60 protein-coding genes and 1 tRNA gene (1 of these 61 running past the window's edge) are annotated in these 57,671 nt (G+C 34.1%); 8 read left to right on the top strand and 53 right to left on the bottom strand.

Going from position 1 to position 57,671, the window contains the following annotated elements; all coding sequences use genetic code 11:
• Both H8909_RS01295 and H8909_RS01290 read left to right on the top strand, forming a co-directional pair.
• A protein-coding gene (locus H8909_RS01295; protein WP_199410121.1) for a helix-turn-helix domain-containing protein crosses the window boundary here: on the top strand, nucleotides 1–540 show its 3' portion. It extends 66 nt beyond the left edge of the window; 540 of the gene's 606 nt are visible here — the last part of the coding sequence; the start codon falls outside the window, past its left edge; its stop codon occupies nucleotides 538–540.
• Nucleotides 541–1,250: 710 nt separating this feature from the next.
• Complete coding sequence (locus H8909_RS01290) at nucleotides 1,251–1,400, top strand: hypothetical protein (RefSeq protein WP_187011546.1); 150 nt, start codon at nucleotides 1,251–1,253, stop codon at nucleotides 1,398–1,400.
• A 126-nt stretch (nucleotides 1,401–1,526) separates the two neighbouring features.
• On the opposite strand, the gene H8909_RS01285 is transcribed toward H8909_RS01290, so the two are convergent.
• From H8909_RS01285 to pyrB, 5 genes are all read right to left on the bottom strand, one after another.
• Nucleotides 1,527–3,419, bottom strand: a complete 1,893-nt coding sequence (locus H8909_RS01285) for an ABC transporter ATP-binding protein (RefSeq protein WP_187011545.1) — start codon at nucleotides 3,417–3,419, stop codon at nucleotides 1,527–1,529.
• A complete protein-coding gene (locus H8909_RS01280; protein WP_202985878.1) occupies nucleotides 3,409–5,160 on the bottom strand; it encodes an ABC transporter ATP-binding protein in 1,752 nt (583 codons plus the stop codon). The genes H8909_RS01285 and H8909_RS01280 overlap by 11 nt, the downstream gene beginning before the upstream one ends.
• A gap of 13 nt (nucleotides 5,161–5,173) precedes the next feature.
• The gene (locus H8909_RS01275; RefSeq protein WP_187011544.1) at nucleotides 5,174–5,602 is read right to left on the bottom strand and encodes a MarR family winged helix-turn-helix transcriptional regulator; all 429 of its coding nucleotides are present in this window, start codon (nucleotides 5,600–5,602) and stop codon (nucleotides 5,174–5,176) included.
• Nucleotides 5,603–5,697: 95 nt separating this feature from the next.
• Nucleotides 5,698–6,123, bottom strand: coding sequence for an aspartate carbamoyltransferase regulatory subunit (locus tag H8909_RS01270; protein ID WP_187011543.1), 426 nt, complete (start codon nucleotides 6,121–6,123; stop codon nucleotides 5,698–5,700).
• Nucleotides 6,120–7,055 (bottom strand): aspartate carbamoyltransferase, encoded by a 936-nt coding sequence (gene pyrB / locus H8909_RS01265; protein ID WP_022424651.1) that lies wholly within the window; start codon nucleotides 7,053–7,055, stop codon nucleotides 6,120–6,122. The genes H8909_RS01270 and pyrB overlap by 4 nt, the downstream gene beginning before the upstream one ends.
• A gap of 138 nt (nucleotides 7,056–7,193) precedes the next feature.
• Between pyrB and H8909_RS01260 the strand changes: the two genes are divergently transcribed.
• On the top strand, nucleotides 7,194–7,784 hold the full coding sequence (locus H8909_RS01260; RefSeq protein WP_187011542.1) for a sugar O-acetyltransferase: 591 nt from the start codon (nucleotides 7,194–7,196) through the stop codon (nucleotides 7,782–7,784).
• Nucleotides 7,785–7,808: 24 nt separating this feature from the next.
• On the opposite strand, the gene H8909_RS01255 is transcribed toward H8909_RS01260, so the two are convergent.
• The 4 genes from H8909_RS01255 to fmt are packed head-to-tail and all read right to left on the bottom strand — an operon-like array spanning nucleotide 7,809 to nucleotide 11,599.
• Nucleotides 7,809–8,480 (bottom strand): TIGR00266 family protein, encoded by a 672-nt coding sequence (locus tag H8909_RS01255; RefSeq protein WP_022424649.1) that lies wholly within the window; start codon nucleotides 8,478–8,480, stop codon nucleotides 7,809–7,811.
• 11 nt (nucleotides 8,481–8,491) lie between these two features.
• The gene (locus tag H8909_RS01250; RefSeq protein WP_187011541.1) at nucleotides 8,492–9,334 is read right to left on the bottom strand and encodes a Cof-type HAD-IIB family hydrolase; all 843 of its coding nucleotides are present in this window, start codon (nucleotides 9,332–9,334) and stop codon (nucleotides 8,492–8,494) included.
• Between the two features lie 3 nt (nucleotides 9,335–9,337).
• On the bottom strand, nucleotides 9,338–10,639 hold the full coding sequence (locus H8909_RS01245) for a pyrimidine-nucleoside phosphorylase (RefSeq protein ID WP_187011540.1): 1,302 nt from the start codon (nucleotides 10,637–10,639) through the stop codon (nucleotides 9,338–9,340).
• Between the two features lie 9 nt (nucleotides 10,640–10,648).
• Nucleotides 10,649–11,599 (bottom strand): methionyl-tRNA formyltransferase, encoded by a 951-nt coding sequence (gene fmt / locus H8909_RS01240; RefSeq protein WP_187011539.1) that lies wholly within the window; start codon nucleotides 11,597–11,599, stop codon nucleotides 10,649–10,651.
• Nucleotides 11,600–11,743: 144 nt separating this feature from the next.
• On the opposite strand from fmt, the gene rpsT reads away from it, so the two are divergent.
• Nucleotides 11,744–12,007 carry a 30S ribosomal protein S20 gene (gene rpsT, locus H8909_RS01235; RefSeq protein ID WP_055234210.1) on the top strand — a complete coding sequence of 88 codons (264 nt, stop codon included), beginning with the start codon at nucleotides 11,744–11,746 and terminating at the stop codon, nucleotides 12,005–12,007.
• Nucleotides 12,008–12,120: 113 nt separating this feature from the next.
• Entirely contained in the window at nucleotides 12,121–13,188 is a 1,068-nt protein-coding gene (ispG, locus tag H8909_RS01230; protein ID WP_187011538.1) for a flavodoxin-dependent (E)-4-hydroxy-3-methylbut-2-enyl-diphosphate synthase, read from the top strand.
• A gap of 36 nt (nucleotides 13,189–13,224) precedes the next feature.
• On the opposite strand, the gene H8909_RS01225 is transcribed toward ispG, so the two are convergent.
• The 3 genes from H8909_RS01225 to H8909_RS01215 all read right to left on the bottom strand — a co-directional run bounded on the left by H8909_RS01225 (nucleotide 13,225) and on the right by H8909_RS01215 (nucleotide 17,359).
• Nucleotides 13,225–14,478 carry an RNA-binding domain-containing protein gene (locus tag H8909_RS01225; protein WP_187011537.1) on the bottom strand — a complete coding sequence of 418 codons (1,254 nt, stop codon included), beginning with the start codon at nucleotides 14,476–14,478 and terminating at the stop codon, nucleotides 13,225–13,227.
• 638 nt (nucleotides 14,479–15,116) lie between these two features.
• Nucleotides 15,117–15,989: a deoxyribonuclease IV gene (locus H8909_RS01220; protein ID WP_187011536.1), complete on the bottom strand. Its 873-nt coding sequence runs from the start codon at nucleotides 15,987–15,989 to the stop codon at nucleotides 15,117–15,119.
• A gap of 56 nt (nucleotides 15,990–16,045) precedes the next feature.
• Complete coding sequence (locus tag H8909_RS01215; RefSeq protein WP_187011535.1) at nucleotides 16,046–17,359, bottom strand: DEAD/DEAH box helicase; 1,314 nt, start codon at nucleotides 17,357–17,359, stop codon at nucleotides 16,046–16,048.
• A gap of 98 nt (nucleotides 17,360–17,457) precedes the next feature.
• Between H8909_RS01215 and H8909_RS01210 the strand changes: the two genes are divergently transcribed.
• Entirely contained in the window at nucleotides 17,458–18,369 is a 912-nt protein-coding gene (locus H8909_RS01210; RefSeq protein WP_187011534.1) for a 4-hydroxy-3-methylbut-2-enyl diphosphate reductase, read from the top strand.
• A gap of 8 nt (nucleotides 18,370–18,377) precedes the next feature.
• On the top strand, nucleotides 18,378–19,229 hold the full coding sequence (locus tag H8909_RS01205; RefSeq protein ID WP_187011533.1) for a Cof-type HAD-IIB family hydrolase: 852 nt from the start codon (nucleotides 18,378–18,380) through the stop codon (nucleotides 19,227–19,229).
• 12 nt (nucleotides 19,230–19,241) lie between these two features.
• Here H8909_RS01205 and H8909_RS01200 read toward each other — a convergent pair whose 3' ends face one another.
• The 40 genes from H8909_RS01200 to H8909_RS01005 all read right to left on the bottom strand — a co-directional run bounded on the left by H8909_RS01200 (nucleotide 19,242) and on the right by H8909_RS01005 (nucleotide 56,050).
• Nucleotides 19,242–19,700, bottom strand: a complete 459-nt coding sequence (locus H8909_RS01200; protein ID WP_187011532.1) for an NUDIX hydrolase — start codon at nucleotides 19,698–19,700, stop codon at nucleotides 19,242–19,244.
• Nucleotide 19,701: 1 nt separating this feature from the next.
• A complete protein-coding gene (locus tag H8909_RS01195) occupies nucleotides 19,702–20,445 on the bottom strand; it encodes a Nif3-like dinuclear metal center hexameric protein (RefSeq protein WP_187011531.1) in 744 nt (247 codons plus the stop codon).
• Between the two features lie 46 nt (nucleotides 20,446–20,491).
• Nucleotides 20,492–21,163, bottom strand: a complete 672-nt coding sequence (locus tag H8909_RS01190; RefSeq protein WP_187011530.1) for a tRNA (adenine(22)-N(1))-methyltransferase — start codon at nucleotides 21,161–21,163, stop codon at nucleotides 20,492–20,494.
• Nucleotides 21,163–22,419 (bottom strand): RNA polymerase sigma factor RpoD, encoded by a 1,257-nt coding sequence (gene rpoD, locus H8909_RS01185; protein WP_117459705.1) that lies wholly within the window; start codon nucleotides 22,417–22,419, stop codon nucleotides 21,163–21,165. Before rpoD ends, H8909_RS01190 begins: the two co-directional genes overlap by 1 nt.
• A 2-nt stretch (nucleotides 22,420–22,421) precedes the next feature.
• Nucleotides 22,422–24,188: a DNA primase gene (gene dnaG / locus H8909_RS01180; protein WP_187011529.1), complete on the bottom strand. Its 1,767-nt coding sequence runs from the start codon at nucleotides 24,186–24,188 to the stop codon at nucleotides 22,422–22,424.
• A gap of 12 nt (nucleotides 24,189–24,200) precedes the next feature.
• Entirely contained in the window at nucleotides 24,201–25,577 is a 1,377-nt protein-coding gene (locus H8909_RS01175) for a glycine--tRNA ligase (RefSeq protein WP_129981090.1), read from the bottom strand.
• A gap of 138 nt (nucleotides 25,578–25,715) precedes the next feature.
• Nucleotides 25,716–26,639 carry an alpha/beta fold hydrolase gene (locus H8909_RS01170; protein ID WP_187011528.1) on the bottom strand — a complete coding sequence of 308 codons (924 nt, stop codon included), beginning with the start codon at nucleotides 26,637–26,639 and terminating at the stop codon, nucleotides 25,716–25,718.
• A gap of 15 nt (nucleotides 26,640–26,654) precedes the next feature.
• A complete protein-coding gene (gene recO, locus H8909_RS01165; RefSeq protein ID WP_187011527.1) occupies nucleotides 26,655–27,392 on the bottom strand; it encodes a DNA repair protein RecO in 738 nt (245 codons plus the stop codon).
• Complete coding sequence (gene era, locus H8909_RS01160) at nucleotides 27,379–28,275, bottom strand: GTPase Era (RefSeq protein ID WP_129981093.1); 897 nt, start codon at nucleotides 28,273–28,275, stop codon at nucleotides 27,379–27,381. Before era ends, recO begins: the two co-directional genes overlap by 14 nt.
• Nucleotides 28,272–28,667: a cytidine deaminase gene (gene cdd / locus H8909_RS01155; protein WP_187011526.1), complete on the bottom strand. Its 396-nt coding sequence runs from the start codon at nucleotides 28,665–28,667 to the stop codon at nucleotides 28,272–28,274. Before cdd ends, era begins: the two co-directional genes overlap by 4 nt.
• Nucleotides 28,667–29,134, bottom strand: a complete 468-nt coding sequence (ybeY, locus tag H8909_RS01150) for an rRNA maturation RNase YbeY (RefSeq protein WP_187011525.1) — start codon at nucleotides 29,132–29,134, stop codon at nucleotides 28,667–28,669. Before ybeY ends, cdd begins: the two co-directional genes overlap by 1 nt.
• A 5-nt stretch (nucleotides 29,135–29,139) precedes the next feature.
• On the bottom strand, nucleotides 29,140–31,158 hold the full coding sequence (locus tag H8909_RS01145; protein ID WP_187011524.1) for a cysteine peptidase family C39 domain-containing protein: 2,019 nt from the start codon (nucleotides 31,156–31,158) through the stop codon (nucleotides 29,140–29,142).
• 55 nt (nucleotides 31,159–31,213) lie between these two features.
• On the bottom strand, nucleotides 31,214–32,389 hold the full coding sequence (locus H8909_RS01140) for an aspartate aminotransferase family protein (protein WP_187011523.1): 1,176 nt from the start codon (nucleotides 32,387–32,389) through the stop codon (nucleotides 31,214–31,216).
• Nucleotides 32,389–33,504, bottom strand: a complete 1,116-nt coding sequence (locus tag H8909_RS01135; protein ID WP_187011522.1) for a M20 metallopeptidase family protein — start codon at nucleotides 33,502–33,504, stop codon at nucleotides 32,389–32,391. Before H8909_RS01135 ends, H8909_RS01140 begins: the two co-directional genes overlap by 1 nt.
• A gap of 2 nt (nucleotides 33,505–33,506) precedes the next feature.
• Nucleotides 33,507–34,211: a 2,3,4,5-tetrahydropyridine-2,6-dicarboxylate N-acetyltransferase gene (gene dapD, locus H8909_RS01130; protein WP_117460214.1), complete on the bottom strand. Its 705-nt coding sequence runs from the start codon at nucleotides 34,209–34,211 to the stop codon at nucleotides 33,507–33,509.
• A complete protein-coding gene (gene dapF / locus H8909_RS01125) occupies nucleotides 34,204–35,043 on the bottom strand; it encodes a diaminopimelate epimerase (RefSeq protein ID WP_117460212.1) in 840 nt (279 codons plus the stop codon). The genes dapD and dapF overlap by 8 nt, the downstream gene beginning before the upstream one ends.
• A gap of 74 nt (nucleotides 35,044–35,117) precedes the next feature.
• Nucleotides 35,118–35,711 carry a L,D-transpeptidase family protein gene (locus H8909_RS01120; protein ID WP_158546373.1) on the bottom strand — a complete coding sequence of 198 codons (594 nt, stop codon included), beginning with the start codon at nucleotides 35,709–35,711 and terminating at the stop codon, nucleotides 35,118–35,120.
• A 292-nt stretch (nucleotides 35,712–36,003) separates the two neighbouring features.
• Nucleotides 36,004–36,816, bottom strand: coding sequence for a M15 family metallopeptidase (locus tag H8909_RS01115; protein ID WP_187011521.1), 813 nt, complete (start codon nucleotides 36,814–36,816; stop codon nucleotides 36,004–36,006).
• Nucleotides 36,817–37,062: 246 nt separating this feature from the next.
• On the bottom strand, nucleotides 37,063–38,280 hold the full coding sequence (locus H8909_RS01110; RefSeq protein WP_238928189.1) for an RNA-guided endonuclease InsQ/TnpB family protein: 1,218 nt from the start codon (nucleotides 38,278–38,280) through the stop codon (nucleotides 37,063–37,065).
• Nucleotides 38,281–38,499: 219 nt separating this feature from the next.
• Nucleotides 38,500–38,576, bottom strand: a tRNA-His gene (locus tag H8909_RS01105).
• 116 nt (nucleotides 38,577–38,692) lie between these two features.
• The gene (locus H8909_RS01100; RefSeq protein ID WP_238928185.1) at nucleotides 38,693–40,315 is read right to left on the bottom strand and encodes a peptide ABC transporter substrate-binding protein; all 1,623 of its coding nucleotides are present in this window, start codon (nucleotides 40,313–40,315) and stop codon (nucleotides 38,693–38,695) included.
• 96 nt (nucleotides 40,316–40,411) lie between these two features.
• The gene (gene nrdG / locus H8909_RS01095; protein ID WP_006504538.1) at nucleotides 40,412–40,918 is read right to left on the bottom strand and encodes an anaerobic ribonucleoside-triphosphate reductase activating protein; all 507 of its coding nucleotides are present in this window, start codon (nucleotides 40,916–40,918) and stop codon (nucleotides 40,412–40,414) included.
• A 23-nt stretch (nucleotides 40,919–40,941) separates the two neighbouring features.
• Complete coding sequence (locus tag H8909_RS01090; protein WP_187011519.1) at nucleotides 40,942–41,670, bottom strand: energy-coupling factor ABC transporter ATP-binding protein; 729 nt, start codon at nucleotides 41,668–41,670, stop codon at nucleotides 40,942–40,944.
• Nucleotides 41,667–42,401 (bottom strand): energy-coupling factor transporter transmembrane component T family protein, encoded by a 735-nt coding sequence (locus H8909_RS01085; RefSeq protein WP_187011518.1) that lies wholly within the window; start codon nucleotides 42,399–42,401, stop codon nucleotides 41,667–41,669. Before H8909_RS01085 ends, H8909_RS01090 begins: the two co-directional genes overlap by 4 nt.
• Complete coding sequence (locus H8909_RS01080) at nucleotides 42,376–43,362, bottom strand: energy-coupling factor ABC transporter permease (protein WP_187011517.1); 987 nt, start codon at nucleotides 43,360–43,362, stop codon at nucleotides 42,376–42,378. The genes H8909_RS01085 and H8909_RS01080 overlap by 26 nt, the downstream gene beginning before the upstream one ends.
• A 1-nt stretch (nucleotide 43,363) precedes the next feature.
• Nucleotides 43,364–44,164 carry an ATP-dependent sacrificial sulfur transferase LarE gene (larE, locus tag H8909_RS01075; protein WP_187011516.1) on the bottom strand — a complete coding sequence of 267 codons (801 nt, stop codon included), beginning with the start codon at nucleotides 44,162–44,164 and terminating at the stop codon, nucleotides 43,364–43,366.
• Nucleotides 44,142–44,606, bottom strand: coding sequence for a nickel pincer cofactor biosynthesis protein LarC2 (larC2, locus tag H8909_RS01070; RefSeq protein WP_187011515.1), 465 nt, complete (start codon nucleotides 44,604–44,606; stop codon nucleotides 44,142–44,144). The genes larE and larC2 overlap by 23 nt, the downstream gene beginning before the upstream one ends.
• Nucleotides 44,581–45,378 carry a nickel pincer cofactor biosynthesis protein LarC gene (gene larC, locus H8909_RS01065; RefSeq protein WP_187011514.1) on the bottom strand — a complete coding sequence of 266 codons (798 nt, stop codon included), beginning with the start codon at nucleotides 45,376–45,378 and terminating at the stop codon, nucleotides 44,581–44,583. The genes larC2 and larC overlap by 26 nt, the downstream gene beginning before the upstream one ends.
• On the bottom strand, nucleotides 45,375–46,118 hold the full coding sequence (larB, locus tag H8909_RS01060) for a nickel pincer cofactor biosynthesis protein LarB (protein ID WP_187011513.1): 744 nt from the start codon (nucleotides 46,116–46,118) through the stop codon (nucleotides 45,375–45,377). Before larB ends, larC begins: the two co-directional genes overlap by 4 nt.
• Nucleotides 46,119–46,263: 145 nt before the next feature.
• Nucleotides 46,264–47,223 carry a helix-turn-helix domain-containing protein gene (locus H8909_RS01055; RefSeq protein ID WP_187011512.1) on the bottom strand — a complete coding sequence of 320 codons (960 nt, stop codon included), beginning with the start codon at nucleotides 47,221–47,223 and terminating at the stop codon, nucleotides 46,264–46,266.
• Nucleotides 47,224–47,389: 166 nt separating this feature from the next.
• On the bottom strand, nucleotides 47,390–47,689 hold the full coding sequence (locus H8909_RS01050) for a type II toxin-antitoxin system RelE/ParE family toxin (RefSeq protein ID WP_187011511.1): 300 nt from the start codon (nucleotides 47,687–47,689) through the stop codon (nucleotides 47,390–47,392).
• Nucleotides 47,682–47,945 (bottom strand): type II toxin-antitoxin system Phd/YefM family antitoxin, encoded by a 264-nt coding sequence (locus tag H8909_RS01045; RefSeq protein ID WP_055234107.1) that lies wholly within the window; start codon nucleotides 47,943–47,945, stop codon nucleotides 47,682–47,684. The genes H8909_RS01050 and H8909_RS01045 overlap by 8 nt, the downstream gene beginning before the upstream one ends.
• A gap of 126 nt (nucleotides 47,946–48,071) precedes the next feature.
• Nucleotides 48,072–48,707, bottom strand: a complete 636-nt coding sequence (locus H8909_RS01040) for a hypothetical protein (RefSeq protein ID WP_187011510.1) — start codon at nucleotides 48,705–48,707, stop codon at nucleotides 48,072–48,074.
• A gap of 4 nt (nucleotides 48,708–48,711) precedes the next feature.
• A complete protein-coding gene (locus H8909_RS01035; RefSeq protein ID WP_187011509.1) occupies nucleotides 48,712–49,356 on the bottom strand; it encodes an HAD family hydrolase in 645 nt (214 codons plus the stop codon).
• A 50-nt stretch (nucleotides 49,357–49,406) separates the two neighbouring features.
• Nucleotides 49,407–50,402, bottom strand: a complete 996-nt coding sequence (locus tag H8909_RS01030) for an SIS domain-containing protein (protein WP_187011508.1) — start codon at nucleotides 50,400–50,402, stop codon at nucleotides 49,407–49,409.
• Between the two features lie 34 nt (nucleotides 50,403–50,436).
• Nucleotides 50,437–51,285, bottom strand: coding sequence for a PTS system mannose/fructose/sorbose family transporter subunit IID (locus H8909_RS01025; protein WP_187011507.1), 849 nt, complete (start codon nucleotides 51,283–51,285; stop codon nucleotides 50,437–50,439).
• Nucleotides 51,275–52,048 (bottom strand): PTS mannose/fructose/sorbose/N-acetylgalactosamine transporter subunit IIC, encoded by a 774-nt coding sequence (locus H8909_RS01020; RefSeq protein WP_055234119.1) that lies wholly within the window; start codon nucleotides 52,046–52,048, stop codon nucleotides 51,275–51,277. The genes H8909_RS01025 and H8909_RS01020 overlap by 11 nt, the downstream gene beginning before the upstream one ends.
• Nucleotides 52,049–52,066: 18 nt before the next feature.
• On the bottom strand, nucleotides 52,067–52,534 hold the full coding sequence (locus tag H8909_RS01015) for a PTS sugar transporter subunit IIB (protein ID WP_022424606.1): 468 nt from the start codon (nucleotides 52,532–52,534) through the stop codon (nucleotides 52,067–52,069).
• 18 nt (nucleotides 52,535–52,552) lie between these two features.
• Nucleotides 52,553–52,966 carry a PTS sugar transporter subunit IIA gene (locus H8909_RS01010; RefSeq protein WP_022424605.1) on the bottom strand — a complete coding sequence of 138 codons (414 nt, stop codon included), beginning with the start codon at nucleotides 52,964–52,966 and terminating at the stop codon, nucleotides 52,553–52,555.
• Nucleotides 52,967–53,362: 396 nt separating this feature from the next.
• The gene (locus tag H8909_RS01005) at nucleotides 53,363–56,050 is read right to left on the bottom strand and encodes a sigma 54-interacting transcriptional regulator (protein ID WP_369409784.1); all 2,688 of its coding nucleotides are present in this window, start codon (nucleotides 56,048–56,050) and stop codon (nucleotides 53,363–53,365) included.
• Nucleotides 56,051–56,175: 125 nt separating this feature from the next.
• On the opposite strand from H8909_RS01005, the gene H8909_RS01000 reads away from it, so the two are divergent.
• Nucleotides 56,176–57,399 carry an RNA polymerase factor sigma-54 gene (locus tag H8909_RS01000; RefSeq protein WP_187011505.1) on the top strand — a complete coding sequence of 408 codons (1,224 nt, stop codon included), beginning with the start codon at nucleotides 56,176–56,178 and terminating at the stop codon, nucleotides 57,397–57,399.
• 60 nt (nucleotides 57,400–57,459) lie between these two features.
• On the opposite strand, the gene H8909_RS13395 is transcribed toward H8909_RS01000, so the two are convergent.
• Nucleotides 57,460–57,671 (bottom strand): hypothetical protein (locus H8909_RS13395; RefSeq protein ID WP_238928183.1); only part of this gene is annotated, 212 nt, incomplete at its 5' end.

Here is a 57,671-nt window from a genome sequence, read left to right as displayed (position 1 = left end):
CAATTGGCAGAAATATTAAATGTCTCTGGAAGGACCGTATCCAGATGGGAAACCGGAAACAATATGCCGGATATCAGTATTCTTGTGGATATTGCAGATTATTATGATATCAGCATTCCTGAGATTATCAGTGGAGAAAGGAAAAGCGAGATGATGAACGAAGAAGAAAGAAAAATTGCTAAAACAATGGCTGATTATGCAACTACAGAGAAAGAGAAGATTTTTAAGGAAATGAAGCTCCAAAGTGTCATGGGAGTTTGTGCATTGGTTCTATACTGGATTCTGCATGAAACAGGTGCATACATGTATAATGATGTGTTAGGAAAGCTTGCCAGCTATTGTGAGACCTTGGTATCTGTGTCAGTCATAATGATGGCTGCATTTACGACAGGATCTTTAAGCAAGGTGCGGAGCAAGAGTAGAAAAGTTTTTGTATTCGAAAATTTCCCAAAAACTATGCAATTTGTTGTAACTGCAGTTGTAGCTTTTGGTGTAGCTGCTGTGATCAAACTGGTACTGGTGTATTTTTTCGGCTTATAAGTATTTTCAAATTCGTATTACATACTATGGAAAAAGAACTTTTTGATATTTTCACAGATGCGTGCTAATATGATTATAGAAAAAGAGTGCTACCAATAGACGGTTAGCCCATTTTACTATTTAGAATATCATCAAAGATAACCGCTTAGTTTACCAGACCAGGGCGGTTATTTTTGTGGTTTATGATTATCTTTACCTAATGTATATCCGATACTAAAGCAGGTTAAGCCGAAGCATACTACTGCTATGGAGTCAATAATACTCATTGGCTTAACCCTCCTTTCCACTGGATTCCTTTACAGGTTTCTATGTAATCAGAGGGTCACAGTCCCTCTGGAGAAGGACTAACCGCCTACGGTTAGGGTAGCACCCATGTTTCGATTGTAACAGTTAAAAATTACCGGTGCAATATAAAGTTGGTAGAGAAACATCTAGTATCTACAGAAGAGAATCGGTTTGAGTATTCTCCGGTGCCAAAACGGTGCCAAGAAATCAGGCAAATCAAAATAGGTGGTGCAATTCAACCGCTTTTCACTGTATTTTGGAGAGAAAACCATAAAAAACATGAGGTAAAACGTAATTAAAGTATCGTGCTTATAGACGAATAGAGCTTATTCAAATGTTTAATGAGAGAGAGCTGGATCTTATTATCATGATGGAAAATAAATGCCCTAAAAGGCCCATCTCTTTTATTAAAAACCTATCCTCTTATGAAGTATTATCATAAAGATACTTCTTTAGATTCACTACCATTACTCTATGATACATCTACAGAGTATAAGAATATAGATACAGAAATAGAACAGTTACTTTTAAAAGCCTGTATGAAAGAAGGTTATGGACCAGAGTCCTTATTGTAAGTACTTATCTTCTTCTCTTACAAATAAGACTTCTTCATTGTATCTCTACTATCATGAAGATGCTCATCAAATCATTCATAATATACTAGACGTACTCAAAAAGCATGCCATCTAGGCATGCTCATTTTATTCTAATTCAAATGCTCCAGTATATAACTGATAATACTGACCTTTCTGTTTAATTAAGTCCTCATGAGAACCACGTTCAATAATATGACCATGATCTAATACCATAATAACATCAGAATTCTGTACAGTAGACAATCTATGTGCAATAACAAATACAGTACGTCCCTTCATTAAGGCATCCATACCTTTCTGTACAATCGCTTCTGTACGTGTATCAATAGATGATGTTGCTTCATCCATGATCATAACAGGTGGATCTGCCACAGCAGCTCTTGCAATCGCAATAAGCTGTCTCTGACCTTGTGATAAACTTGCCCCATTACCAGTCAACATTGTGTTATAACCATCTGGTAGACGAGTAATGAAGTCATCAGCACCAGCAAGCTTTGCAGCTTCAATACATTGTTCATCAGTTGCTTCTAGATAACCATAACGGATATTATCCATAACTGTACCAGTAAAGAGGTTTGTATCCTGTAAGATAATACCAAGTGATCTTCTTAAATCAGGCTTTTTGATCTTATTAATGTTGATACCATCATATCTGATCTTACCGTCTTCAATATCATAGAATCTATTAATTAAGTTAGTAATAGTTGTCTTACCAGCACCAGTGGCCCCTACAAAGGCTACTTTCTGACCAGGCTTTGCATATAATGTAATGTTATGAAGAATCATCTTATTAGGATTATAAGCGAAATCTACATCATGCATTTCTACATCGCCTTCAAGTCTTGTATAAGTCACAGTACCATCTTCATGTGGATGTTTCCATGCCCACATTTCAGTACGTTCAGTTGTTTCTACTAATTCACCATTTTCTTCTTTAGCATTCACTAAAGTAACATAACCTTCATCAAATTCAGGTTCTTCATCTAATAATCCAAAGATACGACTAGCCCCTGCTAGACCCATAACAACAGAGTTGATCTGCTGAGAAATCTGACCAATCTGACCAGTGAACTGCTTAGTCATATTCAAGAATGGAACAACGATAGAAATATTAAGTGCCATACCAGATAAAGATACATTTGGTGTCTTTAGATAAAGAAGAACACCTCCTGTTAAGGCAATTAATACATAAAGAATATTACCCATGTTATGAAGAACAGGCATCAAGATATTCGCAAATGTATTGGCTTTTCTAGATGCTTCAAACCAGGCATTGTTTACTTTATCAAACCCTGCAATCGCATCTTCTTCATGGTTAAATACTTTGATAACCTTCTGCCCATTCATCATTTCTTCAATATAACCTTCAGTTGCACCAAGAGTCTGCTGCTGTTTAATAAAGAATCTTGAACTCTTAGAACCAAAATTCTTAGTAATAAAGAACATGATGACACAGCCAATTAATACAACCCCAGTCAACCAGAAGCTATAGTAAATCATGATGCAAAATACAGTTAGAAGTACAATAGAAGTCTGCATTAATGCAGGTAATGACTGAGAAATAAGCTGTCTTAATGTATCCGTATCATTTGTATAAATAGACATGATATCACCATGTGCATTTGTATCAAAATAACGGATAGGTAGACTTTCCATTCTTGCAAACATCTTTTCTCTGAATTTCATTAAAGAACCTTGAGTCACGACAGCCATTAAACGGTTGTATGTAAATGATGCAATTAATGAAAGAATATAGAGGATTGCAAGAATTGAAACAAATGAAAATACTTCGACCTGTGCCTGTGCCCAGTTCTTAGTACGCCAGTATTTCTCAATAACAGCAATGATATTCTGCATAAAAACAGATGGAATAGAGCTGACAACAGAATTAAATAGAATTAATGCAATAATAATAGGTAGAAGAACAGGATAGAATTCAAAGAGTGTTTTAATGAGACGTGTAAATGTGTTCTTCTTATTACCACGATTATTTTTCATCCTGTTCACCTCCCTTGTTTTGTGAATAGTATACTTCCTGATAAATTGGATTTGATGCAAGAAGTTCATCATGAGTACCGATTGCTTCAATAGAACCATTATTCATGATAATGATCTGATCTGCATCCTGTACACTTGAAACTCTCTGTGCAATGATGATTTTTGTAGTTTCAGGAATAAACTTCTTGAATCCTGCTCTAATAATAGCATCTGTTTTAGTATCTACAGCACTTGTAGAGTCATCAAGAATTAAAATTTTAGGTTTCTTAAGCAATGCACGAGCAATACATAATCTCTGTTTCTGTCCACCAGACACGTTAGTACCACCCTGTTCAATATGTGTATCATATTTATCTGGGAACTGTTCAATAAATTCATCTGCACAAGCAAGATGACATGCTTCTTCTATTTCTTCATCTGTGGCATCTTTATTACCCCAGCGTAAGTTTTCTTTAATAGAGCCAGAGAATAAAACATTCTTCTGTAATACAACAGAAACTGCATCTCTTAAAGTGACTAAGTCATAATCTCTTACATCTACACCAGCCACTTTCACTTCACCTTCAGTCACATCATATAGACGTGAAATAAGGTTAACAAGTGATGTTTTAGAAGAACCAGTACCTCCTAAAATACCAATAGTCTGTCCTGATTTAATGTGTAGATTAATATTTTCAAGAGCATAACGATCAGCACGCTTAGAATATTTAAATGATACATTATCAAAATCAATAGAACCATCATTTACTTCATAAATAGGTTTCTCTGGATTTGAAATTGTACGCTGTTCTTCTAATACAGCAACAATACGTTCACATGATTCAATAGAGATAGTCACCATTACAAAGATCATTGATAACATCATCAAGCTCATAAGAATCTGGAAACTATAAGTAAGTAATGAAGACAACTGTCCAACCTGAATAATAGCTCCACCAAAATTAACAACCAAATAAGAACCAAAAGTAAGTACGAAGATCATTACAACATAAAGACAGAACTGCATCATTGGGTTATTTAATGCAAGAATCTTTTCAGCTCTTGTGAAATCACCACAAACATCTTCTGCAGCTTCATTGAATTTCTTCTTTTCAAAGTCTTCACGTACAAATGATTTTACAACTCTAATACCGTTGATATTTTCCTGTACTGAATTATTTAAGTTATCGTATTTCTTAAATACTTTTCTAAATAAAGGCATTGTCTTCTTAATAACAAGTCCTAAACCAATCCCAAGTACTGGAATAGTAAATAAGAAGATCAACGCAAGTCGACCACCCATAATAAATCCCATGACCAATGAGAAGATCAACATAAGTGGAGCACGTACAACTGTACGAATAATCATCATATAAGCCATCTGAACGTTAGTGACATCAGTTGTCATACGAGTTACAAGTGAAGATGCACTAAAACGGTCAATGTTTTCAAATGAGAAGTTCTGAACTGCAACAAACAAGTCTTTACGTAAGTTCTTACCAAAACCAGCTGAAGCATTAGCTGCTTTAATACCTGCAAGAGCCCCAAATAGGAGTGAGAAACAGGCCATGATAATAAGTATCACACCATATTTCATAATAACAGAGAGATCACACCCATTCTGCATTCTATTGACTAGATTTGCGACCATTAATGGAATAATACATTCTACTAATGCCTCAAATGCTACAAGAATAGGTGTCAAAATTGAATCTCTCTTGTATTCACGAATACTTTTCTTAAGCACACGAATTATATTCATATTATTTCCCCTTTCATTCATTTTCTAGATTTGAATAGACCTTTTTCAGAAGTTCAGCTAAAGTATCCATTTCTTCCTGTGTTAATCCCTTCATCATGAGACGATTGGATTCAGCCATATTCTTTTTTGCCTGTGCACAATGGCTTTCACCTTTTTGTGTTAAGCAGGCAACTTTAATTCGCTTATCCTTAGAATCATCACAACAATGAATAAGATTCTTCTCCTGAAGTCTTCCTAGAAGTCCCGCAGTTGTTGATTGAGCTACATGTAAGTCTTTCTCAATCTCCTTAAAGGTCATTCTCTGATCAGGTGCGTCCTGTAATTTCAATAAAACATGGGACTGCATTAAAGTTAATCCTTCTTTTCTTAAAGAATTATTCGCACGCTTCTTTAAACAGTCATTAATATGCTTAATATAGCTTACTACTTCACTTTCTCTCATCAGTTTACCTCCTTCTGCGCATTAGAATGATAGTACACTTTCAATCCAATGTCAATAGTATGCTATTAAATATTAAATTATAAAAAAAGAAGGACCTAGTCCTTCTTCTCAGCCCTAGATTCACAATAATAACATCTATAGATACGTTTCTCTCTATTTGCAAGATAGAACACCTGATCTAAATCTCTTTCTACAGATGTAATACATCTTGGGTTCTTACATTTAGCCACATTAATGATTTTTTCAGGAAGCTGTAATTTCTTCTTTTCTATTGTTTCACCATTCTTAATAATAGAAACAGTAATATTAGGATCAATATAACCTAATACATCTAAATCAACATCAAAATCGTTATCAATCTTGATGATATCTTTCTTACCCATCTTATTAGAACGGCAATTCATGATGATTGCAACCTGACAATCTAACTTACCTAGATCAAGAGCATCATATACTTCTTTTGCTTTACCAGCTGCAATATGGTCAATCACAATACCATTTTTAATACTGTCTATTCTCATAATCTTTCCACCTCATTCTGTAATCCTAATAAGCTTAAGATCAATGCCATACGGATAAAACGTCCATTATGAGCCTGTCTGAAATAAGCAGCTCTTGGATCTGCATCGACTTCAGTCTTGATTTCATTGACACGTGGAAGTGGATGCATAATAATCATATCTTTCTTTGCAGCCTGTAATTTTTCTTCATCTAAGATATAAGTATCTCTTAAACGGATATAATCCTGTTCATTGAAGAAACGTTCCTGCTGTACTCTTGTCATATAAAGAATATCTAATTCTGGCATGACTTCTTCCATGCTACGTACTTCTTTATATTCAATACCCATTGGATCAAGAATGTCTTCTTTTAAGTATTCAGGAAGCTTTAATTCATCTGGAGAGATGAATACAAACTTAGTGCCTTCATAACGTGACATTGCTTTTAATAATGAATGAACTGTACGTCCAAACTTCAAGTCACCACAGAAACCTACTGTAAGGTTCTTTAAAGTGCCTTTTTCTCTCTGAATAGTTAATAAGTCAGTTAATGTCTGAGTAGGGTGATTATGTCCTCCATCACCTGCATTAATTAAAGGTACAGTGCATGTTGATGAAGCCACAACTGGAGCACCTTCCTTTGGATGACGCATTGCGATAATATCACAATAGCCGCTAACTACATGAATTGTATCTGATACTGTTTCTCCCTTAGAAGCACTAGATACGTTTGCAGTTGGGAATCCTAATACCTTTCCTCCAAGTGATAACATAGCACTTTCAAAAGATAGTCTTGTACGTGTACTAGGTTCGAAGAATAGTGTTGCAAGAATCTTATGTGCACATACGTCCTGATAACGTGTACGGTCTTTGATGATATCGTTTGCGAGTGCGATTAAATCATCAATTTCTTCAACAGATAAGTCCATTGGATCAATAATGAATTTTTTCATGGTGAGCTCCTTCTTTATAAACTTGTTTTAATTCCTATCTATTATATCACAGCGCCTCTATTTAAACAGTTTTTTCTAATAAAAACGTTTAATTGATATATTAACTATATTATTATGATATAGGTAAGGAGAAAGATTATGACTGAAAAAGAAAAAATGTTGAAAGAAATGTTGTATAATGCCAACAACGATAAAGATCTACTTAAAGAAAGAGCAATCGCAAAAGATTTATGTTTCAAATTTAATCAACTGATGCCTTCTGATACAGTAAATCAAAAAAAGATACTCCATCAATTATTAGGACCTATAGATGACTCTACTTGTATTATGTCACCGTTCTGGTGTGATTATGGCTATAATATCAAAATAGGTAGACACTTCTTTGCGAACCATAATACAGTGATACTAGATGGCGCAGAAGTAACTTTTGGAGATAATGTCTTTATCGCACCTAACTGTGGATTCTATACTGCAGGACATCCAATTGATACAAAACGTAGAAATCAAGGACTAGAATATGCTTATCCTATTACGATAGGAAATAATGTCTGGATTGGTGCAGGTGTTCAGGTGATGCCTGGAGTCACTATCGGAGATAATGTTGTCATTGGTGGAGGCAGTGTTGTTGTAAACGATATTCCTAGCAACAGTGTAGCCGTAGGTAATCCATGCCATGTGATAAGAGAAATCACTGATAAAGACGAACAAACAAATTGGAATCATAATTAAAAAAGGATGTCACTGACATCCTTTTTAGTCATTTTGAGGCATAAAACCAGATAAGCTTTCAGCCAATGTAGAAATAGGCATTGTCTGTACAATTACATGACCTGGTCCCTTGACTACTGTGTTAAAGAATCCTTCTCCTCCTAGGAACTTATTCTTTATACCTTTTACAGAAACAACATCAATATGACAAGATGAACTCATTGCGACAAGATTACCTGTATTCACAACCATCTCTTCACCAGGATTTAAGTCATATTCTATAGCTGTACCATCTATCTCAATAAATAGTAAACCTGAGCCAAAATATCTATTCATGATGAACCCTTCGCCACCAAAAAATCCTATTGTACCTTTTTTAGAAAAAGAGATTTCTCTTTTTACTGTTTCTTCACTTGCAAGATAAGAAGACTTCTGAACAATAATATCTCCCTGGCTCACATCATACACAAGTATGTCACCAGGAAAAGAAGATCCTAAGGCAATCATGCTCGGCTCGGTTGCTGTATATTTATTCAAGAAAAGTGTTTCTCCTGAAAAAGCACGGCCAAATAGAGATTTCATACCACCTGATACAGTATCCATAGTTAGAGCTGGTTTCATCCATACCATTGCGCCACTATCTGTCAAAATAGATTCGCCTTGATCTAGATGAAGGATTGCGACAGGAAGTGGTTTTCCTTTAATTTCATACTTCATACAATCATCTCCTACTGATCTAATTTTAATTCATTAATTGCATCTGCTAAACCATCAGCATCTGGGTCCTTGAAGAAACATGTTCCAATAGCTTTTAATTTATCTGGGGCATTCTCCGCAACGACACCAATTTCACATGTATCAATCATCTGGAAATCATTCATAGAATCTCCAAAACCGATTGTATCCTTCATATCTCCATGATAATAATCTACAACACGTTTCACACCATCTGCTTTTGTGCAGTTCTTTAAGATGATTTCACCATTAATGAAATCATCTTCATATTTAGAGAATGTCACAATATTAAACATTGGTGCAATATACTTTACACAATCATAAAAAGCGATAGGATCAGGGGCAATAAAACCAATCTTAGTGACACCTGTCTTTTCTAAGTCAAATTGAGAGACAGGAATACGGTTTTCTTCCTGACGTTTTAATTCAAAGAATCTCTGTAATTCTACATTATCCCCAAATTCCTTATTGTGTCTCTTGTCAAAGAATTCATTCACACCTGGTGTCTGATAAATCGCATGTTCAGTTTCTAGACAGAATAAGATACCATGATTCACAAAGAGTGTCATCATTTCTGAAAGAGTATATTGATCCATATAGTTCTTAAAGATATACTTCCCATCTACCTGGACAAATCCTCCTGCACTTGCCACAATACCATCAATAGGTAATGCTTTAACATCACCTACAATAGAAGTAGGTGCTCTACCTGTACATAAGAATACTTTATTTCCCGCATTCTTTGCTGCTTGAATGGCTTCTTTTGTTTTTTCTGTTATATGTCTTGATTTTCCTACTAATGTACCATCAATATCAAAAAATAAAAATTTACTCATATACTACTCCATAATTTCATCAATCAATATAGGTTTTTCTACCTTTTCTTTACTAAAATGGAATGCACTTAATAATTCTTCTTTTCTTTCTTTTGTCCATTTACCATTATCATGAACAGTCACTAATGGTTCTCCCTGTTCTACATAATCACCAATCTTCTTATGTAGAATTAAACCAACGCTATGATCAATTTCATCTGTGACTGTTTCTCTTCCTCCACCTAGACGCATTGATACTAGTCCAAGAGTTAATGCCTCTAGATCTTCAATATATCCTGTTTCAGGCGCATAAACATCAAATATATGTTCAGCCATTGTAAACTTTTCAGGATAAAGAATATAATCGCTGTCTCCACCCTGTGCTTTTACCATTGCTTCTAAAGCATGTAATGCTTTCTTAGAAGAAATGGCTTCTTCTAGCATCTTTCTTGCTTCAGTCACTGTTTCTGCCTTTTGTGCCATCATCAACATTGTACTTCCTGCAGTTAAACATAATTCTAATAAATCCTCAGGACCATTGCCATTAAGTGTTGCAATCGCTTCTTTCACTTCTAATGAATTACCAATTGCATAGCCCAAAGGCTGGGACATATTAGAAATAGTGGCTCTTGTATCCTTATGAAGATGCTGACCAATTGTGATCATTGTACGAGCAAGTTTCTTCGCGTCCTCCAAGTTCTTCATAAAAGCACCATCACCATATTTGACATCAAGTAAAATTGCATCACTGCCTGCAGCTAACTTCTTACTCATAATAGAAGAAGCAATCAAAGGAATAGACTGAACAGTTCCAGTGACATCTCTTAATGCATACATCTTCTTATCTGCAGGATCAAGAGACGCTGTCTGACCAATAATAGCTAAATGAATATCATTCACCTGTTTAATAAAATCTTCTTCATTAACATAAATATTAAGTCCTGGAATAGACTCCATCTTATCTAGAGTCCCACCTGTATGTCCAAGTCCTCTACCACTCATCTTAGCGACTGGTACACCACATGCAGCTACCATTGGACCTAATACTAAAGATGTCTTATCACCAACACCACCAGTAGAATGCTTATCTACTTTAATACCATGAATACCACTTAAATCAATCACATCACCACTATGCATCATTTCTAAAGTCAGCTGGGCTGTTTCGTGATCTGTTAATCCATTAAAGACAACAGCCATCAAGAAAGCACTCATCTGATAATCAGGAATATCACCTTTTGTATATTCCTGGATTAATTCATGAATTTCTTCATCAGTTAATACTACATTATCTTTTTTCTTTTCAATAAGATCTACCATTCTCATAAATGTCACCTACTCAAACTGAGTTCCTACCTCGAATATATTCTTACCATTTAAATAATCCTTTACAGACATACGTTTCTTACCAGAAAGCTGTATCTCTGTAATCACAAATACACCATCTTCTACCTTTACACCGATTGCATCCTTAAAGATCTTAACGATAGTACCGTTCTTTTCATCTTTATGATGTTCCTTGGCATTAGGGCAGTTATGAATTTCACCCTTATAGATTTTTACAACCTGTCCATTATAAGTTGTAAATGTACCTGGATGAGGATATAAGCCTCTTACATGATTAAAGATTTCTCTTGCTGTCTTGTTCCAATCAAGTCTTTCATCTTCTCTCTTAATAATAGGTGCATAAACAACTTCATCAGGATTCTGTGGAATTCTATCATTTGTTTCATCAAAGATAGATGGTAATGTATCCTTTAATAATTCAGCACCAATATCAGTTAAACGATCATATACAATTTCTAAGTTATCATCATCTGTAATTGGTGTGGATTTTTGAGAGATAATATCACCTGCATCCATCTTTTCTGCCATATACATAATAGTCACACCTGTTTCTTTGCGACCATCAATAATAGCGCGATGCACTGGTGCCCCACCACGATAAAGTGGTAATAAAGACGCATGGACATTCACACATCCTAGACGTGGTGCTTCTAATACAGCAGTTGGGACAATCTGTCCATAAGCTGCAGTAATAATTAAATCAGGCTTTAGATCTAAGACTGCCTGATAGTCATTTCTAATTCGTTCTGGCTGTAATACAGGAATATCATGTTTTAATGCTTCCTGTTTCACATCACTCATAGTGAGTACTTTCTTTCTTCCTACATAACGATCTGGCTGAGTGACAACACCCACAACATCATATTTATTTTCTAGTAACATCTGCAGTACTTTTAATGAAAAAGATGCAGTTCCCATAAAAACTATTTTTTTACTCATAAAATTCCTCCTGTAATTACTTTATAATTATAACATACTCATTTTATAAGTGCTACCACACAGGAAAAACCAAAAAAACTATTGCAATCATCTAGCATTTTTGGTATTATAGTTCAGCAAACTATAGAACGAGGTGAGATTATTATGGCAAACATGAAACAGCAGATTAAACGTTATAAAAACGATAATGAAAAAAGATTAGCAAACAACGCAGTAAAGAGCGCTTTAAAGACTTCAATCAAGAAAGTATTAAACGCTGTAGAAGCTGGTGACAAAGAAGTTGCTGCTAAGGAATTTAGCGATTGCACAAGACAGTTAGATGCATCTGTAACTAAGCATATCCATCACAAAAACTATGCTAGCAGACAGAAAGCAAGACTTCAGAAGAAAATTAACTCAATCGGATAGTTGATAGAGTTTTCTATATGAAACATAAACATCCAGCATTTTACTGGATGTTTTCTTATGCCTTGCATTTAGGGTGTAAGTTTCTTAAAATATAAAGTGCGAGGTATAGAAATATGTTAAGAGAAGAAACAAAAAGTGTACAGGTAGGCAATTTAACTATTGGTGGTAATAATCATGTAGTGATTCAGTCTATGTGTAATACAAAGACTAAAAATGTAGAAGCAACTATTAAACAGATTAATGCATTGGAACAGGCAGGATGTGAGCTTGTAAGAGTAGCTGTATTTGATAAAGAGGATGCTTATGCAATTAAAGAGATCAAGAAAGGAATTCATATTCCTTTAGTGGCTGATATTCATTTTGATTATAAGCTTGCTCTTATTGCTATAGAATCTGGTATTGATAAGGTACGTATTAATCCTGGTAATATTGGTTCTATTGAAAAGGTAAAAGCAGTTGTAGATGCATGTAAAGAAAAACATATCCCTATTAGAATTGGGGTTAATGGTGGTTCTTTAGAAAAAGATATTCTAGAGAAATATGGAGAACCTACACCTGAAGGTATGGTTGAATCCGCAATGAAGCATGTAAAGATTCTAGAGGATCTAGATTTCCATGATATCGTTATTTCATTAAAGTCTTCTAATACAATGTTGACTATTAAAGCGTATGAATTAGCGTCTAAAACATTCCCTTACCCTTTACATGTAGGTGTCACTGAAGCAGGTACTGCCTTAGGAGGCACTATTAAGTCTGCTTTGGGTATTGGTACATTATTATATGAAGGTATTGGAAATACTATTAGAGTGTCTTTAAGTGATGATCCTGTAGAAGAAATTAAAGTTGCTAAGATTCTATTAAAGGAATTAGGTTTATTAAAGGGTGTCCCTACTCTTGTGTCATGTCCCACTTGCGGTCGTATTCAGTATGATTTGATTCCTATCGCTAAAGAGATGGAAGATTTCTTAAAGGATATTCATCTCAATATTACAGTCGCAATTATGGGTTGTGCAGTAAATGGTCCAGGAGAAGCACGTCATGCTGATATTGGTATTGCAGGTGGTGTTGGTGAAGGTCTTCTTATTAAGCATGGAGAGATTGTAAAACGTGTTAAACAGGAAGATATGGTTCAGACACTGAAAGATGAAATCTTAAAGATGGTTGAAGAAAAAAGCGAGTAATTCATAAACTCGCTTTTTTACGTTACGTTAGATTTTCTATTTTATTATATATTTTGTGGATCTACCTTTTCCTTGAATCAGTACAACTCCCTTTTTCTCTAGTATTTTTAATAGAGAAGAGACTTTTGATTTACCAAAAGGTGTACTTGGTACTATTTCACTAATAGATTTTAGGACTGTTTTACTTAACGCTTTTAAAACAAGATGCTCATCATCTGTTAAATCAGAAATATCTTCAAAAACAGGCAATTCAATCTTTATAGTATTTTCTGACACTTCAAAACGAGGTTTCACAAAACTACTTTCATATAATTGTTTGATTCGTGTAATACCTGTTCCAAATATTTCTACAAACCCTAATCGATAGAATACATTCGCAAGATTTCTATTTCTTAAAACAGATGTTTTACCATTCAAATACTCTTCTTCAGAAATTCCTGTTGGTAGTCCACCTGGAGACACTATATCGATATGATTATCAAACATAGATATTCTAATATGAGAATTCACATCCCACATCCTATGAATAAGTCCATTCGCAATAGCTTCTCTAAAAGCTGCTTCTGGTATTTTTTCGACATTCTTTCTTTCAGATCCTTCTATCACTTCATATCTATAATAATCTCTAAATACCTCAAGCGATTTCTTATAGACTTCTAGAATAGACATATGATCAAATGTAATTCTTTTCTGAATAACACTGATATTTTCTCCAAATTTTATAATATCAACTCCAGGAAAATCATTAGTATCCGCTAATAAACCAGCTGCGTTATTATATCCATTATTATTGTCATAGAGATTAAGAGTTTTTAATGTATCGAGATTAAACGAACTGATTTGAATAGTTTTTTCTAATTGTTCTTCAAGAAAATGAAAAGTAAGATTCTGATCTTTGTATGGTAGTTCTTCAAAACTAATATTTTTCCCTTCCAATACAAGCCTTGAAAACTCTAATGTATCTACTTCTATAGTTGCAGAATCATTACGCTTATATGCTTTTGATTTATATAAGTATGGTTTCTGTAATCCACTTTTCACAATAAGTTTTATAGTCTTGTTTACTTCATTTGGTTCAAGTACATAATCTGGTTGTGGAGAAATAGTATCATTAATTTTGTTTTCAATATCTAAACACGCCTTGATTATATCTGACAACCCTTTAATATTGCCATCATCGTCAACTCCAAACAAGATTGTTCCACCATCATAGTTTGAAAAAGCACTAACTGTTTTCAAGAAAGTACTTGTGATTGTTTCTTTAAACTCTAGATTTCTTGTTTCACGCATATTTCTATCTCCTTTCCTATTCTACTACTTTAAGTATAATTAAAAAAGAGCGTAAATTCAATCGAAAACTTTTTCGTCCAAATTATTTCAATCGTAAATCAGAAAAAACACCCTTTTTGTATGATTTCCGAGTGAATAATACACTTGATTATACGAATATCAATCTCGGAATACATTCAGTATCTCACAAATGCAATTAAAATGAACGTAATTTCAATCCATTCCATTTTCATTCATACTTTATAATAAAATTAAAATTATGAACTATAAAACAGTGTTTTTTATAACACAAAACACTCATTAGATACATACATAGAGCTTATTCAAGCAAAAATACGCGTAAAAACAATCGAAGATTCAATCGAAAACTTTTTCGTCCGCGCTATTTTCAATCGTAAATTTTAAAGCACCCTCTTTGTTGGATTTTCGTTAAAATTAATAACTCGCTCGTTACATGACAGGGTAATAATATAGCTGAATTATTCAACAATACATATCAAAAACAATCGTAAATTCAATCGAAAAGTTTTACATCCAAATTATTTCAATCGAAAACTAATAAAATAAGCTATTTACGCACTTTTCGACCAAATTATGTACTTATTGAACATAAAAAATAAGCAACCAATTACGGCTGCTTATTCAAACATTTCTTTTAAACCTGGGTTGAATTCATGCTTTTTCAACATTTCAATTTCTTCTTTATAAGGTGCATTCTTTTCAATATAAGGTGTTTCTAGAATCTTAGGAACATCTTTTAAGCGTTCATTAGATACAATAGAGTCCAATGTATCAAAACCGATTGTCCCAAAACCAATATTCTCATGTCTATCTTTATGAGAACCTTGTGGATTCTTAGAGTCATTGACATGAACAACTAATACCTTATCTAAACCGATCTTTTCATCGACTTCATCAAGAATTGCATCAAAATCAGAAATATCATAACCTGCATCATTTAAATGACATGTATCTAAACATAAACCTAATAATTCAGGATAATCACAATGATCAATAATATAAGCTAACTGATCAAATGTTCTACCTAGTTCAGTGCCTTTACCTGCCATTGTTTCTAAGGCAATATGTACCTTCTGGTCTGGCTTCATTGCTTCATTTAAGCCTGATACAATCGCATCTAATCCTGCTTCATCCCCTGCTTTAACATGAGCACCTGGATGAAGAACAAGTCTTGAGGCACCAATTTCATCACATCTTTCAATTTCTTGACGTAAGAATGATACAGCAAGTTCTCTTGTTTCAGGCTTGATTGTATTTCCTAAATTAATAATATAAGGGGCATGAACAACAACCTTGTCCATGTCTATTCCCTTTTCTTTCATTAATTCTTTGGCTTCTTCTACACGTAATTCAGAAACAGGTTTACGTCTCGTATTCTGAGGTGCTCCTGTATAAAACATGAATGTATTGGCATTATAACTTAATGCTTCTTTTACACTTCCTAGAAGCATTTCCTTACCACCCATTGAGACATGTGAACCTATAATCACTGCATGTTCTCCCTTTCACGTTTTTCTCTCTGTGCCTGTTTCGCACGTTCTTTTTTCTATCTCTGAATATCTTTACGAATAATATCTCTTTTCTTTTTCTGGTAAATAGCCTGAATTTCTCTTTTTCTCTTCTTCTTATAACCAGGTTTAACCTTCTTAGGTCTCTTAATAATACGCTGAATTTCTTTTTCTAATTCAGACTGTGGCGCATTTCTATTCTTACGCTTATTACGTGCCTTGGCATCCGTTAATACACCATTACGGATTTCTTTTACTTCAAAGTGAATACCCTTCTTTTCAAGTGATTCAACCATCTGCTGATTAGATGAATCATACATAGAATAACATTCACCCTTATACTTACCACGACCACATCTACCAGATCTATGAATATAGAAGTCTCTTTCTGTTGGGAATTCCATATTAATAACATGAGATACACCATCAATATCAATACCTCTAGCCGCAATATCTGTAGCTACAATGTACTGATATTCATTATTGTTGATACGTCTCATCATCTGTTTACGTTCACGTGGTTCTAAGTCACCATGAATTTCACCGACACGATAGCCATCACTTCTTAACTGATCAGATAGCTTAGTGGCTTCTGTTCTCTTATTACAGAAGATTAAGCAGATATATGGATCAATGATATCCATGATATTCTTTAATACTGTATAACGATCATGATGCTTTGTATGAATTAAGTAATGTTTTGTATTGTCTGTTGTTTTCTTATGGGCATCAATCTGTACTAATTCTGGCGCATTCATATATTTTCTTAAGAATGGCCATAAATGTTCAGGAATAGTTGCTGAGAATACAAGCATCTGTAAATCTTCTCTCATCTTAGATAAGACTGCATCTAAGTCTTCAAGATAACCATATTCTAAAGTCATATCTGCTTCATCCACTACAAATGTAGTAGCTGTAGTGATGATTAAAGCTTGTTCATTTAAAGATAAGTCTTTAATACGTCCTGGTGTACCAATAACGATATGTGGCTGTGTAGAAAGCTTATTAATAGCCTTCTGCTTATCAGAACCACCAATTACAAGTGAGATTCTTAAATCAGGGTTTTCTTTCTTGAATTCCTTTGCGTTTTCATAGATCTGATGTGCAAGTTCTCTTGTAGGAGTTGTAATAACTGCCTGTACATAATCTGCATTTGTATCAATACGATCAATAATAGGAATTAAGAATGAATGAGTTTTACCAGTACCTGTCTGTGAGATACCAATAATATCTTTATTCTTATAAACAAGGGGGATCACCTTATCCTGGATAGGTGTTGGTGATGTGAAATGTATGTTGTTTAAAGTCTTTTTTACATAATCATTAAATTGAAATTTGTCAAATAAATCCATTATAATTCGCCTCCTTTAGCGTCTATTATCATACCATGATTTGAAAAAAAAACAAATCTAATCTCACTTATGTTAGAATTGTTTTTGAGGTGAAGAATATGAAAGTCACAGGAATTGTCCCTAGAGGATATTGTAAAGGTGTTATTCGTGCTATTAATATTGTGAAAGAGACAATAGAACAGTCAGGTCCTATTACAGTACTTGGTATGATTGTACATAATCAGTTTATTGTGGATGCATTAAAAAAGCGTGGTGCCATCACAATTGAGGATGCAAGTAAGACTAGAATGGAACTTCTTGATGAAATCAATGAAGGAACAGTTATTATTACAGCACATGGTGCAGGAGATTGTGTCATTGAGAAGGCAAAGAGTAAAGGACTCAACGTAGTGGATGCAACATGTTTAGATGTTATTAAGACACATACACTTATTAAAGAACAGTTAAAGCGTGGGAAGGATGTTTTATATATAGGTAAAAAGAATCATCCTGAAGCTGAAGGTGCATTATTGATTGATCCTAAACATATTCATTTAATTACATCTAAGAACGATTTAGAAACACTTGATAAAGATAAACATTATGTGATGACTAACCAGACAACTATGTCCCTTTATGATGTTTATGATTTATGTGAGTATGCGAAAAAAATATTAGATGTAGAAATCATGAAGGAAACTTGTTCAGCTACACAAATTAGACAGGAAGCCATTGCGAAGATGGATGAAGATATTGATCTAGTCATCATTGTAGGTGATCCTCATTCTAATAATACAAAGAAGCTGGCTTCTATTAGTATAGAGAAAGCACATAAAGATACCAAGATGATTGGAAGTCTTGAAGAGTTAGACTTATCATGGCTTAAAGGAAAGAAACATGTAGGAGTAAGTTCTGGAGCTTCTACACCTACTGTATTGACTAATCAGATTATTGATTTCTTGAAGCAGTATGATGAAAACAATCCAGATAGTTTTATTAAACCTGAAATACCTTATGAAAAGATGTTATAGGAGTGGGTATGAGTAAGAAGATTATTTTTTTTGATGTAGATGGAACTTTAGTAGATGTGAGACCTGTAAAGGAATGTATTCCTGAATCAACTATCCAGGCAGTGCACGAGACGCGTAAAAAAGGAAATTTATGTTACCTTTGTACAGGGCGTTCTCTTGCAGAAATCTATCCTTATATTCTAGATGTAGGATTGGATGGCATCATTGGTGCTGGAGGTGGATTTGTACAGATGGGAGATAAAATGTTATATCATAAGAAGGTCAGTGATGAAGATGTTCATCGTGTTGTAGACTTCTTTGAAACTAATCATTATGACTATTATTTAGAGTCTAATGGTGGTTTATTTGCCTCTAAGAACCTCATTAAAAGACTAGAAAGCATCATCTATGGTGATCTAGAAAATGATCCTGAAGCAAGAAGAAAGAAGGAAGAGGAACCTAGTCATTTTATTACTGCACTGATTGAAAATGAGAATATGTATAGAAACGATGTGAATAAGATTTGTTTCTTAGAACATGAAAGTATTCCATTTGATGAGATTAGAAAGCAGTTTAGTGATGCATTCCAAGTGATTGAATGTACTGTACCTTCATTTGGTGATGCATCAGGTGAATTGTCTGTAGCGGGTGTAAATAAGCATACTGCCATTGAAGCACTTATTAACCATTTAGGTATTGATCCAAAAGATACATATGCCTATGGTGATGGTATGAATGATGCAGAGATGTTGACATTTGTAGCTCATGGTGTTGCAGTCGGTAATGCGAAAGAAGGTTTAAAGGCTATTGCTGATGAAGTATGTGATGATATCGCGAATGATGGTATTTATAAGAATATGAAAGAACACGGATTGATTTAATCCGTGTTCTTTTTAATAGACTTCTTCTTTATATTCTATAAGTTCATCATTCTTATAAGTCACCTTGGCATGGTGATAGTGATCATCTTCCATCCAGTTTAAGAAATGATAATCTGCTTCCCATTGTGGATAATCAGGAATTAAATCATCATCCACCCATTCAAGAACACCTTCATCACAGTCTTTTAATGTCCCTTCAAAGTCATGACAAGAATAAACAAACATACCTTCATCTTCACCATAATAAAGACCTGGGAATGTGACATAACCATGACATCTAATAGAATGTACTGTATAACCTGTTTCTTCTAGTATTTCTCTTTTTACACATTCATCGGGTGATTCACCTGGTTCTAATTTACCACCTACACCAATCCATTTACCTTCATTGATATCTTTCTTCTTTTTTATACGATGAAGAAGTAATGTTTTCCCATCTTTCTTTAAATAGGCAATTGTAGTCAAAATCATCCTAATACCCCTTGAAATAGCCTGGAGAAGTGGCTTCTATAATTTCACAATCTATTTCTTTTTCTAATAATTCTTTTAATTTATGTACCATAATAACTTCTACATGATGCCCTACATCTACTAAAAGAATATTATAATCTGATGCTTTTAAACCACTATGATATTTCAAATCACCTGTGACATAAGCATCTACCTGTGGAGCGACTTCATCTATTAAATCTCCTCCAGAACCACCACAAATTCCTACTGTAGAGACTTCTTTCACTTTACCTGCATAATTGACTGATGGAATATTAAAAGCTTTCTTTACATAATCCAAGAATTCATACATGCCCATTGTATCTGGGAGTACACCCTTCTTAGTAATATTAGATTCATCGGCATCTTCAATATTTAAACATCCTAATGCTTCCATTAACCATCTATTCATGGAAATCTTATCTAGAGATGTATGCGCACTATAGAGAACAATATTATGTTTAATCGCTTTTTCAATAAAACGTCCTACAGGTGTTGTAGTATCTAAAGTCAATGTATTGAATAAGAATGGATGATGGGTAATCAGCATCTGACATCCTGCATCAATGGCTTCCTGTAGAGTTTGTAAGTCTGCATCTAAACCAATCATTATTTTATTCACTTCTGTATGAATATTGCCTGCCTGTAATCCACAATGATCCCAGTCCTCTTGACAACTTAAAGGATAATGAGATTCCATGATTTTAATAATCTGTTCTGCTTTCATAAATATCACCTTCCATTTCAAATATTATAACACAAAAAAGAAGTACCTAGAGTACTTCTTCAATTAAGGCAATAGAATGTAATACCTTTGCATATTTTTCATGTTCAGTATTTAATGAATCCAATATACGTCTTTGAATCTTTAGTTCTCTTTCCCACTTCTCAATAAAGAGAGGATCCTTCTGTTTTCTAAGGACTGGTCCAAAGAGAATATCTTTTTCATCTAATTCCTGATGCCCTTTTTTCACAACCATGATTTCATAAATATGATGAGCATCTTTGACTAATGCTTCATCAATAATCTGTAGGTTATGATTCATTAAGTATTCTCTTAATAAATCAATGGCTGTATTTGCCTGTAGGAAGAGTATTTTATCTTCTACATAGTCAAGATGAGCATCTAATATTTCACTCATCAATAAGCCACCCATACCACAAATAGAGATCATATCTACTTTCTTATCGATGATAGGATCTAATCCATTACCAAGTAATGGGATGACTTGATTTTCAAGATATAAAGACTGAATTGTTTCTTTAGAACTAGAGAGAGGTCCTTCCGCTACATCACATGCATAAGCTGATGTGATGATGTTTTCATCAAGTAAAAAACAAGGCAGATAGGCATGATCAGTGCCGATATCTGCCAGGATAGTTCCTTGTTTATGTTCTTCAATCATCCAAGCAACTTTGCTTAGACGTTTTGAATGAAGCTTCATTAGTGATCTAAGAAGTCCTTTAGACGTTTAGAGCGTGAAGGATGTTTTAATTTTCTTAAAGCTTTTGCTTCAATCTGTCTGATACGTTCACGAGTAACATTGAATTCTTTACCTACTTCTTCAAGTGTTCTTGTACGTCCATCATCTAGACCGAATCTAAGTCTTAATACTTTTTCTTCTCTATCTGTAAGTTCTAATAATACTTCATTTAATTCATCTTTTAATAATTCGTTAGATGCATAATCATCAGGGCTCATAGCACCTTCATCTTCAATGAAGTCACCTAAATGAGAATCATCTTCTTCACCGATAGGTGTTTCTAAAGAAACTGGTTCTAAAGAAATCTTCTGGATTTCTCTTACCTTTGCAGGAGTCATTCCATCCATCTTTTCTGCGATTTCTTCAGCTGTTGGTTCTCTACCTAATTCCTGAACAAGCTGTCTCTGGATACGAGTTAACTTGTTGATAGTTTCTACCATATGTACTGGAATACGGATAGTACGTGCCTGATCGGCAATTGCACGAGTGATAGCCTGTCTGATCCACCATGTTGCATATGTAGAGAACTTAAATCCTTTTGTATAGTCGAACTTTTCTACAGCCTTAATAAGACCCATGTTACCTTCCTGAATTAAGTCTAGGAATAACATACCACGACCTACATATCTCTTAGCGATAGATACAACTAATCTTAAGTTTGCAGCTGCAAGTTCTTTCTTAGCTTGTTCATCACCTTCAAGAATACGTTTTGCAAGTTCAATTTCCTGTTCATGAGTTAATAAGTCTACACGACCAATTTCCTTTAAGTACATCTTTACAGGGTCATTGATTTTAACGTTAGAACCTAACTGGTTCATATCATCATCGTCATCAGACTGGTTATACATTTTATTTGTATCACCAAAGTCCATATCTAGATCATTACCGAAATCTAGATTTGCGATATCATCATCACCTGTATCATCATCTGTATCTACTTCTAAGCCTTCAAGATCATCAAGACCATCTGCCCCTCCAGCCATGAAGTCATTATCATCTATTTCTAATGCATCTAAACCATCTTCAATTTCAATATGGTTTTCATTGATTGCATCAATAAGGTTTTCATATGCTTCATCATCTAAATCATATCTAGACTGGAAAGCATCTAAGTCATCTTGAGTTAAACGGTTGCCTTTAGCCTTAGCGGCACTAATCAGCATTTTTTCAAGTTCTTCAAGAGTAATACCCTGTACTGCTTTTTCCTTTTTTGCCATAGCTACTCCTTTTTTAAATCAATTAGCTTTTGGAGAATCTCAGCTTTTGCGCTAGGCGCAAGAACATTCTTAAACTGTTCCTGTAATTCCTGTTCACGAATATTCTTGGTATTTTCTGTAATTCTCGCAATATAATCATCAATCACTTCTTTTTGATAAGGGAGTGGAAGTGAACACTCCGCAATATCTGTCAATGCATTCACAAGGGTTGAATGAGAACTCCCAATCTTATCGATGAGGTTCGCAATATCCATTGTTTGATGCGTACGATAATAATCTCTAATATAAGCAGCTAATGCACGATATGTATCATTATGCATAAAGCCTGCTTTTGCTTCATAAATATCACTGACCTGACGGTCATTCAACATATAGAATAATAAATTCTTTTCTGCCAAAGTATATTTATCTAGAATAGGACGCTGGTCCTGAATTGTTTCAATACGATTTTGAGAAAACTGTTCACGATGTTCAATAATTGCAGAACTATTTAAAAGTTGTTCCTCAATGATTTCCTTAGGGAAATCAGTCAATGATGAAAGCTTCGTAATATAGTGTCCACGATCAATTCTATCTTCTATCTTCGCAATCTTCTCACATGCCTTTACAAGTAAGGTTTTACGATCTTCATAATTACGTAAATCAAGTTTTGAACATTCAAAGGCCATCATGAAATCAATAGGACTTAAAGTATCCTTTAAAACCGCATCAAGCCCCTCTATACCTTCTGTTGATAAGATCTCATCTGGATCTCTTCCATCAGGTAATAAGACAATCTTGACTTCAAAGCCCTGTGATGTAAGTAAATCACTTGATTTCATAGCGGCAGCCTGCCCTGCCATATCACCATCTAAGCATAAATGAATTGTATGTGTCATACGCTTCAGCATTCTTAAATGATCTTTAGTAAGAGCTGTACCCATCAAGGCAATACAGTTATCATGATGAGCACGATGCATCGCAATCACATCCATGAACCCTTCATTAATATATACAAAGCCTGCCTGACGAACTGCTTCTTTCGCACGGTGGTAATTATAAAGTGTTTTACCTTTAATAAATATATCGGACTCTGGTGAGTTCATATATTTAGAATTCTTATCCTGTGCTTTATAGACTCTTCCAGAAAAACCTACAACCTTTCCAAATTCATCATAAAGAGGAAACATCACACGATCACGGAAACGATCATAATGACGTTCATTTTCTAAAACTAATCCTGATTTCACCTGAGCGACTTCAGTATAGCCTTCCTTCTGGAAACGTTCATGTAAGATAGATTTATCTGGCGCATACCCAATTCCAAACATCTTAATGAGTTCATCATCAAAACCACGATGACGTAAATATTCAAGTGCCTGTTTACCTGATTGTGTATAGAGATAATACATATAAAGCTTCAAGGCAAAAGCGTGCATATCATAAAGAGGCGCAAGCGCCTCATCTACTTTCACAACACGCTTCTCTAGTGAATAGCCGGACATATCTACATGTCCAAACTCTGCCACTTTCATAACGGATTCTACGAAAGGAACCTTTAAATATTCCTGAATGAATGTAAAAACATTCCCTCCGTTGCCGCATACAAAACATTTATAAATCTGTCTTGATTGTGAAATAGATAAAGATGGATGATTATCATCATGGAAAGGACAGATAGCCATGTAGTTCTTGCCTTTTTTATGAAGTTCAAGGTACTGGCCCATCACATCAACGATATCTACGCTTTGTCTGATTTCATCAATCTTTTCCTGTGATAATCTTGCCATCTAATCATCCTCTTAGTTAAAACGTGTTTTATCTGCAATATAAGCTTTTAACTGATCAATTGGTAATCTGATCTGTTCCATAGTGTCACGATCTCTTACAGTAACGCTATGATCTTCAGCTGTATCGAAGTCTACAGTCACGCATAATGGTGTACCAATAGCATCCTGTCTTCTATATCTCTTACCAATCTGACCTGCCTGATCATATTCACAATAGAAGTCTTTTACTAAATCGTTATAAAGTTCCATTGCTTCATCAGACTGCTTCTTAGTAAGTGGTAATACTGCAACCTTTACTGGAGCTAATGCAGGATGGAAATGCATAACTTTTCTTACATCACCATTTTCAAGTTCCTGTTCTTCGAATGCATCTGCAAGAACTGATAAGAATAAACGGTCTGCACCTACTGATGGTTCAATAACGTATGGAAGATACTTTTCATGAGTGTCTGGATCTAAGTATTCTAAGTTCTTCTTAGAATATTCCTGATGACGTCCTAAGTCGTAATCAGTACGATCTGCAATACCCCATAATTCACCCCATCCAAATGGGTATAAGTATTCGATATCTGTTGTTGCTTTAGAGTAGAAAGAAAGTTCTTTCTGGTCATGGTCTCTGTATCTTAAGTTTTCTTTATTGATTCCTAAATCATATAAGAACTGCATACAGTCATGACGCCATTTTTCAAACCATTCTAAGTCTTCATTTGGTTTTGTAAAGAATTCAAGTTCCATCTGTTCAAATTCTCTCGTACGGAAAATGAAGTTACCTGGAGTGATTTCGTTACGGAATGATTTACCAATCTGTCCAATACCAAATGGTAATTTCTTACGTGATGTTCTCTGAACATTCTTGAAGTTTACAAAGATACCCTGAGCAGTTTCTGGTCTTAAATAGATCTTACTCTTTGCATCCTTTACAACACCCATAGATGTTTCAAACATTAATTCGAACTGTCTGATATCTGTGAAATCATGTCCACCACATTCAGGACATGCGATGTTATGTTCTCTAATAAAAGTCATCATTTCTTCTGGAGTCCATCCATCTGGATGTAATTCAGGATCATAAGCTTCAATTAATTTATCCGCTCTATGTCTTGATTTACACTGTTTACAGTCAATAAGTGGGTCATTGAAGTTACCTACATGTCCACTTGCCTGCCAAACTCTTGGATTCATAAAAATTGCAGAATCAATACCTACGTTGTAAGGACATTCCTGAACAAATCTCTTCCACCATAAGTTTTTAATGTTGTTCTTTAACTGAACACCCATTGGTCCGTAATCCCATGTATTTGCGAGTCCATCATAGATTTCTGAACCTTGATAGACAAAACCTTCACCTTTTGCATGTGCAATTAGCTTTTCCATATCTTTTGTAGCCATATTTTCCTCCTTGAGATAAGAAATGACTTAGGAATAACCTAAGCCATGAACTTTATAGTCCCACTATTTATACCCTTATAGTGTATATTTGTCAACCAATTATAAGTGTATAAAAAAAGAACCTTTCTGAAAGAAAGGTTAGATGTAAGTACGTGCGTTTAGCCAGGTAAGAATATCAGTATAAACGTTAATACGATCCTTACCAAATAATAATGCATGACGTTTGTTATCATAGATTTTTAATGTGATATCGGCCATACCTAGTGTTTTATAGTTGTGATAGATGAGCTGCGCATCTTTACCTAAACGAGTAAGAGGATCAAGTGCACCGGAGGCAATCCATGTAGATAAGTATGTTGGTGTTTTCTGATATGTCTCTTCACTGTTGGCATGTCTAGAAATCTTATAGATATCACTATAGCCTTTGACTGTATAAGAGAAGTTCGTCAATGTATCATTAGAAAATCTATTCACTAGTTGTTCATTATCTGTGAGATAAGAGAACGGATGATCTTCATTGAAACGATGTGATAACTTCATTCTGTTTCTTAATGCCAGTTTATTGAGATGATATCTTTCACCCTTCATAAGTTTAAAGAAGTTAAGACAAAGATTCTTATAGCGGTAGGCTCTGACACCGGACACTGCTCCCATCAACAACATTCCCTGGAAATAATCTCCAAAGCGTGCTGCATATTCACGAATCATCTGTGCACCTAGTCCTGTACCTATATAATAATAAGGTGTATCTGTATAACGGGCCATCATCACCTTCTGCAGATGATGCATATCCTTCATCAAATGATCAAGGACATCTGTTTTCCCAAAATAACCTTGTTCAAAATCAATTAGTGAATGACCATGTCCGACCATATCACTCACTACAACAACATATCCTTTATCACACATGAAATTCGCAAAATGATCATAGTTTGATGCATTTTCATTGAGATCATGCTGTACAAATAAGACAGCCTTGACTCTAATGATCACCTGTGGTTCATAAATGAAAAAGTGAACATGTGTATGTAGTGTTGATGTATAAGTTTCTTCATGCTTCATACATCATTCCTCCCCTCATATCCATTCCTTCACAAAACGTAACGCATTGAGATATATTCCACAATATTCATCAATATAATGTTCAAATATAAATAATATCTCTTTAAGTACTGATTCATCTATAGATAATGCATCAACATGGGCAATGGGTGTCTTATATATATGACGTATTGCCTTAAGTGCATCTATAGATAATTCTACATCCTGTGGTGTTTGATGCTTATGGCATACAAAACCACCATCTACAAGCGAAAAAGAAGTGACTGATGTATGTCCACAATGAACACATCCGTCTACTTCTAACTCTATTCCGTTATCTTTCATAATAAAGACAAGAATCAATGCATAAATCAATTTATATGAATATCCTGTATCTATAGCTTTTAAAGCATCTACTAAGAATGTATAAGTCTCTAGATCAGGTTTATTTTCAGGAACATAGCGATAATAGTATTCTAATAAGCATTGTGCTAGTATATCTGTTTCTATATGATCCTGGATATGTGTATAATACTTAATTCCTGAAGCACGTATAAGAGATGATAATCCTTTGCGTACATTTAGCTCAAATAAGCTTAACGTAGAAGGTGTGACACCACGCGCATTTTTAGAATTGATTTTTTTAATTCCTTTTCCATAGACTGATATTCTACCATAGTCATGTGTATAAATAGAAAGTATTGCATCAGATTCTTTTGAAGGAGTTATTTTAAGTACAACCCCTTCTGTTTTCTCAATATTATGAGTAGTCATCCTGGTTATAACCAAATTCCTTTAAGTACTGTGCTTTATTACGCCAGTCTTTTTCTACTCTTACAAAGAGTGAAAGTTTAACAGGTACACCCGCAAAACGTTTCATATCACGTCTTGCCTGGTCTTTGATCTTCTTGATCATCGTACCCTGCTTACCAATAATAATACCCTTCTGACTCTTTCTATTCACAATAATCACAGCCATGATATCTATTCCATTTTCATCTTCAATCCACTGTTCAATTTCTATCGCCACATCATGAGGAATTTCATCATGAGTGAAATAAAGAATCTTTTCACGAATAAATTCAGCCATAATGAACTGTTCTGGATGATCTGTAATTGTATCTTCTGGATAAATAGCTGGTCCTTCTGGTAAATCCTGTTTGACAGTCTTAATTAATTCATCTACATTATCCCCATTAAGTGCACTAATTGGAATGATTTCCTTAAAGTCCATCATCTGATTCCATTCAATCAGTTTATCCATTAATTCATCTTTAGAAAGAAGGTCTGCCTTATTTAATACAAGATAGACTGGACATTCTGCTTTCTTTAACCTTTCTACAATAAAGCGGTCTCCCTTACCAATACGTTCATTGGCAGGTTCAATAAATAAAATCACATCAGTTCCTACAATACTATTTAAAGCTGTTGTATTCATAAATGATCCTAAGCCATCCTGTGGCTTATGAATACCTGGTGTATCTACAAATACAATCTGTGCTTCATCATCTGTATATACACCTTGAACTGTATTTCTTGTAGTCTGGGCAGTAGGTGATGTAATCACTAATTTTGTCTTTAAAATATGATTTAATAAAGTAGATTTTCCTACATTAGGACGTCCTACAATACTTACGAAACCTGATTTATAACTCATAAATCCTCCTCACTAAAACTTCTAGGTAATAATTCATAGATATTAGTCACTTCATAGTGATCTCTTGCACCTAATACAATAGGTGTATCAGATTTCAAGAGTTCACTTAATACCTGACGACATGAACCGCAAGGTGAAATCAATGTCGGTCCATCTCCAACAATCGCAAGTGCTTTAATATCCTCTTTACGGTAGCCTTGGCAATAAGCCTGAAATACTGCATTACGCTCAGCACACATTGTAGAGCCATAAGCTGCATTCTCAATATTGGCACCATAAATCATCTTGCCATCATTGAGTTCACAGCAGGCACCTACTTTAAAATGTGAATAAGGGGTATATGCATTCTCTCTTGCCTTAAATGCTTCATCTACAAGATATTGATAATCCATTAGGCTTCCTCTCTTTCAATGCTTAAAGCACCTAGGATTTGATCCTGTAAGCCAAACATTTCTTTTTCTTGTTCATCTGTCATATGATCATATCCTAACAAATGAAGAATACCATGTGTAAATAAGAAACACATTTCCCTTCTTAAAGAATGACCATATTCTTCTGCCTGCTTCTTAGCATGATCTACAGAAATAAAAATATCTCCTAAAGTTCTAGGCATACCTTCTACATAAAATTGATCATTATCTTCCATTGCGAAACTGATGACATCAGTAGAACGATCAATATGACGATATTCTCTATTAATTTCATGTATTCTTTCATCATCTACAAGAACACATGATACTTCTACATCATCTTCAATACCTAAAGTCTTTAAAGCCTGTTCAATAATAGCTGTAAAATCCTGTTCATAATTATTTTCAAAGTTCTCTACTTCATTATCAAATACAAAATCTATATTCATTAATATCACCCTTTCTCGATGATTTTTCCTTTTTCCATTATAACATAGTCATATCCCATGTTCATGATTTTTTTATCATGTGAAATCACCATAAATAACTTTTCTTGATATGTTTCAAACAAAGTTCGAATGATGATTTCTTTACGTTCAAAAGAGAGATGACTGAGGGCTTCATCAAGAATATAAATATCTCCATCACATAACAATGCACGGGCAAGTGAAAGAATCTGTTGTTCTCCTAATGATAAGGGAAGCCCCTGAGATGTGATAGGTGAATCTCCTAGTTCAATCAATCTTTCTCCTGTTAAGGAAAGTAATACATGAAGTATACGTTCTTCATCCTCACAATTCAATACTTCTTTGATAGAACCAGGTATAAATGATTCATGTTCTTCTACAAGAATGATATGTTTCTTTAAAGAATCCTGATTGATGTCTTTTAAATGCTTGTTATTAATAAGTATTTCACCACGATAATGTGGATCATTACCTTCTAGTAAATAAGCTAATGTAGATTTACCTGAACCATTATCTCCAAATATAAAGAAAGAATGATTGATTTCTAAATCAAGGTGATTTAAGACAGGTTCATGGAAGCCATAAGCATAACTTACATTATTCATATGAATAGTATGAATTGGTTCTTCTATCAACAGCTTACCTTGTACGACTGGTGTTGTAAGTTCCTTATATTTCTCATAAAGTACTGTACTTTGAGAATATTCTACTAAAGTAGTACAGAGATGAATAAGGGGAATAAGAATCATATTATAAACCATATAGAATAGAATCAATTCACCCATACTGATACTCTTATTATGATAGAGGAACAATCCTACAAATAGTATAAGTGCTTCTCCAAGTATTTGGATCATATGCATACCAGTAGAGAGTGTTAGTGAGAATTCTTCCTGATCCTGTTTATGATTGGCTTCATTCTCATAGTAATGTTCATATCTTTTAAGCCATTGATGTTTTCCATAATATCTCTTTCCTATTTCTCTTTGATCTAAATAATCAATGAGTGCATGTTCTGATTCAATATGTGCTGCGATATAGTCTTTATAGAGTTCTATAAAATGTTTACTCTTAAAATAAACAAAGATACCTAGAATAACTAACACAATAATAAGTACTAATGATAATTGCGTAGAAATCAGCAATAAACCAAGTAGTTCTAATACAATAGAAACAAGATCTACATAGAAGATACTAAAATAGGCAATACAAAACTCACTTAACTGATAGAAATCCATGATTTGTGGATGGAGTGTTCCTGTATCTCCTTTATGATCCATTACTTGACTAATACTTGTATAAACAAACTCTTTATCAAAAGCACGTGTGAGAAGGATACTTTTCTTTTCTTTTGTCTTTTCTATTCCAATCTTTATTAAGCCGATAATAAAATAAGCACCTGATACAATCATTAATACCACAATAGGTGTTTTAACCTTCATATAATCAATGAGTGATGCATAGATAAGTGATAACACATAAGAGAATAATGTGATAAAAAATGTATAGCTTCCTAGTTTTCTAATATCTTTATGATAGAGTTTCTTGATTCCCTTTAAGAACTGTTTAAATGTCTTATTCTCATATTCAAAATAGCGCCCAATATGTGTAATAGATACAACATTTTCTGTATAAATTGATGTCAGTTCTTCTTGATCATAGACCACAATACCATGGGCTGGATCACCAATAATATACGTATCTCCCTTGATTTCATAGAGTACTACAAAATGACCTATACCATCTTCTATTGTATGTAAGATACAAGGTAAGGTGATATGTTCTTCTATGTCTTTTAAAGAAGCATGATAGGCTTTTGCTTCTATCGCATAGGATTTCAATGTTTCTACTAAACCTTTAATAGTCGTTCCAGTATGATCCATACGTGCTTTTCTTTTAATATTGAGTGTGTCTTCTTCAATATCATAATATTTTAAAATCATCTTGATACAATAAACGCCACAGGATACTTCATCATCCTGAAGATATATAGGATATTTACGCATATAAAAAAACCTCCCACTTATTTATTCCTTCATAAGTGAGAGATTTCTTAATATTTTATCCTAAAACTTTTCTAAGTTTAGTAATAAATTCATCAACATGTTCTTTTGTGATTATTAGAGGTGGTAATAAACGAATTACCTTTTCACCAGCAGTTACTACAATAACACCTTCATCAAGTAATGCCTGGACATATTTCTTAGCTGGGACATTTAATACAATTCCCTGCATTAATCCTAAACCTCTATGTCCTACAACACAATCATAGTCTTTGACTACTTTATCTAATTCTTCTAAAAGATATTCAGATACTTCTTTACAGTTTTCTACAATTGAATCCTTCTTTAAGATATCAAATACAGTAGAGACTGCAGCAGTCACAAATGGATTACCTCCATAAGTACTTCCATGGTCTCCTGGTTCCATTGCCTTCGCAAACTTTGCATTAGCTACAAATGCACCTACTGGTACACCACAACCAATACCTTTTGCAAGACAGACAATATCAGGTAAGATATCATACTGGAAATAAGTCATGATTGTTCCTGTTCTTCCCATACCACACTGTACTTCATCAAGAATAAGACAGATATCTTTTTCATCACAGATTTGTCTTAATCCCTGTAAAAATTCTTTTGTGCAAGGATTGACACCACCTTCACCCTGTACTGGTTCTACAATAATAGCGCCTGTACGATCAGTAAGTAGTGCTTTAACGCTTTCTAAGTCGTTTAAAGTGGCATATTTTACACCTTCCATCAATGGACCAAAAGCCTGCTGATAATGAGCATTACCAGTTAACTTAACAGAACCTGTAGTACGTCCATGGAATGACTGATGGAATGCGATGACTTCACTATCAGCCTTATGGTGTTTTAAGAAATAGTATTTACGTGCAAGCTTTAATGCCCCTTCAGTTGCTTCTGCACCTGAGTTACAGAAGAATACCTTTGAAAGACGAGTTGCCTCCACTACTTTCTTAGCTGCTTCAATGGCAGGAACAGTATAGAAATAGTTAGAAACATGAGTTAATGTCTTTAACTGCTTTTCTACTGCTTCTACATAGGCAGGATAACCATATCCAAGAGAATTGACACCAATACCACTATAGAAATCTAAGTATTTATTACCTTCTGTATCATAGAGATATACACCTTCTCCATGATCTAAAACAGTATCATATCTACCATAAGCATGAAGAAAATACTGTTCTCCTTCTTCATAATACCCCATTACTGCTCCTCCTGATAATTCAAAATAATTTTCATATACATATCCACAACAGACTGTAATACAGATTCATTAAAATTAAATGTACCTGTATGGAGTCCACTCTGGAATTCCTTGGTTTTAGTACCGACAAAGATAAATAGACCTTTTACCTCTTTCTGATAGAAAGAGAAATCCTCAGCAAGCATGAGTGGTTCATCTAATTCTTTTAATGAAGTAATTGATGAGACATAGTTAAATAGCTTTTTATCATTGATGACAGCTGGATAGAATGGTGGACAGCTCCACTCAATTTGACATCCATAGGCTTCTTCAAAACCTTTATTAATACGTCCTATAGAATCTGTGAGATGAGCAAACATTTCATCACTATAACAACGTACTGTGCCATGGAATTCTGTTTCCTTAGCCACACTATTACGTGCTGTACCACCATGAATTTCTCCAATATTCATAATAGCTGGATGGAATGGTGTCTTCATTCTTGTCAGAATATGCTGGTATTCATTAATTAAAGAACAAGCAATAAGTAATGAGTCTACACCTTCATGAGGTAAACCTGCATGAGCCCCTCTTCCTATTACTTTTACATCTAATTCACCACATTCAGCCATTAAACCACCTGGTTTAGAAGCAATCACACCTTCATCTAATAAAGGCATCAAGTGAATACCAAAAATAGATTCTACATTAAACTGTTTTAATAAACCTTTTTCACAGACAATACGTGCCCCTCCAGGAGATTCTTCAGCTGGCTGGAAGATTAAAAGAATATCATAAAGAATAGGTTCTTTATTCTCTTTTAAAGCCTTCGCAAAGCCTAGAAGTGCAGTCATATGGCCATCATGTCCACATGCATGCATGATTCCTTTATGGGTAGAGGCAAAGTCTACACCTGTTTCTTCATTGACAGGTAAGCCATCAATATCTGTTCTAAAAGCCACTGATTTACCATAGCCATGATCAATAAAGACATAAAGTCCTGTTTCTAATAATGGCTGTGGCTGATACCCCATCTTTTCTAGTTCTGCTTTTAGATAAGCTGTTGTTTGTGTCTCTTCTAATCCTAGCTCAGGAATCTGATGTAGATCCCTGCGCCATCTCTTTAAATCATCCATGATTAGATCTTTCTTAAATCATCCATTAACTGAGTCTTATCTTTTGTCTGGTCGTCTTTTTCTTCTTTCACAATACGAGCTGGGTTACCAACTACTACTGCACCTGCTGGTACATCCTTAGTAACGATAGAACCCGCACCTACGACAGCACCCTTGCCAATTCTTACACCTTCAATAACAACCGCATTGGCACCAATTAATACGTCATCTTCTAAGACAACTGGGTTTGCTGAAGGGGGTTCAATAACACCTGCAAGCACTGCACCTGCACCAACGTGACAATGTTTACCAACTTCAGCACGTCCTCCAAGTACTGCACCCATATCAATCATAGAACCTTCACCAATCTTAGCACCAATGTTGATAACTGCACCCATCATGATAACTGCATTATCTCCGATAGTGACATGTTCACGGATAAAGCAGCCTGGTTCAATACGAGCATTGATATTTGTCATATCAATCATAGGAATCGCACTATTACGACGATCCTGTTCCATATAAGTTTCTGTAATCTTATCTTTGTTTTCTTCTAAATAAGCACGGATTGCATCTAAATCTCCAATACAGATTTTTGAATCTTCTGTACCAAACATCTTGAATCCTTCAGCCTGAGGTAAATCATGACCATTGATATATACCTTGACTGGTGTTTGTTTTTTCGCATTTCCAATATACTGGATAATTTCTTCTGCAGTTTTAAGCATAGTCTTCCTCCTTTAATGTACCTTCAAAAGTAGTCCTTGCAGGACCTGTCATAAATATCTTCTTATCACGGAGTTCAATCTGTAAATGACCCCCTAATAATTCTACATCCACTTTCTCATCACACTTGTTGTTGAGATAACTTGCATACATCACAGCACATGCGCCTGTACCACAAGCCATTGTTTCACCACTGCCTCTTTCCCATACACGCATCTTTAGATGTTCTCTATCAACAACCTTTACAAATTCTGTATTGACTGATTCAGGGAATAAAGAAGCATGTTCAAACTTAGGACCAATTGCTTCGATATCAAAATCAAGTGTATCTACATACTGGATGACATGCGGATTACCCATAGAAACAGCTGTACAATAATATGTATTGCCATCTATTTCAATAGGTGCATTCACCATCTCTACCTTAGAATAATTCACCGGAATATCAGAACATAGAGTAATTGGTTCACCCATATCTACACAGACACTTGTTACCTTTCCATCTTCTACATTCAATTCACAAGTTCTTATTCCTGCAAGTGTTTCAATCTTCAATGTTGTCTTATCAGTTAAGCCTTGATCGTATACAAATTTAGAAAAGCAGCGGATTCCATTTCCACACATCTTTCCTTCACTACCATCAAGGTTGAACATACGCATTCTGAAATCACATGTTTCACTTGGTAAGATGATAATGACACCATCACTGCCAATACCTATATGACGATTAGATACCTTCTTGATAAATGTTTCATCTGTTGGAACATTCTGATTGATTCCATCAAAGTAAACATAATCATTCCCGATACCTTCCATTTTCAAGAATTTCAACATTTTCTTTTACACCTTTCTTGTTCATACTCTGAACTTAATGAAAGTATAACACAAAATTATCATAGTGACACTAACTAATATTTATACAAATTATCGTAAGAATCGATGATCATAATCGTCTTCTCATCAATCATAGTAAAGAGATATTTCACAATATCACGATGTAAGGCAACACATCCCATTGTATAGTCATGAGTGCCAAAACAATGAAAGAAATACGCGCTGCCCTTACCTTTAATACATTCTTTATTATAGTTAAAGAAAGCAGTATATTCATAAGGCTTAGTATAATCTATCAAATGTTCATCATTTTCTTTTGTACATTGTGTATGATCTCTTACTTTTTCATCCACAAACTCATTATAATATTGTTCACCACACCAATAATCATCTTCAGTAATCTGATGATAATCCATCTTTGTACCAGGATCTGGCGCAATACCCATGAGTTTTCCAAAGGTATATTCACCGATCGGAGTCTGTCTTGCCCCTTCTTTTCCTTCACCCATGCCTCTTTGTCCAATAAGTGCTGGTGTTTCTAAGACAAGCTCCCATTTTTCTTCTTTCTTATAATAATAGAATGTCGCATGACTTGTATCATAATGATCAACACAAACCAAAAAGAGCTGATTTGTTTTCTTTGATGCTTTTAAAGAATCTATATCCATATAAATCCCTCCCTTCATCATTATATGAAAAAACAATCTGAAAATACAATTCCTTTCAGATTATTGACAAAATCAGATATTTAAAACTATCTATAAGACCTGTTGAGCTTTTCACAGGTCTTTCTTATCAAATCGATGAGTCATTTCTATTATTACATCCCATTTATAAGAAACAAAAAAGTCGCAAGACCACAAATTTTCTTCATTGGAGTGTGGACACTTACGACATTAACTATATATTCAATTTTGTATACTAACAGTCTAGAAAAGATAGTTTTTTATGATTCTCTTTTTAGTAATGTCTAGCATAATATTCATCAAATGTTAATTGACTCTCTTCTACCTTTTTAGCTAAATCCTTACCAACATAGCGAATATGCCATGATTCATAATGATACCCTGTCAAATCTTCTTTATCCTTTGGGTAACGTAGAATGAAACCATATTGACTTAATTGACTTAAAAACCAGTTATAGCAAGGATGATTAACAACATCCTCATATTTGTATTGATCTAAAGCAACATCAAGTCCTAGACCTGTTGTATGCTCACTATGACCAGGACGTGAACATGTTTCATCGGCCTTTGCAACATCGTAGGTTGCTACCATATGATTATAAATTTCTTTTTGCCAAGGTGTAGAACGATAGCCAGAAGTTACATATAACTCAAATCCCTTTTGATAACAAGCCTCTTGCAAAGCAATAAAATCATCATATAAGACTTTTCGAGCAGTATGTTTACTATAGGGAAGACCATACTTCTTAGCTCTATTATTGATTTCTACAAGATCATCAGGCGCATAGTTTTCATCTAACTGATAATATTTATTCACAATTGTATGTAAATCATTAGGATGTTCTTGTTTTATAATATGATCATAGAAAGCATAATCACGATTCATATTTACAAGTGTAACAATCTCTTCTTTCGTTAGATGAGGATGCTTACTTTTATATAAATTATAACGTTCTTTGTATTCTGGATGTTCATAACTTATAGTTTTTATTTTTTTCTTTACAGATTTTTCTTTAGGCAAGAAACAGAAAAAACAGATCAATAATGCAAAAATAAGTGTTACTAATAGAATTCTCTTCTTTTTCATAGAACAACCCCGATTTCTTCTTGTTAATCATTTATTTAAACAATATACCGTTACAACATTTTTACTAATACCAAAAGATAAGACTGCTCACATTAGTTTATCATCAATATGAAAGGAACTATATGAAAATACAGTTCCTTTATTTATGTGAACTACCTCGACTTAAAACTCCGTATTTGAAGTCAAGGCTTCTAGGATGCTTATGCATCCGTTTAAGAAGTTTGATATTTAAGTCTCCACCTATTGCTAGGCAATCCTTATTCTTATAGGCGTGTCCACTTCGCCTCTACTGTATAGGATGTTTACATCCACAACGCTACTTTTACGCATGATATTTAATGCCCCATTCACATCTGCATTCAGAACTTGTCCACTCGCTGTTCTATACTGTCCACGATGTATTCTCTTTCCACTGAAATGGTGTTCTTCAGTATCATCACTCTTATAGACTGGTATTACATCCTTATCCCAGAATCTTGCTTTTGATGTATAGGACTCCTCCTGCATTACAAGTGTGATGCCATTCAGTTCACAGAGATATTCAAGCTTATCTCTCAGCTTCCCATATGGAATATTGACGAAAGTCTGATTGTTTCTTCTGCCTATGTTGGAATCCTTCTGAAAGGTTTCATTATAGCCCACAACAAGAGTTCCGATATCATGATCGATACAGTAATCAATCACCCTGCGTGCAGTCTTGTTCATGTAGTCATTTATTCTATTGTTACGCCTGCGTGCTAATGCCTTCTGTCTGTTGGTCGGCTTCCTGCCATAGTCCTGCTTATCCTTGATGGACTGTAATCTTGCATTTTTCTTGTTGAACCACTGGTTAATGGACTTCAGTCTTCTTCCATCGATGATGAATGTCTCACCTTTACTTGATACTCCAGTGACAAGATTATTGATACCAAGGTCTAATGCCAGTGCATTTGTTGTATTGAGATTCCTTTGAATGCATTCAGTTTCATAGATATACTGAATTTCAAAGAACCTGGCATCTGCCTTTGGTATGATACGTATTTCCTTCACTTTCTTATCAAGCAGTATAGGTGGAACAGTAATCTCAACAGCCTTATGTGTCTTTCTGAAGCTGTTTGAATATGGAAGTATGAGCTTATTCCCTTTAAGTCTTACAAATCCAATGACAAGTGTAGTATATCCATCCTTGGGAAGATAGCGTGGAAGTCTGCAGTCCTTAAGTGCATGCTTTCCCTGCGTTGCCTTTTTAAGAAGACCGAAGAATGATTTGAATGAACCATCTACTTCCTTCAGTATCTGCTGTGCCATATTGGAATTAAGCGTTCTATAGTTATCAGACGACTTCAGAAGTGCATAGTTCTTCTCATAATTGAGATACTTGCCTTCTGCAAAGTAATGCTGTCTGATGTTATAGATTGCCTGATTAGTGAGGTTCTTTGCAATATGACATAATTCCTTGATGGAACGATAGTCTTCCTTGGACAGATGCTTTACCTGCTGCTTGACTTTAAGATATATAATCTCCTTTCTGTAGATTTAGGAAAAGAAGTTTCCTATATGTATTATACTATTTCTTACTCCAAATTTCTCTATCAGATGCATTAACGGCATTCATCCTCCACCTATATTCTATATTGAGGTGAGGGTTTTCTGACTGTTTTTTAGATAAAATAAAAACTCTGGTAAACCAGAGTTATTTTCAAATGGGGCGGCTGATGGGGATCGAACCCACGAAATGCCGGAGCCACAATCCGGTGTGTTAACCGCTTCACCACAACCGCCATATCTCTCGTAAGAGACAAGTAAGATTATATACAAGTGTTAATGGTTTGTAAAGAGAAAATTTGACTTTTTTTAAAGAAATTTAAAATCCCGAGATTGCCCCGGGATTTGTATCTTATTTAGTCTTATGAATAAACTTAAATGTGAATGCTGAACCTAATGCAGCTTCATATACAATACCTGTATATTTCTTGTTCTGTAATGATGCAGCACCCTTCTGGAATACTGGTAATACAGCATATTCACTCATACAGATATCTTCTGCCTGATAAAGCATCTGCCATCTCTTCTTAGCATCTCTTTCAGTAGTAGATGTCGCAATTAACTGGTCATATTTCGCATTGTTATATTTACCATAGTTATTTGAATTACCTGTAGAAACAAGGTTCAAATAAGTGATTGGATCAGGGAAGTCAGGTCCCCATCTTGCACATGAGATATCAAAATTGTCTGATTTCTGACGTTCTACACGGTCTTTCTTAACAGTTGCAACCATTTCGATATCTAAACCTTTAAGTTTTTTGAAACATGCCTGTAAATATTCTGCTTCAGTATCTGCAGGTGTTTCATCTGTACCATAAAGTAATCTTAATTTTAATGAAGAAACACCAAGTTCTTTTAAGCCTTGATCAAAAGCAACCTGTGCTTCTTTTAGATTATACTGAGTATAATCTTTACCTTCTGAACGATATTCTTTACCATCTGGTCCATAAGTGAAATCAGCGCTTACAAAACCATCTGCTTCTCTAGAACCATCCTTTAAGACTTTATTACATAAGTCTTTACGATCAATTGCTAGAGATAATGCTTTACGAATATTTGTATTCGCAAGAGCCTTGTTGTTGAAGTTCAAATATAAATAATACATATAACCCTGTTTGAACTTTACAAGACTATCTTTACCTTCATACTTATCAACTAAAGCTGAGTTAATAGTCGCAAAATCAACTTTACCATTATCAAATGCTGCAGCTGCAGTCTTAGGATCTTGAACAAGATACATATTTAAACCATCTAGTTCAATCTTATCTGCATCATAGTATTTATTATTCTTTTCAAAAGTAATCTTATTAGACTTAGTCCACTTAGTTACCTTGAATGGACCATTCGCAAGTAAATACTTCGCATCAGTAGCATATTTAGAACCACACTTTTCAACAAATTTCTGATTCTGTGGATAGAAGCATGGGAATGTCATGATTTCTAAGAAATAAGGACATGGCTGAGATAAAGTAACCTGTAATGTTTTCTTATCCTTTGCTTCAACACCTAGTTCCTTAATCTTATCACCAGCAGTTGTACCAAGTTCAGCGAGTTCATCTGCATTCTTAATACATGCCCCTTCTTTACCAAAGATATAGGCATAGCTACCTGCATTCGCAATTAGTTTTCTCCATGAATAAACGAAATCATCTGCAGTTAAATCATCACCATTAGACCATTTCGCATTCTTTCTAATAGTAAATGTATAAGTTAATCCATCATCTGATACCTTATAAGATGATGCAGCAGCTGGTACAAGCTTTGTACCACCCTTTGCAGTAATATCCATGAGTCCTTCACTAAATGCATGAATCGCATTAAATGATACACCATCATCAGATACACTTGAATCTAGAGATGTTACATCTGCTTCACTTGAAAAGTTATAAATCGCTTTATCGTCGGAAGTAGAACCACATCCCACTAACATAGAAGCAGCCAAGGCTGCTGCCACTATAATCTTGAGACTTTTCATAAAAATCCCCTCCATTTATAATCTTTATAAATATTATTATACGCTAAAACACTTTCTTTTGTACAGAAAAATATTTATTAAACTAATAAGTATTTATTATATCTCTTTGAATTCAACTAAAGTGATATCTTTATTTTCTTTTGTTTTCTTTATATCAATAATTCTTTGATTAGAAGAACCTCTGAATTTGAGATTCGCATCTTTTAATTCATTCACAAATGGTCCATCTACTAATACATCAACATAATCAAGTAATGGCTGTTTCCATTCCATAATTTCTTCATAAAGGAATGAAGAATAGACCCAGATAGATTTAGTAGGACATTCTTTTTTGATATGTTTGAGTAATTCTAAAATATCGTCTCTGTTTTCTTCTTCAAAAGGTTCTCCACCTAAAAGTGTGAATCCTGCAATATGGGGTTTGTTAATAAGTTTAATTAGTACATCTTCTAATTCAGATGTAAAAGCCTTTCCTCCATTAAAATCCCATGTTTCCTGATTAAAACAGAATGGACAATGACGATGACATCCTTGAGTATAAAGAGATACTCTAATACCTGGTCCATTCGCAATATCTACTTCTCTTATTTGTGCATAACGCATCTTTTTCACCTCACAAAGCTCTATTATATACTCTTTTGTCTACTAAATGAAAGAGGAAGCTCTAAACCATTTTCTTCAAGAAGCTTTTTATTTGTTAAGATGTCTTGAGTTGGTCCATCTGCAACAAGTTTTCCATTAGATAGTAATAAAACACGATCACATGTATCATAAATAAAATCTAAATCATGGGACGCTATCAACATTGTATAAGGGAGTTCGTTTAATACGTTAATTAGTTCACGACGATGTTTAGGATCTAATGAAACAGAAGGTTCATCAAATAATAGAATATCTGGACGCATAGAAAGGACTGTCGCAATGGCAGCTCTTTTTTTCTCCCCACCAGATAATCGATAAATCTTTTCATGCTTCTTTTCCTGCATATGTACAAGATCCAACGCTTTATTGATACGTTCTTCTAATTCATCTCCCTGTAATCCTTCATTCATTGGTCCAAAGGCTACATCCTCATATACAGAAGACATAAAGAGCTGATTATCTGAATCCTGGAAAACATAACCTATATGGGAACGAATGGATGCAAGGTTTTGATTGTTCATAGTTAAATCTGTAACTTTCAGTTCTCCCTGACCATTTTCTATTCCAATAATAGTTTTAAGAAGTGTAGATTTCCCTGCTCCATTACAGCCAATGAGCCCTACTTTTTCACCTTTTTGGATATGAAAATTCAAATCATCTAATATAATACGATTCTCTATATAAGAGAAAGAGAAATGATTCAGTTTAATCATAAGGTCACTCCTTTTAAAAATAGTAATAGTATACACATAATACCAAATGTAAGTTTAGATAACTTATAATCATATTTTTGTGATTGTAATGGCATTACACCTTTAAAGCCTCTTAACATCATAGATTGATAGACATTCATAGCACGATCAATGGAACGAAGCATCATTGAACCAACTAATGTACCCCATGTCTTTATAGAAATACCCTTCTGCCCTGGTGCACGTAAGCTATAAGCAAGCAAAGTTTTGTCTGTTTCTTTAAAGAAAAGAATGAGATATCTTTGGATTAACATGATGACGACAATAAGAGATTGAGGAACTTTTAGTTTAGATAATCCCATACAGAGTTCCTCCATAGATGTTGTGGTCATCAATATGTAAGAGAATAGTAAAGCAAATATTCCTTTTAATGCGAGCACAATAAAACAAGTGATTCCATATCCCTTAAAGAATAAGAAAGGTGTTCCCATAAAGAGTAATAAAGCCACTAATGGTTTAAGTTCTCCTAGACATTTGAATAAATTGATTTCTCCAAGCATTGAAAATAAGAGTAATGGTAAAAACATCACTACAATATAAATATTATGAATAGAATAAGAAGCAGTGATTATCAAATAAAGTAATACAATCAAAATCTTATAAGTGGGATGAATGGCAGAAAGAATGGTTGTACGCTTAGAAAGTGCATCAATTTGATGCACTCTCTTAATGGCTTTCTGTATGTTTTTCATGATAACGATGAATGAGCATATAGAGTCCTATGACAACTAAGACTCCAACGATTCCTGCAAACATCCCACCTAAGATTGATTCATGTCCTGCAATATTATAGTCAGGTAATAATGCAGTGAGTTCCTGAACACGCGAAGACAAAGAATAAATAGCCCCTTTATGTTGTAATTCTGTAGAACCAGTCAACTGTAAAATAGACCATTCTAATCCATCAGGAAAGGCACTTGCGAATATTGATAAGATCCCAGCCACTGCAACAGAGAGACCACCAAAGAGTGCAAGAAGCTTCTTTTTAGATGTTTTTGCTAGTTTAGTTGTGTGCCCCTGCCAGATAAGTTCTGGACGTGCTTCATAAATAAATGATAGAACTAAGCCTGTAATAATACCTTCTACTGCACCTATTGCAAGATGAATAGGCTGCATCACACCAATGAATAAGTTCCATGGGAGTGCTGTAATACCTGATAATTCTGTTTCTACAACTACTGAGAAGGCACCTAATTGTAAAGAAATGATAGAGCCTAAGATAGAGGCAATCATTAAGTTCTTCTTAGATAATTTTTTACTAATTATTGGCTTAAATATCAACATCGAAGAGATAAAGCATCCATAAAATGCCATATTCCATATATTACATCCTAGGGCAAGTAACCCACCATCCGCAAAAAGCAGACATTGTATTGCCAGTATACCTACCATCGTAAGAAATCCTGCATAAGGACCTAATAGTGCGGTTAACATGAGTCCTCCTGTTAAGTGTCCTGATGAACCTGTTCCAGGGATAGTGAAATTGATCATCTGGGCTGCAAAGACAAAGGCGCCCATGACACCCATCATTGGGAGTTTCTGTGGATTATTTTCTTCTTCTAGTTTTTTTATTGAATAAATAGTCATTGCACCTGATGCCAAATACATCGTTGTCGCAACAGCAGGTGAGACTAAGGCGTCAGCCATATGCATATTATTTTTCCTCCAGTTTAATATCCTGACTACCACTTCTAAATCCTTCTAGATCAAGTGTTACATAGTCATATCCTAATTCTTTAATAAATAAGACAATCTCTTGATGGTAATCCATACATTTCATAAAAGCATCCTGATCAATTTCTAAACGTACTAAGTCATTATGTATTCTTGCACGTACATTGTAGAAACCATATGCATGAAGATAATCTTCAATCTTTTCTACTTTACGCATTTCCTCATAATTAAGTAATGTATGATAAGGAAATCTTGTCGCAAGACAAGGTGAAGAAGGCTTATTAGCCGCTTTTAAATCATAAGTACCAGCCAATTCTCTAATTTCTTTTTTAGTCATATTAGCCTCTAAGAGTGGACTATGTAATCCTAATTCCTTAATTGCTTTGATACCAGGACGATATTGTTTTAAATCATCAGCGTTTGTACCTTCAAGAATAGTAGAAATACCTAAACTATGTGCAAGTTCCTTCACTTTAGTAAACATATACTTCTTACATAAATAACAACGATCTACAGGATTATTCTCTATTCCTGCACCTTCTAATTCATCTACATGAATCACTTTATGAATCGCCCCTAATTCTTCAGCTATTTGCTTGGCTTCATCTGCTTCCATCACAGGATGAAGCGCCGTTTGAATAGTAACAGCATAGACATGCGTATGATATCTCTTTGATGCTTCAACTGCCATTTTTAATAAGAGTGTACTGTCTACGCCACCAGAAAAAGCAATCATGACATCCTCATGTAAATACTGATCAATGATGGTTAATAAATTCATAATAACTCCTTTCCAGCAATTGATAAACATCTATAATAGATAAATTATGTTTTTCACTTAATAACTTCGCACTTTCATATTCAGGATACGCTCTTTTCTCTCCATCTATATTGACCACCTTAAATACAGCATCACCTAAAGGTGTAGAAATTGTTTCAAAAGTTCTTTGAAGAACTGTACGTTCCATGTAAGTACGTCTAATACCGATAGTACTTGTTTCTTTAAAAATGATTGTTTCTAATTCTTTTCTTTTTTCTTCATCACATAATACATTGAGTAAGTAAGCAGGTCTGTTCTTTTTCATCATCACAGGAATATAATGAACATCTTTAGCACCATGAGACATTAATAACTCCATCACATGACCTAATACTTCTCCTGTACTATCATCAATATTTGTTTCTAGTTTACATACCTTATTGGTGCCTGGGATCTGTTTCAATCAACATTGCACGAAGTAAGCTTGGTCTTTCATAAGCACGCTTACCTGCCCCTATACCTGTCTTTTTTATTGTAAAGGTAGAAGGAAGTGTATGAGATGTCACAATAGACGCAGCAATGGCAGCGCCTGTAGGAGTCACTAATTCACCTTTGATTGTATCAATATGAATAGGTAAATGATGACTCGATACAATGTTGTTAACAGCTGGAACTGGGATAGGAAGTGTTCCATGAGCACAATTCACAGTACCTGTTCCTTCATAAATAACCGGAATATAGACTTCATCAATCCCTAAATCATCAAAGCATACCGCTGCAGAAATAATATCTACAATAGAATCCACAGCACCTACTTCATGAAAATGCACTTCTTCAATAGTTGTACCATGGGCTTTTGCCTCTGCTTCGCCTAAAATAGTGAAGATCTTTTTAGCTAATTCTTTAGCATGATCTGTCATTTGTGCATGATCAATGATATGTAAAATATCATGCAAGTGACGATGTTCATGATGATGGTGATGTTCATGATGTGTATGTTCACCATATAAGTAGTTCATATCGTGATCATGATTATCATGATCTAGAATGACATTAAAATCACAGACATCAAGTCCTGATTTATTGACTCTTGTGATTTCAGTTTTAAAACCAGTCAAAGGTAATGATGAAAGAACTTCTTCTAATACTTCTTTTGAAGCTCCTAGATCAAGTAAGCTTGCGACAAACATATCTCCACTTATTCCAGAATAACATTCTAAATATAATTGATTCATTTTGATTCTCCCGTTCTATTAATCTGAGTTGCAATATAACCTGCACCATAGCCATTATCAATATTCACTACCGCAATACCATTGGCACAGGAATTAATCATTGTAAGTAAAGCACTGATACCATGAAAGCTGGCTCCATAACCCACTGATGTAGGTACTGCAATAACAGGACAGTCTACTAAACCACCTATGACACTTGCAAGAGCTCCTTCCATTCCTGCCACCGCAATAATACATCTTGCAGATTGCAAGATATCTAATTTAGATAATAAGCGATGAATACCACTCACACCTACATCATACAAACGTTCTACATGACTCCCAAAGAATTCAGCTGTCTGTGCTGCTTCTTCAGCCACATTAAGATCTGCCGTACCAGCACTACATACAACAATCTTCCCTTTATGTTCCTTTTCTTTTTCTATCTTTATAATATGTGATAATGGATCATATTCTAGTTCAGGAAATTCATCCCTTAAAAGTTCATATTGATGTACTGAGGCTCTTGTCCCAAGTACTTCTCCCTGCACCTCATAAAGTCTTCTCACAATACCGACTAAGTGATCATCTGCTTTTCCCTGGCAATAAATCACTTCCTGAAAACCTGAACGTATTTCTCTATTTGTATCTAATTTCGCATAGCCTAATTCTTCAAAAGCTGATTTCTTAAAGAATTGTTCGGCTTCTTCTACAGATAGTTCTCCTGTTTTAACTTTTTCTAGTATTTCCTTTGTTTCCATATAATCACCACCTTTATTAGGGTAACATTAAACCCTAGTTTAGTGTCAAATGTTTTGTATCTTCATTATACAATGAGAGAAAAATAGTTCACAAGAAAACTTGTGAACTATCACTTTTCTAATAATTATTTTAAGATTGAATAAACTACTTCTCTCTACCTTCTATAGTCATTTTCACCAGACCAAGCACTGCTGCATATAATACTCCAGCCACTGGCCATATAATCCATGTGAACTTCCAGTTATTTGTCCAGAAACTCCATCCAAGATATATCGCAACCATTAAACACCAATAAGCACCCGAAAAAGCATCTGTCTTCTTTTTCAAATGTTTCTCTTCTATTGTATATTCCCCTTCCTGCAATAGAGTATCATAGCTAGACTTGATCATACCTGCACGAATAAGAATATTGACACCTATAGAAACAATAATAAGTAATAGACCTACAGATATACCACTCGTATAATCTTCTACTTCCATTACACCTGCCATTATAGTAGGAATGGCAGAAAGAATACAAAGTACTACTCCTATCGCAATATTCCTTGTGAATGTTGATTCATATTGTTCTCTTCTTTCACGTACCATTCCTGGTACACCATATTCTGTCTCAAAGATTTCTTTTTCTAAATGCTGCATATGAGATTCTCGTAATCCATAATTCACAAATAGATAGACAGCTATTGCGACTAATACAAGAAGTAGTACTAAACTAAAACCTATAAGTATATGATCTTCTGTCATTGTACCTAATACTATAAGAGGTACAGGACTTAATATGCATAGACTTGTCGCATTGGCGACTATTCTTGAACCTTTACTTTTCATATCTAAATATTGATTGGCTTCTTCCATACTTACCTTGATTGTATTAGTTTCTGTATATTCATTGAGTGGTTCTTCTTCTATTTCATCTTTCAATAAGTAGTCTGTAGTGACACCAAACAGTTCAGACATCTGAAGTATTCTTTTTAGGTCTGGTATAGATCCTGCACTTTCCCATTTTGAAACAGCCTGCCTAGATACACCTAACTTACTTGCAAGTTCTTCCTGTGACCATCCATTCTTTTTTCTTTCTTCTATAATCTTATCAGCAAGAATCATATTCTTCTCCTCCTTACATACCAAATATACCAATTATGATAGTTTCCTTCTACCAATTCAGGATGAAAATATGTCAACTGGCGGTTGCAGGAGGTGATTTTTCTAAACAAGTCTGATTATATAAAAAAAACGCATGGTGTGAACATGCGTTATTTAGTCTATCTCCTTATATATTACGTCCCTGGTATTGGACTGTAACCACGTAAACAGTTTTATGTAGCTCGTCAATTCGAAAAATGACAATATAGTTATCAATCAATAATTGTCTGTATTTTCCAGCATATCTTCCTTCTGTTCTCACTTGATGAGATTCAGGAAAAGTATCCAAACCCAAGATAGCATTTTTAATTCGATTAATTTGTGCTCTCGCATTTTCAGAGGCTGATTTTTCAATTGCAATATAGTTGTAAATATAATCTAATTCAGAAATTGCTTTGGGATTGATTTTTACTTGATACTTATCCAAAGTGCTTTTTCTCCAAATCATCGAATACTTTTTTTGCATCAACTGCTTCTGCACCATCCAACAGTTCTTGTTCAGATTCAAAGATTGCTTTGTCTATACGATTTATTCTAGCAAACTCATCATATAATTCACTGCTCATCACAACCAGGTCACTATAGCCATTTTTTGTAATGAAAATAGGTTCATGATGTTTGTGTGCAATATTAGAGATATCATTTGTATTTCTTAACTCCTTAATAGGTAGAATTAGTGGCATAATACCTCACTCCTTTCATCAACATAATTATAGCATAATTATGTTGATATGATAGAAATATTCTGGCGAATATAAAAGACAACCATTAGGCTGTCTTTCTGGTAAGAGAACATTTAAATCATCCTATTAATTTTGAGAATGAATTAAAGATTCATATATAGTTCCTTTACTGTCTTCTAAAGCTTTACTCTTATATTCCTTACTCTTTGATTCATTACCCATATTTTTGTAGATAACTGATAATAAGAATTCAAGATAGGGAGTATCTTCATTGTTTTTAGTATATTCTTCATCTTCTAGATCAGACTTCAATTCATCATAATACTTAATTCCACCACTAATCAAAGTATCATTAACCATATCCATCTGTCTATATAGGGCATGATCATTTGTAGTGCTAACCATTTCCAACAAACGATCAATCATAGATGCATTCTTCTTATCTACATATATATAGAATACTGATTTTGCGAGAGTAGACTTCTGCTTAGAATTCATAGGAACATGATTCATTATATTGTTTACTTGAGTATCTATTTGTTTGTTATCATTTACTTTTAGATAAGCATTTAAAAGTAAATATTCCCTATTAAATAGAGGAATACATATCTTAGCTAGTTGAGTTGCCATTAAGTCTTTTATTGCCTTAATATCATTGTTTTGGAGTAATGTTAGATAATTTTTTAGGAGTTTCTTTCTGATGATTACTGGAATAGTACCAATAATAGCAATCACTATAGCGACAATTAACATAGCATTCATACTTTTATGCCCCTTTCTCAATCAACTTTATAATATCATTTAATTCATTAATAATTATATCTGCCTGACTCTGATCTAAGCCAAACTTATCATCTTTTAAAGCCAATACCTTAATACCAGCTCTATTTGCAGCTAATATTCCTTTAGATGAATCCTCAATAATAATAGCTTCATCTTTATTCACATTCAATTCTTTAATTGTATGTAGATATATTTCTGGATTTGGTTTACTTTCTTTGAATTGTTCACCACTTACTATAAGTGAGAAATACTTTCTTAAACCAGCCTGATCCAACGCAGTATTAATAGTATATAACCTAGAAGAGGACGCTAATGCTATTTTATAATGTTTACTTAAGTGTTCTAAAACGGAATAGATCTGAGGTCTAACTACCGCTTTATAATCACGATCTAATGAACGAAAATATTCTTGAAGCATATTTTTAAATGTCATGAAATCAGTTTTTCCATTCCACATTGTGTATGCATGTTCATAATATAATTTACTATCAATACCAATGAGAGGAATACAATCACTTACTTGTATTTCTATATCATGCTGTTTAAAAAATCTTATCAAATCATTTATATACATGGTTTCACTATCAAAGATGACACCATCCATATCAAAAATAACAGTTTTAATCATAATTATAAATACGAGCAGGCATTATATAATGCCTTGCCCGTTTTCTCTTTTTAGTATTCTAAGCACTTATAGTATCTTCTGATGTCTAATGGATGACGTCTGTTGTGTTCTAGATGAACATTAAGTCTCATGAATGCTGATCTCATTACGATTGGAGATAAGATACCTCTGAATTCATCTCTGATACCAGGTAATTCAAAGTTCTTAGTATCGATAGTTGTAACATTTGCACAAATTTTACCAACAAAGTTTTCAACACGATCCATTTCTGGTCTAGTCTTATCTTCACCCTTGATTAATAATACTGTAGTATCTCTTTCGATAACTTCTAATAAACCATGGAAGAAGTTAGCTGCTGAGATAGGACGAGTGCGCATCCACTGCATTTCTTCCATAATACACATACCATAACAATGAGCCCAGTCTTCAAGGTTACCTGAAGCTACTAAGTATGTAAGTGGTGAGTCACAGTATTTATCTGCATATTCTTTCATCTGAGCATCTGCATCTTTATATACCTGAACAATATCTTTTGGTAAGTTCTGCATATCAGATACTAATTCATCATACTTATCGAACTGTCCAGCATTCTTCATGAATCTTAAGACAACTGTATACCACCAGTAATATTCTCCACCTACTGTTGTGACTAATTCATCAACTTTGTTTGCGATTGGAGTATCAACTACTTCTACATAACCAATAACTCTAGCACCTACTTCGTGTGCTTTATCAATAGCCTGTTCTACTTCTACTGTATGGCCAGATAATGAAGCAACAACTACTACTGAATCCTTTGTAAAGTTTGCATCACCTTCATATAAGAAGTCTGTAGCATTAGTTAAATATAATGGTAAAGAGCATCCTAACTGTCTAGCTGTATGGAAAATCTGTCCTGCATATAATAGTGTTCCACCAATACCAACTAAGAAGATATTCTTATACCCATCTTCACAAATTTTATCTACTACCTTTTCTACCTGAGGAATCATATTTACCCCATTTAAATGATCTGTATAAACTTTCTTTTCATCAAAATTAAACATAATATTTTCTCCTTTTTTATTTATAAATATTTTTTTAAGCTGCTAAGATTCCAAATTGTGCACAGATAATACCAAAGATAGCTGTACCAACAATCATAAGAATGACATTTGTCTTTTTTTGCAACAACTTATAATAGATTCCAGTTGCTGCTAATGGTAACAATCCTGGCATAATACCATCTAATACACTTTGAATCTGTGTAGCTGACTTACCACTACCGATTTTTAATGCTGTTTTAGCTACAACAAGTTCGTTTGTCATACCACCAATGACCATAACCCCTAGAATTGCAGCTGCTAACATGAATTTTTCCATCAAGCCAGAAGCCTGAACTTTTTCTAAATAGTTTGCTCCTAATTCATATCCTTTAATTGCACATACATAACGTAAGATGAAAGTAGGAACATTGAAAATTAAGAAGAATAGGATTGGTCCAAGAATATTACCCTTAATAGCAAGAGATGTACCAATACCTACTGCTAATACACGAAGTGTTCCTAAGATAAGTGAATCACCAATACCACTTAAAGGACCCATTAACGCAGCTTTTACTGCATTGATAGATGATGCATCAAAATCATCATTTGCTCTATTCATTTCTTCCATAGCTAGTGTGATACCACCAATGAAAGGTGTGACATGGGCTGTACAGTTAAAGAATTCCAAGTTTCTATGTAATGCTTGTTTTAATCCTTCAGGATCATCTTTATAAATCTTTTTAAGAGCTGGACCTATCATGAATTCAAATCCCATATGCATCTGTCTTTCATAGTGCCATGAGAATTCCATTGGTAATGATCTCCAGAACATTCTAACTAAATCTTTTTTTGTAATAACACCACCATTTTCAGCATTGATTGGTGTATCTACTTTAGAAGTCATCGTCATCATCCTCCTCTACTACATCTGTTGCTAACTGTGTTTTTTTAGCTGTGAAATCAATTGTTGTAAAAATAATAATAAGACCTAAGAGTGCGATACCAACTACTGGTAATTTGAAATATGCTGATAATACAAATCCTAAGAAGAAGAATGGTACGACCTTCTTATTCATGATCATCTGAGCTAACATAGCAAACCCGATACCTGGTAATAAACCTGTTGCGACAGTTAATCCGTTAGTAATAACAGCTGGAATAGCTTCTACAAATTTCTTCATTGCATCTGATCCAACTGAGAATCCAAGGAATACCATTAAAAATAGTACTGTACATGTTAAGAACCCTGTAGCCATATGAATGACACTTACCATGTGTACATTACCTTTTTCAGCATAGTTATCAGCAACTTTACCAAGCAATGGTCTAACTAATGAGAAGAAAATATTATCAATTGCTACTGCAAGTAAAGCAATTGGGAACGCCATTGTAAATGCAACTGCAGGTCCCTTACCTGTAACAATCGCAAATGCTGTTCCTAATACACCACCAACAATAACGTTTGGTGGAATAAATGCACCAACTGAATAAGAACCTAAGAATGCAAGTTCAAGTGTTGCACCAATCTTAATTCCTGCATCAAGATCACCTAACACTAGACCTACCAGCGGGCCCAAAATAATAGGTCTCTGTAACTGGTTAGTACCTGTAGCCAAATCACATTTCCCTAAGAATGCGATACAGCCAAGTAAAAACGCCTTCAACATCATAATCTTTTTCCTCCTTTATAGAACGTTTTTAGCTAACATCTTTTTATCTGCTGGAACCATTCGAATTTCAACTTCGTCCCCTCTTTCGATTAGTTCCTTTACTAATGAAATTTCTTCATCAGTCAGATTCACTGCTTTAGAAATATTCTTTGTTTCATTTGTAGCCTTTGTTCCGCCAAGTGTTACAGAATGAATATCTGCTTTTGTCATCAATTCGTAAGCATCTTTTACGCTCTCAACAATAACAAATAACTTGTATTTATCTGTTACTCCTGAATTTAATGCTTTGATTGAATCTTCAATATTCTTAATAACTAATTTTGTTCCTGCTGGCTTTGCCATTTTAATAGCTGTTTTTCTAAGATTATCTTTAGTAACTGCTGTATTTGCAATCAAGATACAATCAGCTCCTAGTGCACTTGTCCAAGAAAATGCTACCTGACCATGCAATAAACGATGATCAACTCTTAACCCTACTAACATAAATCCACCTTCCTTTTTTTAGAAATCTTCGTCTTCTGTATTAACGGCGACATTATCTTTATTTTTTAATTGAATTCCTTCTTTTCCTTCTTTTAAGGCATTATCAATATCAATACATCCGCTACTGTTTTTAATAACTAATTCTAAAACTATATTCATGTTCATTCCTGAAATAATTTCTACATTACCCATATCCAGCAGCTGAATCATAGCGTTATAAACGCTACCTCCTTTGATATCACATAAAATTATGAATTCTTCTGAAGAAGTACTGATTCTTTCTTTTAATTCAGTTACATATTCGTTAGGATTGCGTCCTGGTAATAAACTATATGTTTCTACGTCAGCAGCTAATTCTCCAACAATCATTTTTACTGAATCAAGCATTCCTGCAGATAATCCTCCATGCGATGCAAGTATGATTTTTGCCATGATTTACACTCCTTTCCACTCATCTTAGTTCAAGCAAGCTTTGTGCCAGTTTACAGATTTTTATGCTTGATCCGTACAACCAGCTTCCACTTTTAAACAAGCAAGCTTTGTGCCAGTTTATAGATTAATTACGCTTGATCTGTACAACTAGCTTCCACTTTTAAGCAAGCAAGCTTCGTGCCAGTTTATAGATCTTTACGCTAAATCTGTACAACCAGCTTCCACTTATACTCAAGCAAGCTTCGTGCCAGTTTATAGATCTTTGCACTTGATCTGTACAACTAACTTCCACTTTTAAACAGGCAAGCTTCGTGCCAGTTTATAGATCTTTACGCTTAATCTGTACAACTAACTTCCACTTTTAAACAAGCAAAAAGTGTGCCAATTAATAGCACACTAATCATTAATAATATAGTTGTATATATATTCTATTTCTTCATCTGGAATCTCAACGTTGTAGTATGTTTTAACATCTTTCATTGAGATATTTACTTGATCTATAAACTCTTGATGCTTTTCCTTAAAGTCTTGATCAGTAAAGTTTGAAATAGCTTGTCTTGTAACTAATCTTTCTACAAGACAGCAGATATGAACATATAATCCAAAGCATGTTCTATTCTTAAATCTCTTATGTAAGATATTCTGTAGATGATCAATTCCTTTCGCAACATGTTCTAGTAGTTTATCTGGATTTAATATAGTTAAGTTATTCATGACATTGGATAATGTGAAATTACGTAAGATATTCTTTTCGAATATCTCCATCTTAGCTTGAGTCATATACTTCCCAAAATATACTTCTATCGCATTCTGACCCTCATTAATAATCAATTCCTGTATACCTATATATTTCATAGATTCAATATTTGGATCAAGTGTGCCAATGACACATACAACCTCATAATCATTCATTAACTGATCATAGACCTGTTTACGTATTAAAGCAGAATAATCATAAGTAATAATCTTTAGATTTGAATCTTCAGGTAAAGAATTGAATAAGATTTCTTTGATCTTATTCGCTGTACCAATTCCTGATGCACAAGAACAGATTACAATAGGTTCTTTCTTTTTCTTAAGTTCTACATGCGTTTTATAGATGTTTTCCTTAAGAATAGAATCAATTACTTCAGTCACTGTTTTATTGAGTTTAATTCCCTGTCCTATTTCTAGCGCACATTTAGTATTAATATTGTTTACTAAGGCAATATCTGCATTACTTGTATCTAATCCCTGATATATTTCTTCAAGAGAACCCATATCAACTAATAAATAAAGTTTTGAGATATTACCAACATGTGCAATGTAATCATTGATCTTTCTTGTAATAGTTTGTATATCCACATCTAATGGCATATCAATCGCATCAAATATATAACTATTCAACATTCTATTGGCTGCTTCCGCAATAGAACTTGCAGTTGAATAACCATGCGCAATAATAACCGCAATTGTGAGATCTTCACCAGAATGTGCAAAATACTTAATCATACAAATACAGATAATACATTCTACAAAGTCATCAATATCCTGGTTCATATTATTCTTTAAGTAATGAGAAACTTCCTGTCCTATTTCATATTCACGATGAAATTCAAGTTTTAGATATTTCTTTAAGTTTTTTACTTCATCATAATTCTCATTGATCCAGTTATTTGTGAGATATGTATTCTTAGAGAATTCTGAAACATATGTAGCAAGTGCAATCAACTCATTATGTGAAGTCCTAAAGCCATAATGTTCAGTGATATTATTAAATATCTTTTCTAGATAGTTTGTAAGATAATCAATTGAATCTGCACGATTATCATTAAATATAAGCTTCTCAAAATATCTATCTACAGTATTCTGTGCATTTACTGCAAATGACTGATCTCTTTTAAGATTAATTAATGATTGATAAAAATCTTTAATGATACCCTGATCTGATACAGGAAGAAGTGTATTAAGAGACACAAGTTTATGCTTCTTCATAATCATAGAGGAAACATCTATACTATTTCTAATACTGTCAGGCAAATCATAAGCATGTATTTCTAACGTATCTGAATTACTTTTGTATAATGCACTCACACAGCTTGCCTGAATAGTATTAGTCAGTTCACCAATATTACCTACAAATGTGTGATTCAGTAACAACTCATAAACGTTAGATGAAATAAGAATTGTTTTGCCAACACGCTTCTCTTCATTCTTCAAAAAGCTATACATGAGTTCTAGTTTTTCATTTTCTCCTCTTTGTGCAAGAGATGGAATTGTTAGAATAACTGGAATACGTCTGAGGAATGTTTTTAATAATGCTTTTTGTGGTGCTTCTGTTGTCGCAAATATAATTCTACATTTAGATTTATACCACTTATTATTATCACCTACTAAGTGATAGATTCCCTGGTCCATATAAAGGAATAATTTTTCCTGACATTCAGCATTTAAACAATGCACTTCGTCTAAGAATAATACTCCACCATCCGCAAAATGTAATAAACCTAAGTTATCACTATCTGCACCTGTAAAAGCACCTTTTTTATAGCCAAACAGATTCGCTGTGAGTAGTTCTGGGTTATTGGCATACTCTGAACAGTTCACCTGTACAAAATTCTTAGATGCATCAATTAAGCCTGTGTCTACACAATATTCATACGTAAGTTTAGCCATAAATGATTTACCCGTACCAGTTGGTCCATAAAACAACATAGGTAATCCTACTGGTGGGTAAGATACTGTTGCCTTAATCTTCTCTACAATCTGATACATGCTTTCATTAGACCCAATAAGTTTTTCAAAGTTCTTTAATTCTGTCTGATTGTTTAATTCAGCTTCCAATTCATCTAATGATTTGTATTCATCTGATGAGAGTTTCTTCTTATACTTACTTTCAAGAGAACCTCTTGAAAGATATAAAACAGGGCTTGTTTTGATTTTAATAAGTTTCTTGTCATTAAATAGTTCATTTAATAATCTAGTCACTTGATTTCTACTTAGTTTTAATTCTTTTGATAATTGGATGGATTGACATTCATCATATGAATTTTGATCCATTCTTCCATTAATCAACAACATTATTTTTTCTTTCAATGAAATCACCTCATCGTTCATGATAAAACAAATAAAACTTGTGTGCAACAATCGTTATTCGTTATACTTTTCTATTAAATATCCATACATTAATTGGCACGAATTTTGCTATATAATAGTGAGGGGTGATGAATATGAAACAAAAAATGCAATATACTCAAACATTAAAACAAACATTAAAATTAAATCAAAAACTATTAAAATCGTTAGATTTCCTTACTGACAACATTGATGATATCAATAAAGTTGTTCAACAAGTATTAGAAACCAATCCTTTTTTAGAACTAAAATCACCTAAAAACTATGATACTCAGCAGTTTATTGAAAGTATTTCTAATAAACGTTCTTTAAAAGATGATCTCTATTTACAATTAAGTGCATGTACTCGCCCATATAATGAAGATTTGATGGATTATTTGATTGAATCATTAGACGATAGCGGATTCTTATCCTACCCTAGTGATCAATATCTCACTGATTTAGATATAGATAGAGAAATGCTTGATGCTCATTTAGATATATTACGTTCTTTTGAACCAAATGGTGTTGGAGCAGCTGATGCGATTGATTCAATCATCATTCAATTAAAAAATAATAATAAAACAAAAAGTTATACACTATTTAGAGATTATCAGGATGTTATCTTAACTCAAAACTATTCACTTATTAAACAGAAAACAGGATTAAAAAAAGAAGAGATAGACCATTTATTTTATGAAATACGTTCTTGTAATCCATTCCCGTGTAATATGTATAGTTCATCCCAGGATGATTATATCTCACCAGATGTTTTAATAGAGGTAGAAGATTCCAATATTATGATTACTCCTATCAATCAACCTGAACTCATCGTAAATGATCTTCTTTATGAGAAGGTAAAGAATGATGAAAATATGAAATCTTATTTTAATGATGCACATTTCTTAATTGAAAATCTCACAAAGAGAAATCAAACAGTATTATTTGTTGCAAATGCTTTAGTTGATATCCAAAGTGGTTATTTCTTATACGATGATGAATTATATCCATGTACCTTATCACAGCTTGCAAGTGAAACAGGATTCCATGAATCTACTATTTCACGTACATTAAATAATAAGTACTACAGCTTTAATGGTGAGGTTTATCCTCTTAAACAACTTCTTGTTTCTCAAACTGCTTCAGGAGATAGTAGTGACTCTATTAAAAAAGCTATTGTTGAATTAGTTGATAGTGAAGATAAAGAGCACCCACTTTCGGATAATCAAATTCTAAAGAAACTAGAAGAATTAGAATTACATTGTTCACGTCGAGTCATTGTCAAGTATAGACAACAATTGAATATTCCTTCGTCTACAAAACGTAAGGTTCTTAAATAAGACTATGACTTGTACTTAGCCTTTTCACATAAAGAGTAACTAAATAGACTTGGGGTTAACTCAAGCTTTAAAACTGCCAGGGGTGTAAATAAAATGGTACCCATAAGGAGGACAACAACCTGACAGTTGTGATACCCCTCCTGTGGGTATCATTTTTTTGTTTTGTTGTTTAAATTCTACTATGTCAAAATCAAAAAAATTCACTGATGAAGAAATTAAGTTATTATCTAACTCACCATACGTCAAGAACGTTAAACAAAACAGACTGATAT

The organism is Catenibacterium faecis (assembly GCF_014306455.1).
Classification (GTDB): Bacteria; Bacillota_I; Bacilli_A; order Erysipelotrichales; family Coprobacillaceae; genus Catenibacterium; species Catenibacterium mitsuoka_A.
This window is presented reverse-complemented; position numbering and strand designations above follow the sequence as displayed.

Coding starts and splice junctions, on each gene's coding strand:
- H8909_RS01275 (WP_187011544.1), bottom strand. CDS start 5,602: ATGAGAGAAAGTGAAGTAGTAAGCTATATTAAGCATATTAATGACTGT.
- H8909_RS01025 (WP_187011507.1), bottom strand. CDS start 51,285: ATGACTTCTAAAGTAGATACACCAATCAATGCTGAAAATGGTGGTGTT.
- H8909_RS01020 (WP_055234119.1), bottom strand. CDS start 52,048: ATGTTGAAGGCGTTTTTACTTGGCTGTATCGCATTCTTAGGGAAATGT.
- H8909_RS01085 (WP_187011518.1), bottom strand. CDS start 42,401: ATGAAAAACATACAGAAAGCCATTAAGAGAGTGCATCAAATTGATGCA.
- H8909_RS01035 (WP_187011509.1), bottom strand. CDS start 49,356: ATGATTAAAACTGTTATTTTTGATATGGATGGTGTCATCTTTGATAGT.
- H8909_RS01115 (WP_187011521.1), bottom strand. CDS start 36,816: ATGAAAAAGAAGAGAATTCTATTAGTAACACTTATTTTTGCATTATTG.
- H8909_RS01245 (WP_187011540.1), bottom strand. CDS start 10,639: ATGAGAATGGTAGATCTTATTGAAAAGAAAAAAGATAATGTAGTATTA.
- rpoD (WP_117459705.1), bottom strand. CDS start 22,419: ATGGCAAAAAAGGAAAAAGCAGTACAGGGTATTACTCTTGAAGAACTT.
- pyrB (WP_022424651.1), bottom strand. CDS start 7,055: ATGAAAAAATTCATTATTGATCCAATGGACTTATCTGTTGAAGAAATT.
- H8909_RS01170 (WP_187011528.1), bottom strand. CDS start 26,639: ATGAAGCATGAAGAAACTTATACATCAACACTACATACACATGTTCAC.
- H8909_RS01000 (WP_187011505.1), top strand. CDS start 56,176: ATGAAACAAAAAATGCAATATACTCAAACATTAAAACAAACATTAAAA.
- larB (WP_187011513.1), bottom strand. CDS start 46,118: ATGGAAACAAAGGAAATACTAGAAAAAGTTAAAACAGGAGAACTATCT.
- H8909_RS01255 (WP_022424649.1), bottom strand. CDS start 8,480: ATGAAGTATGAAATTAAAGGAAAACCACTTCCTGTCGCAATCCTTCAT.
- H8909_RS01190 (WP_187011530.1), bottom strand. CDS start 21,163: ATGAAGCTTCATTCAAAACGTCTAAGCAAAGTTGCTTGGATGATTGAA.
- H8909_RS01270 (WP_187011543.1), bottom strand. CDS start 6,123: ATGAGAATAGACAGTATTAAAAATGGTATTGTGATTGACCATATTGCA.
- ispG (WP_187011538.1), top strand. CDS start 12,121: ATGTTAAGAGAAGAAACAAAAAGTGTACAGGTAGGCAATTTAACTATT.
- H8909_RS01040 (WP_187011510.1), bottom strand. CDS start 48,707: ATGAATGCTATGTTAATTGTCGCTATAGTGATTGCTATTATTGGTACT.
- era (WP_129981093.1), bottom strand. CDS start 28,275: ATGAGTTATAAATCAGGTTTCGTAAGTATTGTAGGACGTCCTAATGTA.
- recO (WP_187011527.1), bottom strand. CDS start 27,392: ATGACTACTCATAATATTGAGAAAACAGAAGGGGTTGTACTTAAAATA.
- H8909_RS01080 (WP_187011517.1), bottom strand. CDS start 43,362: ATGCATATGGCTGACGCCTTAGTCTCACCTGCTGTTGCGACAACGATG.
- H8909_RS01175 (WP_129981090.1), bottom strand. CDS start 25,577: ATGGCTACAAAAGATATGGAAAAGCTAATTGCACATGCAAAAGGTGAA.
- H8909_RS01140 (WP_187011523.1), bottom strand. CDS start 32,389: ATGGGGTATTATGAAGAAGGAGAACAGTATTTTCTTCATGCTTATGGT.
- H8909_RS01120 (WP_158546373.1), bottom strand. CDS start 35,711: ATGGATATAGATTCTTTAAAAGCATCAAAGAAAACAAATCAGCTCTTT.
- dnaG (WP_187011529.1), bottom strand. CDS start 24,188: ATGGCAAGATTATCACAGGAAAAGATTGATGAAATCAGACAAAGCGTA.
- nrdG (WP_006504538.1), bottom strand. CDS start 40,918: ATGCGTTATGCACAAATAAGAGAAGTAGATATTGCGAATGGACCAGGT.
- larE (WP_187011516.1), bottom strand. CDS start 44,164: ATGAATTTATTAACCATCATTGATCAGTATTTACATGAGGATGTCATG.
- H8909_RS01030 (WP_187011508.1), bottom strand. CDS start 50,402: ATGTTTAATTTTGATGAAAAGAAAGTTTATACAGATCATTTAAATGGG.
- H8909_RS01290 (WP_187011546.1), top strand. CDS start 1,251: ATGAAGTATTATCATAAAGATACTTCTTTAGATTCACTACCATTACTC.
- dapD (WP_117460214.1), bottom strand. CDS start 34,211: ATGCTTAAAACTGCAGAAGAAATTATCCAGTATATTGGAAATGCGAAA.
- H8909_RS01135 (WP_187011522.1), bottom strand. CDS start 33,504: ATGGATGATTTAAAGAGATGGCGCAGGGATCTACATCAGATTCCTGAG.
- H8909_RS01205 (WP_187011533.1), top strand. CDS start 18,378: ATGAGTAAGAAGATTATTTTTTTTGATGTAGATGGAACTTTAGTAGAT.
- ybeY (WP_187011525.1), bottom strand. CDS start 29,134: ATGAATATAGATTTTGTATTTGATAATGAAGTAGAGAACTTTGAAAAT.
- H8909_RS01055 (WP_187011512.1), bottom strand. CDS start 47,223: ATGATTCTTGCTGATAAGATTATAGAAGAAAGAAAAAAGAATGGATGG.
- H8909_RS01280 (WP_202985878.1), bottom strand. CDS start 5,160: ATGAATATAATTCGTGTGCTTAAGAAAAGTATTCGTGAATACAAGAGA.
- H8909_RS01225 (WP_187011537.1), bottom strand. CDS start 14,478: ATGCGTGAAACAAGAAATCTAGAGTTTAAAGAAACAATCACAAGTACT.
- H8909_RS01045 (WP_055234107.1), bottom strand. CDS start 47,945: ATGCCACTAATTCTACCTATTAAGGAGTTAAGAAATACAAATGATATC.
- rpsT (WP_055234210.1), top strand. CDS start 11,744: ATGGCAAACATGAAACAGCAGATTAAACGTTATAAAAACGATAATGAA.
- cdd (WP_187011526.1), bottom strand. CDS start 28,667: ATGGATTATCAATATCTTGTAGATGAAGCATTTAAGGCAAGAGAGAAT.
- H8909_RS01215 (WP_187011535.1), bottom strand. CDS start 17,359: ATGGATTTATTTGACAAATTTCAATTTAATGATTATGTAAAAAAGACT.
- H8909_RS01260 (WP_187011542.1), top strand. CDS start 7,194: ATGACTGAAAAAGAAAAAATGTTGAAAGAAATGTTGTATAATGCCAAC.
- H8909_RS01145 (WP_187011524.1), bottom strand. CDS start 31,158: ATGCGTAAATATCCTATATATCTTCAGGATGATGAAGTATCCTGTGGC.
- H8909_RS01250 (WP_187011541.1), bottom strand. CDS start 9,334: ATGAGTAAATTTTTATTTTTTGATATTGATGGTACATTAGTAGGAAAA.
- H8909_RS01100 (WP_238928185.1), bottom strand. CDS start 40,315: ATGAAAAGTCTCAAGATTATAGTGGCAGCAGCCTTGGCTGCTTCTATG.
- H8909_RS01015 (WP_022424606.1), bottom strand. CDS start 52,534: ATGTTAGTAGGGTTAAGAGTTGATCATCGTTTATTGCATGGTCAGGTA.
- dapF (WP_117460212.1), bottom strand. CDS start 35,043: ATGTTGAAATTCTTGAAAATGGAAGGTATCGGGAATGATTATGTTTAC.
- H8909_RS01210 (WP_187011534.1), top strand. CDS start 17,458: ATGAAAGTCACAGGAATTGTCCCTAGAGGATATTGTAAAGGTGTTATT.
- H8909_RS01200 (WP_187011532.1), bottom strand. CDS start 19,700: ATGATTTTGACTACAATTGCCTATTTAAAGAAAGATGGGAAAACATTA.
- fmt (WP_187011539.1), bottom strand. CDS start 11,599: ATGAGTAAAAAAATAGTTTTTATGGGAACTGCATCTTTTTCATTAAAA.
- H8909_RS01010 (WP_022424605.1), bottom strand. CDS start 52,966: ATGGCAAAAATCATACTTGCATCGCATGGAGGATTATCTGCAGGAATG.
- H8909_RS01090 (WP_187011519.1), bottom strand. CDS start 41,670: ATGATTAAACTGAATCATTTCTCTTTCTCTTATATAGAGAATCGTATT.
- larC (WP_187011514.1), bottom strand. CDS start 45,378: ATGAATCAATTATATTTAGAATGTTATTCTGGAATAAGTGGAGATATG.
- H8909_RS01195 (WP_187011531.1), bottom strand. CDS start 20,445: ATGAAAGCAGAACAGATTATTAAAATCATGGAATCTCATTATCCTTTA.
- H8909_RS01285 (WP_187011545.1), bottom strand. CDS start 3,419: ATGAAAAATAATCGTGGTAATAAGAAGAACACATTTACACGTCTCATT.